The sequence below is a fragment of the Epibacterium sp. Ofav1-8 genome, assembly GCF_022348185.1.
Classification (GTDB): domain Bacteria; phylum Pseudomonadota; class Alphaproteobacteria; order Rhodobacterales; family Rhodobacteraceae; genus Epibacterium.
Genome location: NZ_JAKRFD010000005.1, coordinates 1 through 56,207, shown reverse-complemented (window position 1 = coordinate 56,207; position 56,207 = coordinate 1). Strand labels below are relative to the sequence as shown.

53 protein-coding genes (1 of these 53 running past the window's edge) are annotated in these 56,207 nt (G+C 61.4%); 25 read left to right on the top strand and 28 right to left on the bottom strand.

Going from position 1 to position 56,207, the window contains the following annotated elements:
• Nucleotides 1-655: the 5' portion of a phosphoserine phosphatase SerB gene (gene serB, locus MHM97_RS09425; RefSeq protein ID WP_239322112.1), read on the bottom strand. Its footprint begins 221 nt before the window's first position; the window shows 655 of its 876 coding nt (coding positions 1-655); its start codon is at nt 653-655; its stop codon lies beyond the left edge, outside the window.
• 235 nt (nt 656-890) lie between these two features.
• Here serB and MHM97_RS09420 point away from each other — a divergent pair, with 235 nt between their 5' ends.
• Entirely contained in the window at nt 891-2,036 is a 1,146-nt protein-coding gene (locus MHM97_RS09420) for a phosphoserine transaminase (RefSeq protein WP_239322111.1), read from the top strand.
• A 93-nt stretch (nt 2,037-2,129) separates the two neighbouring features.
• Complete coding sequence (gene serA, locus MHM97_RS09415) at nt 2,130-3,725, top strand: phosphoglycerate dehydrogenase (protein ID WP_239322110.1); 1,596 nt, start codon at nt 2,130-2,132, stop codon at nt 3,723-3,725.
• A gap of 67 nt (nt 3,726-3,792) precedes the next feature.
• Here the strand turns inward: serA and MHM97_RS09410 are convergent, their stop codons facing one another.
• The gene (locus MHM97_RS09410) at nt 3,793-4,161 is read right to left on the bottom strand and encodes a hypothetical protein (RefSeq protein ID WP_239322109.1); all 369 of its coding nucleotides are present in this window, start codon (nt 4,159-4,161) and stop codon (nt 3,793-3,795) included.
• Nucleotides 4,162-4,302: 141 nt separating this feature from the next.
• On the opposite strand from MHM97_RS09410, the gene MHM97_RS09405 reads away from it, so the two are divergent.
• Entirely contained in the window at nt 4,303-5,037 is a 735-nt protein-coding gene (locus MHM97_RS09405; RefSeq protein ID WP_239322108.1) for a metallophosphoesterase family protein, read from the top strand.
• A gap of 228 nt (nt 5,038-5,265) precedes the next feature.
• On the opposite strand, the gene tdh is transcribed toward MHM97_RS09405, so the two are convergent.
• The 3 genes from tdh to MHM97_RS09390 form a co-directional block, all read right to left on the bottom strand.
• Nucleotides 5,266-6,297, bottom strand: a complete 1,032-nt coding sequence (gene tdh / locus MHM97_RS09400) for an L-threonine 3-dehydrogenase (RefSeq protein ID WP_239322393.1) — start codon at nt 6,295-6,297, stop codon at nt 5,266-5,268.
• Between the two features lie 16 nt (nt 6,298-6,313).
• On the bottom strand, nt 6,314-7,498 hold the full coding sequence (locus MHM97_RS09395; RefSeq protein ID WP_239322107.1) for a glycine C-acetyltransferase: 1,185 nt from the start codon (nt 7,496-7,498) through the stop codon (nt 6,314-6,316).
• 164 nt (nt 7,499-7,662) lie between these two features.
• Nucleotides 7,663-8,229 carry a helix-turn-helix domain-containing protein gene (locus MHM97_RS09390; protein WP_065333564.1) on the bottom strand — a complete coding sequence of 189 codons (567 nt, stop codon included), beginning with the start codon at nt 8,227-8,229 and terminating at the stop codon, nt 7,663-7,665.
• 108 nt (nt 8,230-8,337) lie between these two features.
• On the opposite strand from MHM97_RS09390, the gene MHM97_RS09385 reads away from it, so the two are divergent.
• The gene (locus tag MHM97_RS09385; RefSeq protein WP_239322106.1) at nt 8,338-9,513 is read left to right on the top strand and encodes an acetyl-CoA C-acyltransferase family protein; all 1,176 of its coding nucleotides are present in this window, start codon (nt 8,338-8,340) and stop codon (nt 9,511-9,513) included.
• 110 nt (nt 9,514-9,623) lie between these two features.
• On the opposite strand, the gene ubiB is transcribed toward MHM97_RS09385, so the two are convergent.
• Nucleotides 9,624-11,150, bottom strand: coding sequence for a 2-polyprenylphenol 6-hydroxylase (gene ubiB, locus MHM97_RS09380; protein WP_239322105.1), 1,527 nt, complete (start codon nt 11,148-11,150; stop codon nt 9,624-9,626).
• 3 nt (nt 11,151-11,153) lie between these two features.
• Nucleotides 11,154-11,906 (bottom strand): bifunctional demethylmenaquinone methyltransferase/2-methoxy-6-polyprenyl-1,4-benzoquinol methylase UbiE, encoded by a 753-nt coding sequence (gene ubiE / locus MHM97_RS09375; protein WP_239322104.1) that lies wholly within the window; start codon nt 11,904-11,906, stop codon nt 11,154-11,156.
• Between the two features lie 86 nt (nt 11,907-11,992).
• On the opposite strand from ubiE, the gene mutM reads away from it, so the two are divergent.
• From mutM to MHM97_RS09340, 7 genes are all read left to right on the top strand, one after another.
• A complete protein-coding gene (mutM, locus tag MHM97_RS09370; RefSeq protein ID WP_239322103.1) occupies nt 11,993-12,844 on the top strand; it encodes a bifunctional DNA-formamidopyrimidine glycosylase/DNA-(apurinic or apyrimidinic site) lyase in 852 nt (283 codons plus the stop codon).
• A gap of 66 nt (nt 12,845-12,910) precedes the next feature.
• Entirely contained in the window at nt 12,911-13,687 is a 777-nt protein-coding gene (locus MHM97_RS09365; RefSeq protein WP_239322102.1) for an enoyl-CoA hydratase, read from the top strand.
• Between the two features lie 288 nt (nt 13,688-13,975).
• Entirely contained in the window at nt 13,976-14,239 is a 264-nt protein-coding gene (gene rpsT, locus MHM97_RS09360) for a 30S ribosomal protein S20 (RefSeq protein ID WP_239322101.1), read from the top strand.
• Nucleotides 14,240-14,836: 597 nt separating this feature from the next.
• Entirely contained in the window at nt 14,837-16,249 is a 1,413-nt protein-coding gene (gene dnaA / locus MHM97_RS09355; RefSeq protein ID WP_239322100.1) for a chromosomal replication initiator protein DnaA, read from the top strand.
• A 282-nt stretch (nt 16,250-16,531) separates the two neighbouring features.
• Nucleotides 16,532-17,653, top strand: coding sequence for a DNA polymerase III subunit beta (gene dnaN / locus MHM97_RS09350; protein WP_239322099.1), 1,122 nt, complete (start codon nt 16,532-16,534; stop codon nt 17,651-17,653).
• A gap of 67 nt (nt 17,654-17,720) precedes the next feature.
• Nucleotides 17,721-18,818 carry a DNA replication/repair protein RecF gene (gene recF, locus MHM97_RS09345; protein WP_239322098.1) on the top strand — a complete coding sequence of 366 codons (1,098 nt, stop codon included), beginning with the start codon at nt 17,721-17,723 and terminating at the stop codon, nt 18,816-18,818.
• Nucleotides 18,815-19,435 (top strand): LysE family translocator, encoded by a 621-nt coding sequence (locus MHM97_RS09340; RefSeq protein ID WP_239322097.1) that lies wholly within the window; start codon nt 18,815-18,817, stop codon nt 19,433-19,435. The genes recF and MHM97_RS09340 overlap by 4 nt, the downstream gene beginning before the upstream one ends.
• Here MHM97_RS09340 and MHM97_RS09335 read toward each other — a convergent pair.
• On the bottom strand, nt 19,428-20,015 hold the full coding sequence (locus MHM97_RS09335; RefSeq protein ID WP_239322096.1) for a TetR/AcrR family transcriptional regulator: 588 nt from the start codon (nt 20,013-20,015) through the stop codon (nt 19,428-19,430). The two genes, MHM97_RS09340 and MHM97_RS09335, sit on opposite strands and share 8 nt — an antisense overlap.
• Nucleotides 20,016-20,129: 114 nt before the next feature.
• Between MHM97_RS09335 and MHM97_RS09330 the strand changes: the two genes are divergently transcribed.
• Both MHM97_RS09330 and gyrB read left to right on the top strand, forming a co-directional pair.
• Nucleotides 20,130-20,723 (top strand): NAD(P)H-dependent oxidoreductase, encoded by a 594-nt coding sequence (locus MHM97_RS09330; RefSeq protein ID WP_239322095.1) that lies wholly within the window; start codon nt 20,130-20,132, stop codon nt 20,721-20,723.
• Between the two features lie 84 nt (nt 20,724-20,807).
• Nucleotides 20,808-23,225, top strand: a complete 2,418-nt coding sequence (gyrB, locus tag MHM97_RS09325; RefSeq protein ID WP_239322094.1) for a DNA topoisomerase (ATP-hydrolyzing) subunit B — start codon at nt 20,808-20,810, stop codon at nt 23,223-23,225.
• Between the two features lie 187 nt (nt 23,226-23,412).
• Here gyrB and MHM97_RS09320 read toward each other — a convergent pair whose 3' ends face one another.
• The 4 genes from MHM97_RS09320 to MHM97_RS09305 all read right to left on the bottom strand — a co-directional run bounded on the left by MHM97_RS09320 (nt 23,413) and on the right by MHM97_RS09305 (nt 27,387).
• On the bottom strand, nt 23,413-23,865 hold the full coding sequence (locus MHM97_RS09320; protein ID WP_239322093.1) for a YaiI/YqxD family protein: 453 nt from the start codon (nt 23,863-23,865) through the stop codon (nt 23,413-23,415).
• Complete coding sequence (gene sthA / locus MHM97_RS09315) at nt 23,862-25,376, bottom strand: Si-specific NAD(P)(+) transhydrogenase (protein ID WP_239322092.1); 1,515 nt, start codon at nt 25,374-25,376, stop codon at nt 23,862-23,864. The genes MHM97_RS09320 and sthA overlap by 4 nt, the downstream gene beginning before the upstream one ends.
• Before the next feature lie 4 nt (nt 25,377-25,380).
• The gene (fghA, locus tag MHM97_RS09310; RefSeq protein WP_239322392.1) at nt 25,381-26,214 is read right to left on the bottom strand and encodes an S-formylglutathione hydrolase; all 834 of its coding nucleotides are present in this window, start codon (nt 26,212-26,214) and stop codon (nt 25,381-25,383) included.
• Nucleotides 26,215-26,454: 240 nt separating this feature from the next.
• Complete coding sequence (locus MHM97_RS09305; protein WP_239322091.1) at nt 26,455-27,387, bottom strand: AEC family transporter; 933 nt, start codon at nt 27,385-27,387, stop codon at nt 26,455-26,457.
• Nucleotides 27,388-27,624: 237 nt separating this feature from the next.
• On the opposite strand from MHM97_RS09305, the gene MHM97_RS09300 reads away from it, so the two are divergent.
• The 3 genes from MHM97_RS09300 (at nt 27,625) to MHM97_RS09290 (ending at nt 29,417) form a co-directional block, all read left to right on the top strand.
• The gene (locus MHM97_RS09300) at nt 27,625-28,242 is read left to right on the top strand and encodes a TetR/AcrR family transcriptional regulator (RefSeq protein WP_239322090.1); all 618 of its coding nucleotides are present in this window, start codon (nt 27,625-27,627) and stop codon (nt 28,240-28,242) included.
• Nucleotides 28,243-28,327: 85 nt separating this feature from the next.
• A complete protein-coding gene (locus MHM97_RS09295) occupies nt 28,328-29,041 on the top strand; it encodes an ArsR/SmtB family transcription factor (protein WP_225264450.1) in 714 nt (237 codons plus the stop codon).
• Nucleotides 29,042-29,072: 31 nt separating this feature from the next.
• A complete protein-coding gene (locus tag MHM97_RS09290) occupies nt 29,073-29,417 on the top strand; it encodes a DUF2794 domain-containing protein (RefSeq protein ID WP_039982542.1) in 345 nt (114 codons plus the stop codon).
• Nucleotides 29,418-29,582: 165 nt separating this feature from the next.
• Here MHM97_RS09290 and MHM97_RS09285 read toward each other — a convergent pair whose 3' ends face one another.
• From MHM97_RS09285 to MHM97_RS09275, 3 genes are all read right to left on the bottom strand, one after another.
• Nucleotides 29,583-30,323: a C40 family peptidase gene (locus MHM97_RS09285; protein ID WP_239322089.1), complete on the bottom strand. Its 741-nt coding sequence runs from the start codon at nt 30,321-30,323 to the stop codon at nt 29,583-29,585.
• Complete coding sequence (locus tag MHM97_RS09280; protein ID WP_239322088.1) at nt 30,320-31,738, bottom strand: leucyl aminopeptidase family protein; 1,419 nt, start codon at nt 31,736-31,738, stop codon at nt 30,320-30,322. Before MHM97_RS09280 ends, MHM97_RS09285 begins: the two co-directional genes overlap by 4 nt.
• A 131-nt stretch (nt 31,739-31,869) precedes the next feature.
• Nucleotides 31,870-32,208: a hypothetical protein gene (locus MHM97_RS09275; protein WP_239322087.1), complete on the bottom strand. Its 339-nt coding sequence runs from the start codon at nt 32,206-32,208 to the stop codon at nt 31,870-31,872.
• A gap of 196 nt (nt 32,209-32,404) precedes the next feature.
• Here MHM97_RS09275 and MHM97_RS09270 point away from each other — a divergent pair, with 196 nt between their 5' ends.
• On the top strand, nt 32,405-33,055 hold the full coding sequence (locus tag MHM97_RS09270) for a carbonic anhydrase (RefSeq protein WP_239322086.1): 651 nt from the start codon (nt 32,405-32,407) through the stop codon (nt 33,053-33,055).
• Nucleotides 33,056-33,164: 109 nt separating this feature from the next.
• On the opposite strand, the gene MHM97_RS09265 is transcribed toward MHM97_RS09270, so the two are convergent.
• Nucleotides 33,165-34,316 (bottom strand): DUF3095 domain-containing protein, encoded by a 1,152-nt coding sequence (locus tag MHM97_RS09265; protein WP_239322085.1) that lies wholly within the window; start codon nt 34,314-34,316, stop codon nt 33,165-33,167.
• 305 nt (nt 34,317-34,621) lie between these two features.
• Between MHM97_RS09265 and MHM97_RS09260 the strand changes: the two genes are divergently transcribed.
• The 3 genes from MHM97_RS09260 to MHM97_RS09250 all read left to right on the top strand — a co-directional run bounded on the left by MHM97_RS09260 (nt 34,622) and on the right by MHM97_RS09250 (nt 37,911).
• Complete coding sequence (locus MHM97_RS09260; RefSeq protein WP_239322084.1) at nt 34,622-35,644, top strand: aspartate-semialdehyde dehydrogenase; 1,023 nt, start codon at nt 34,622-34,624, stop codon at nt 35,642-35,644.
• 165 nt (nt 35,645-35,809) lie between these two features.
• Nucleotides 35,810-37,456: a DUF4139 domain-containing protein gene (locus tag MHM97_RS09255; protein ID WP_239322083.1), complete on the top strand. Its 1,647-nt coding sequence runs from the start codon at nt 35,810-35,812 to the stop codon at nt 37,454-37,456.
• Between the two features lie 131 nt (nt 37,457-37,587).
• A complete protein-coding gene (locus MHM97_RS09250; RefSeq protein ID WP_239322082.1) occupies nt 37,588-37,911 on the top strand; it encodes a hypothetical protein in 324 nt (107 codons plus the stop codon).
• An 81-nt stretch (nt 37,912-37,992) separates the two neighbouring features.
• Here MHM97_RS09250 and MHM97_RS09245 read toward each other — a convergent pair whose 3' ends face one another.
• The 7 genes from MHM97_RS09245 to MHM97_RS09215 form a co-directional block, all read right to left on the bottom strand.
• Nucleotides 37,993-38,772, bottom strand: coding sequence for an HpcH/HpaI aldolase family protein (locus MHM97_RS09245; protein WP_239322081.1), 780 nt, complete (start codon nt 38,770-38,772; stop codon nt 37,993-37,995).
• Nucleotides 38,773-38,784: 12 nt separating this feature from the next.
• Complete coding sequence (gene hpaH, locus MHM97_RS09240; protein WP_239322080.1) at nt 38,785-39,585, bottom strand: 2-oxo-hept-4-ene-1,7-dioate hydratase; 801 nt, start codon at nt 39,583-39,585, stop codon at nt 38,785-38,787.
• Nucleotides 39,582-40,439, bottom strand: coding sequence for a fumarylacetoacetate hydrolase family protein (locus tag MHM97_RS09235; protein WP_239322079.1), 858 nt, complete (start codon nt 40,437-40,439; stop codon nt 39,582-39,584). Before MHM97_RS09235 ends, hpaH begins: the two co-directional genes overlap by 4 nt.
• Nucleotides 40,439-41,851: a pyridoxal phosphate-dependent decarboxylase family protein gene (locus MHM97_RS09230; RefSeq protein ID WP_239322078.1), complete on the bottom strand. Its 1,413-nt coding sequence runs from the start codon at nt 41,849-41,851 to the stop codon at nt 40,439-40,441. Before MHM97_RS09230 ends, MHM97_RS09235 begins: the two co-directional genes overlap by 1 nt.
• A gap of 129 nt (nt 41,852-41,980) precedes the next feature.
• On the bottom strand, nt 41,981-42,961 hold the full coding sequence (hpaD, locus tag MHM97_RS09225; protein ID WP_239322076.1) for a 3,4-dihydroxyphenylacetate 2,3-dioxygenase: 981 nt from the start codon (nt 42,959-42,961) through the stop codon (nt 41,981-41,983).
• Between the two features lie 98 nt (nt 42,962-43,059).
• Nucleotides 43,060-44,571: a 5-carboxymethyl-2-hydroxymuconate semialdehyde dehydrogenase gene (gene hpaE, locus MHM97_RS09220; RefSeq protein ID WP_239322074.1), complete on the bottom strand. Its 1,512-nt coding sequence runs from the start codon at nt 44,569-44,571 to the stop codon at nt 43,060-43,062.
• The gene (locus MHM97_RS09215; protein WP_239322072.1) at nt 44,568-44,963 is read right to left on the bottom strand and encodes a 5-carboxymethyl-2-hydroxymuconate Delta-isomerase; all 396 of its coding nucleotides are present in this window, start codon (nt 44,961-44,963) and stop codon (nt 44,568-44,570) included. Before MHM97_RS09215 ends, hpaE begins: the two co-directional genes overlap by 4 nt.
• 128 nt (nt 44,964-45,091) lie before the next feature.
• Between MHM97_RS09215 and hpaR the strand changes: the two genes are divergently transcribed.
• A complete protein-coding gene (gene hpaR, locus MHM97_RS09210) occupies nt 45,092-45,526 on the top strand; it encodes a homoprotocatechuate degradation operon regulator HpaR (RefSeq protein ID WP_011537085.1) in 435 nt (144 codons plus the stop codon).
• On the opposite strand, the gene MHM97_RS09205 is transcribed toward hpaR, so the two are convergent.
• On the bottom strand, nt 45,523-46,791 hold the full coding sequence (locus MHM97_RS09205) for a glycerate kinase type-2 family protein (RefSeq protein ID WP_239322070.1): 1,269 nt from the start codon (nt 46,789-46,791) through the stop codon (nt 45,523-45,525). The two genes, hpaR and MHM97_RS09205, sit on opposite strands and share 4 nt — an antisense overlap.
• 185 nt (nt 46,792-46,976) lie before the next feature.
• On the opposite strand from MHM97_RS09205, the gene MHM97_RS09200 reads away from it, so the two are divergent.
• Entirely contained in the window at nt 46,977-47,807 is an 831-nt protein-coding gene (locus MHM97_RS09200; protein WP_239322068.1) for a bifunctional allantoicase/(S)-ureidoglycine aminohydrolase, read from the top strand.
• A gap of 68 nt (nt 47,808-47,875) precedes the next feature.
• Here the strand turns inward: MHM97_RS09200 and MHM97_RS09195 are convergent, their stop codons facing one another.
• From MHM97_RS09195 to puuE, 3 genes are all read right to left on the bottom strand, one after another.
• Nucleotides 47,876-49,315 carry a uracil-xanthine permease family protein gene (locus tag MHM97_RS09195; RefSeq protein ID WP_239322066.1) on the bottom strand — a complete coding sequence of 480 codons (1,440 nt, stop codon included), beginning with the start codon at nt 49,313-49,315 and terminating at the stop codon, nt 47,876-47,878.
• Nucleotides 49,316-49,394: 79 nt separating this feature from the next.
• The gene (locus tag MHM97_RS09190; protein WP_239322064.1) at nt 49,395-49,901 is read right to left on the bottom strand and encodes an ureidoglycolate lyase; all 507 of its coding nucleotides are present in this window, start codon (nt 49,899-49,901) and stop codon (nt 49,395-49,397) included.
• Complete coding sequence (gene puuE / locus MHM97_RS09185; protein WP_239322062.1) at nt 49,898-51,313, bottom strand: allantoinase PuuE; 1,416 nt, start codon at nt 51,311-51,313, stop codon at nt 49,898-49,900. The genes MHM97_RS09190 and puuE overlap by 4 nt, the downstream gene beginning before the upstream one ends.
• 199 nt (nt 51,314-51,512) lie before the next feature.
• Here puuE and uraH point away from each other — a divergent pair, with 199 nt between their 5' ends.
• Nucleotides 51,513-51,869 (top strand): hydroxyisourate hydrolase, encoded by a 357-nt coding sequence (uraH, locus tag MHM97_RS09180; RefSeq protein WP_239322060.1) that lies wholly within the window; start codon nt 51,513-51,515, stop codon nt 51,867-51,869.
• Between the two features lie 62 nt (nt 51,870-51,931).
• Here the strand turns inward: uraH and MHM97_RS09175 are convergent, their stop codons facing one another.
• Nucleotides 51,932-52,846, bottom strand: a complete 915-nt coding sequence (locus MHM97_RS09175) for a LysR family transcriptional regulator (RefSeq protein ID WP_239322058.1) — start codon at nt 52,844-52,846, stop codon at nt 51,932-51,934.
• Between the two features lie 109 nt (nt 52,847-52,955).
• On the opposite strand from MHM97_RS09175, the gene MHM97_RS09170 reads away from it, so the two are divergent.
• Both MHM97_RS09170 and guaD read left to right on the top strand, forming a co-directional pair.
• Nucleotides 52,956-54,215, top strand: a complete 1,260-nt coding sequence (locus MHM97_RS09170) for a urate hydroxylase PuuD (protein WP_239322056.1) — start codon at nt 52,956-52,958, stop codon at nt 54,213-54,215.
• A gap of 123 nt (nt 54,216-54,338) precedes the next feature.
• The gene (gene guaD / locus MHM97_RS09165) at nt 54,339-55,643 is read left to right on the top strand and encodes a guanine deaminase (protein ID WP_239322054.1); all 1,305 of its coding nucleotides are present in this window, start codon (nt 54,339-54,341) and stop codon (nt 55,641-55,643) included.
• The last annotated feature ends 564 nt before the right edge of the window (nt 55,644-56,207 follow it).

Below are 56,207 nucleotides of genomic sequence, written 5' to 3'. Positions count from 1 at the left end.
CTTCGACCTTGGCTTCGCGGCCAAGGATTGGGTGGCCCACCTCGCCCGTCAGCGTGCCCTCTGCGACGATCAGAGTATTGGCGCGGTTTTCGTCAAACCCCAGTTCTGCTGCGACACGCGCGGTAAAGGCGGTAAATCCACCAGAGACCAGCGCCGCATAAGCGCCATTGGCCTTCATCGTTGCCAAGAGTGCGCGGCCCCCCGGCATAAAGGTGATGCGGTTGTCCAGAACCTCAGTGATCACAGATTCGGAAAGGCCCTTGAGCAATCCCACACGTTCGGTCAGCGCGCCCTCGAAATCCAATTCGCCGTTCATGGCGCGGGCGGTGATGTCTTTGACGCGCGCGCCAACACCGGCTTCATCCGCCAGCTCGTCGATGCATTCCTGCTGGATCATGGTTGAATCCATATCCGCCAGCAGCATCTTCTTGTGCCGTCCCTCAGTGGGTTGCAGCACCAGGTCGACGCTCATGCCTTGCAGATCGTTCCAGACCTCCCACTGATTGTCGGGAAGCGCTTCCAGAGTGAACTCCGCCGCAATGCCGGGGTTCAGCCAATGGGCCTCACCACCGCCCCAAGCGTTCCTCAGCGACTCGACCAATGAAGGCTCCAGCGTCGGATTGGCAGGGTTCACGAGCAGGGTGGCGACATACATGGGTGTTCTCCGTTCAGGGCGGGTTGTCTTCTCTTAACGAGGGCTTACCCGTGGCACCAGCCCGGAGAGGCATGGCCTCCGAAGTTTCCGATTGGCGTCATTCGGGGTCGCAAAAATTTTCCAAAGCGGCGCAAACGGTCGATTTTCCCAGTTGCGCGGAATCGCACCCCCGCATATCGCTGTCGGTGGGACACCCCTCCCCAACGAGGGGCGCTTATCTGGAAGGGTAGCATTGATGGCTATTGCACAACCGGCATCGCGGCCGGCCAATCCGCGTTTTTCTTCTGGCCCCTGCGCCAAACCCCCCACCTATGATCTGTCCAAACTCGCTGGCGCGCCTCTGGGTCGCAGCCACCGCGCTGCCGTCGGCAAGGAGAAGCTTCTCGCCGCCATCGAAGGCACCCGCGAGGTTCTGGGCATCCCTGCAGACTACAAGATCGGCATCGTGCCCGCGTCCGACACTGGCGCGGTCGAGATGGCGATGTGGAACCTGCTGGGTGAACGCAAGGTCGAGATGCTCGCCTGGGAAAGCTTTGGCGCGGGCTGGGTCACCGACGTGGTGAAGCAGCTGAAAATCGACGCCGAGGTCAAGACCGCCGACTATGGCGACATCGTCGATCTGGCGACGGTGGACACCGATAATGACGTGGTGTTCACATGGAACGGCACCACCTCCGGCGTGCGGGTTCCCAATGGCGACTGGATCAAAGACGACCGCGAAGGTCTGACAATATGTGACGCGACCTCTGCCGCCTTTGCGCAGGAACTGCCGTGGCAGAAGTTGGATGTGACGACCTTCTCCTGGCAAAAAGTGCTGGGCGGTGAGGCCGCGCATGGCGTCATCGTCCTCAGCCCCCGCGCGGTCGAGCGCCTGGAAAGCTACACGCCCGCATGGCCGCTGCCGAAAATTTTCCGCCTGACCAAGGGCGGCAAGCTGATCGACGGGATCTTCACCGGTGCAACCATCAATACGCCGTCGATGCTGGCGGTTGAGGACTATCTGTTCGCGCTCGATTGGGCGCGGTCTGTTGGTGGTCTGGAGGGGCTGATTGGCCGCGCCAATGCCAATGCGGATGCGATCCACGCTTTTGCCTATGCCAACGACTGGATCGACAACCTCGCCAATGATCCGGCGACGCGTTCCAACACCTCCGTGTGTCTGAAGTTCACCGACAAGCGGATCAAGGATGGCGCCAGCTTTGCCAAGGCTGTGGCCAAGCGGCTGGAGGCCGAGGGCATCGCCTATGATATCGGTGCTTACCGTGACGCGCCTGCCGGTCTGCGGATCTGGTGTGGCGGCACGGTCGAAACGGCCGATATCGAGGCCATGCTGCCGTGGCTTGCATGGGCCTTCGAGGCCGAGATCGCCGCGCAAGGCTAAAGGATAGCGTCTGGGCGTCAGCCCAGGCTGCGCCAAACCACTCCCGCTATTTCAGGCCGCACCCCGGCCCCCGCAGACAAAGGACCAACGCAAATGGCCCCCAAAGTACTTATCTCCGACAAACTCTCGGACGCCGCCGTTCAGATCTTCCGTGACCGCGGTATCGACGTGGATTTCCTGCCCGACGTGGGCAAGGACAAGGAAAAACTGGCTGAAATCATCGGCCAATATGATGGCCTCGCGATCCGCTCCGCCACCAAGGTGACACCGACCATTCTGGAACAGGCCACCAACCTCAAGGTGATTGGCCGCGCCGGGATCGGCACCGACAATATCGACAAGGACGCCGCGTCGAAAAAGGGTGTGATCGTCATGAACACCCCCTTCGGCAACATGATCACCACTGCCGAACATGCCATCGCGATGATGTTCGCCGTGGCGCGTCAGATCCCGGAGGCCTCCGCCTCCACCCATGCCGGGAAATGGGAAAAGTCCAAATTCATGGGCGTTGAGCTGACCGGCAAGACCCTCGGCGTGATTGGCGCTGGCAACATTGGTGGCATCGTCTGCGACCGCGCCCGGGGCCTGAAGATGAAGGTTGTGGCCTATGATCCCTTCCTCTCTGAGGAAAAGGCCAAGAAGATGCAGGTCGAAAAGGTCGAGCTGGACGAGCTGCTGGCCCGCGCCGATTTCATCACCCTGCATGTGCCGCTGACCGATCAGACCAAGAACATCCTGAGCCGTGAAAACCTCGCCAAGACCAAGAAGGGCGTGCGCATCATCAACTGTGCCCGTGGTGGCCTGGTCGACGAGGCGGCACTGGCAGAGGCCCTGACGTCGGGCCACGTTGCGGGCGCGGCCTTTGATGTGTTCTCGGTGGAGCCGGCCAAGGAAAACCCGCTTTTCGATCTGCCGAATGTGGTCTGCACGCCGCACCTCGGCGCCGCAACGAGCGAAGCCCAGGAAAACGTGGCGCTACAGGTTGCGGACCAGATGGCCAACTATCTGCTGACCGGGGCAGTTGAAAACGCGCTCAACATGCCGTCGGTCACGGCCGAAGAAGCCAAGGTCATGGGGCCGTGGATCAAGCTTGCCGATCACCTCGGTGCCTTTGCCGGCCAGATGACGGATGAGCCCATCAAGGCGATCAATATTCTCTATGATGGTGTCGCGGCGGAGATGAATCTCGAAGCGCTCAACTGCTCTGTCGTGGCCGGCATCATGAAGAAGGTGAACCCGGACGTGAACATGGTGTCCGCGCCGGTGGTGGCCAAGGAACGTGGCATCCAGATTTCCACCACCAATCAGGACAAATCCGGGGCCTTTGACGGCTACGTCAAGGTGACCGTCGTGACCGCGAAACGGGAACGGTCCGTCGCAGGGACAGTGTTTTCCGACGGCAAGCCCCGGTTCATCCAGATCAAGGGGATCAATATCGACGCCGAGGTGGGGCAGCACATGCTCTATACCACCAACAACGACGTACCGGGCATCATCGGCGCATTGGGGCGCACCATGGGCGACATGGATGTGAATATCGCCAACTTCACCCTTGGTCGTTCGACCGTGGGCGGTGAAGCAATCGCATTGCTCTATGTGGATGCGCCTGTCCCCGCGGATGCACGCGCAAAGCTGGCGGAAACCGGGCTGTTCACCCAGATCAAGCCGCTGGAATTCGACGTCGCCTGAGCTGCGCTTGTGCAGGCAGACCTATGAAAGGAACGGGTTCGCCAGGGATGGCGGACCCGAACCTGCGTCACGCGGCACGGCTGCGGATCACCGTGAGCAGGAAGATCAGGGCGCTGGCAAGCGTGAGAAAACTGCCCAGAATCGCCAGCGCATCACCGCCGCCGCTTTGGGCGATGGCGATCCCCGGCGCGATGGTGCCCACCGCCAGCACCGAAATCGCCAGGTGCAGGCGCGGCAACCGACCCTGTGCGGCAGCGGGTACCACGTGGTAATAAAGCCCATAGAGCGCAAAACCGACCCAACCGATCAGGTTCAGATGCGCATGTGCATTTGCCAAAGTGTGATCCTGCGAGGCCGCCATCTGGATGCCCCAGATCATTCCGAGTATGCCCAAACAAACAGCCAGAACCATGAATCCGAATGCAATTCCCTTCATTCCGCGTTCCTTCCCTGGGTGACGGGTTTTCACCTTGCCCTCGGTGTCCCGTTTGCCTTTGTTACCGGTCGAGATGTTATCTCTCCGTGATCTTACCCGGATAAGACCGGGGCTTGCAGAAAAACTGAAAGAAGAACCACTATGACCAGACCCATCTATGCCATTGGCGATATTCACGGACAGACCGCGCAACTGAACCGCGCGCTGGAATTGGTCGCGATGGATGGCGGCGTGGACGCGGAGGTGGTCTTTGTCGGCGACTACGTTGATCGGGGCCCGGACAGCCGGGGCGTGATTGACCAGCTGATGGAAGGTCAGGCGGCGGGGCGCAACTGGACGTGCCTCAAGGGCAATCACGACCGGATGTTTTCATGGTTTCTCGAAGAGTTTCCGCGTGAAGACCCGCATCTGCCGGTAGAGCTCTATTATCTGCAGGAACGCATCGGCGGCGCGGCGACGCTGGCCTCCTATGGGGTGAGCTGTCAGCCGCGGGACCGGACGTCGCTGGTGCATGAAAAGGCGCGTGCTGCGGTGCCAAGCACCCATCTGGAGTGGCTGGATCAGTTGCCCCTGTGCCACCAGACCGAGGAGCTGTTTTTTGTCCATGCGGGCATTCGCCCGGGCGTTTCACTCTCGCAGCAGGTCGAACAGGACATGCTCTGGATCAGGCAGGGGTTCCTCGAACATGCTGCTGCGCACCCGCGATTGATCGTGCATGGTCACACCGCCGAAGAACGCCCGGTCCACTATGGCAACCGGATCGATATCGACTGCGGCGCGGGCTACGGTCGGACATTGGTGCCGGTGGTGTTCGAAGGGCGAGAGGCCTGGTGCTTGACAGAAGAAGGGCGACAGCCCCTGCGTCCTGCCGCATAGACACATCCATATTCCGGGCCGAATGTTATCTCTGCACCCCTTGCAGAAGAGTGTTGTTGATATTGCTCGCGCAATAGGTGTAGCAAGAGGGGCATGACTGACGTCGCGACCTGTTTGCATTCCCCTGCACGGCAGCTCCCTGTCGCCGGTGGCGTCGCGTTATGCTTCACGTTGTCCTGACTGTGGCAGGCTCTCCGAACGGGGTAGCCTGCCACTTTTTTGCAAGGGTCAATGCCCGGTCCAGTCCAGCACAACCTTGCCACTCTGCCCTGACTTCATGGCGGCGAAGCCCTGGGCAAACTCATCGACCTTAAAGCGGTGGGTGATGACCCGGCTGACATCCAGGCCGTTTTGCAGCATGGCGATCATCTTGTACCAGGTTTCAAACATTTCACGGCCATAGACACCCTTGAGCGTGATCGCCTTAAAGACGATGCGTGACCAATCGACCGGGGATTTGCCCGGTGGAATCCCAAGAAGCGCGATCTTGCCACCCATCACCAGGGCCTCAACCATTTGGTCCAGCGCCTGCTGGTTGCCAGACATCTCAAGCCCGACGTCAAAGCCTTCTTTCAGACCCAGCTCGTGCTTTACGTCATTCAGGTCTTCCTTGGCCACGTTGACGGTACGCACCCGTGCGACCTGTTCCGCCAACGTCAGACGGTCAGCGTTCACATCCGTGATGACCACATGTCGCGCCCCGGCGTGGCGGGCGACGGCTGCTGCCATGATGCCGATTGGGCCAGCGCCGGTGATCAGCACGTCTTCCCCCAGCAGATCAAAGCTCAGCGCGGTGTGCACGGCATTGCCCAGCGGGTCGAGGATCGCGCCGATCTCGTCCGGAATGTCGTCGGGCAGGGGCACCACATTAAACGCGGGAAGGCGCAGATACTGCGCAAATGCGCCTTGCTCGTTGACCCCGATCCCGCGCGTGCCGGGATCCAGGTGAAACTTGCCGGAACGTGACTGACGGCTCTCGGTGCCGATCAGATGCCCTTCGCCCGAGCAACGCTGCCCGACCGAGAGCCCGGTCACGTTGCGCCCCAGCTCCACGATCTCGCCTGCAAATTCATGGCCGGTAATCATCGGCACGGGCACGGTATGTGCGGCCCAATCGTCCCAGTTCCAGATGTGAATGTCGGTGCCGCAAATGCCGGTTTTGTTGACCTTGATCAGCACATCATCCGGCCCGATGTCCGGTACCGGCGCCTGCACCATCCAGAGACCCTCTTCGGGTTTGGATTTTTCAAGGGCTTTCATCGTGTTGGGCAGCATGTCAGATCACTCCACAGGCTTTGCCCGCACGCTCAAACGCGCCGAGGGCTCGGGTCAATTCCTCACGGGTCAGGGCGGCATTCATCTGGGTGCGGATGCGGGCCTGGCCCTTGGGCACGACGGGAAAGAAGAAGCCGGAGACATAGACACCTTCGTCAAAGAGTTTGGCCGCCATGGCTTGTGCAAGCTTGGCATCTCCCAGCATCACCGGGATGATCGGGTGTTCGCCGGGCAGCAGGTCGAACCCCAGTTCCGTCAGGCCCTCACGCCAGAATTTGGCGTTCTCGAACAGCTGCTTGCGGAGATCCTCGCCCTCTTCAACCAGACGAATTGCTTCCAGTCCCGCCGCCACGACTGCAGGCGGCAACGAGTTTGAAAACAGATAGGGCCTTGCGCGCTGACGCAGCAGGTCAATCACCGGCTGCGGTCCGGCGATATAGCCGCCGATCGCACCGCCCAGCGCCTTGCCCAGTGTCCCGGTCAGGATATCGACGTCGACACCAAAATGATCCGGCGTGCCGGCCCCATGCGGCCCCATGAACCCCGTCGCATGACAGTCATCGACCATAACCACCGCATCATAACGGTCGGCAATCTCGCGGATTGCAGGCAGGTTAGCCAGATAGCCATCCATGGAGAACACGCCATCGGTGGCCACCATGATGTGGCGTGCGCCGGCTGCACGGGCGTCTTTCAGCTTGGCCTCCAGATCCGCCATGTCGTTGTTGGCATAGCGGTAGCGCTGCGCCTTGCAGAGGCGGATGCCGTCGATGATGGAAGCGTGGTTCAGACTGTCGGAGACAATCGCATCCTCCGGCCCAAGCAAGGGTTCGAACAGCCCGCCATTGGCGTCAAAACAGGCGGCAAACAGGATCGAGTCGTCCTTGCCAAGGAATTTTGCAATGCGCTGCTCCAGCTCGCGGTGCAGATCTTGCGTGCCGCAGATGAAACGGACCGAGGCCATACCATAGCCCTTGTCGTCCATCACAGTCTTTGCAGCGGCAATCAGATCTGGATGATCAGCGAGGCCAAGATAGTTGTTGGCACAGAGGTTGATGACCGCGCGGTCGCCCACGTGGATCTCGCCCGCCTGGGGCGAGGTGATCATTCGTTCGCGCTTGTAAAGACCGTCCGCTTCGATCTGCGTCAGGGTTTCGCTGATGTGGCTGAGAAAAGCATTGGACATGAGCACGACTCCGGTTGTTTTCCGAAGTCTGTCATAGTGGACGTGCATCCGTAAAGGTGGAATTGCATCTTTACGGAAAAAAATCCGCAATCACGGAATTTCCATCTTCTCACCGAAAATATCCCAGGGTGAATTGGCCGAGAGGCCAAGAGGGGCCGCGCCCCTCAACTGTTCTTCACAATCAGGAACACCCGCGCAGCCCCGTCTGGGGCGGCAATCGCGTGCGAAACATCGGCCGCATAGCGGGCTGTATCTCCTGGCGAGAGGCGATCCTCAGCCGTACCGGAGGTCAAGACAACCGTTCCTTCGAGCACCGTCAGTTGTTCCCGCGTGCCGGGCGTGTGTGGTTGGCTGATCAAGGCCCCTCCGGCAGCAAAGCTGATGTCATAGACCTCATGCCCGCCGACATCTTCGGGCGGAGACAGGATGGCGATGGTGCATTGCGCGGCCTTGCTGTCGATCACGGGCACATCCCGCGCGCGCAGAACATCGATGCGGTCTACCGTCTCGCTGGCCTCCAGCAGGCCGGCGAAATCCACCTGAAGCGCGCGGGTGAGGTTCCAAAGTGTTGCAATCGTGGGAGAGCTTTCCCCCCGTTCGATCTGGCTCACCATTGAGCGGCTGACCCCGGAAAGGTTCGCCACCGCTTCCAGGCTCAACCCTTGCGCCCGGCGTGCCTCTTTCAGGCGGGCGGGCAAAAGGGTCAGGATATCGTCTGTTGTGTCCGTCATGACGGAAGTAGTGGCGCGCGCCGCAGTGGCTGTCAATGACGGGACGTCCTGCGGGACAGGTTTATGCTGCGGGTGCATACTGGCGCAAATGGACATGAGGAGTGAGACATGACGGATATCGTGATTCTGGACGGCGCACGCACGGCGATCGGCACCTTTGGCGGTGCGTTGGCGCAAACAGCGCCGATCGATCTGGGCGCGACGGTGGCCAAGGCAGCAATGGAGCGGTCCGGTATCGAGCCTGCGCAAATCGGCACCGTGGTCTACGGCCATGTCATCAACACCGAGCCGCGTGACATGTATTTGTCGCGAGTGGCCGCGATGCAGGCAGGTATTCCCGAAACCACACCGGCGATGAATGTGAACCGGCTGTGTGGATCGGGCGCGCAAGCGATTGTTTCGGGCATTCAGGCCTTGATGCTGGGCGACGCGGAGTTTGCGCTTACGGGTGGTTCCGAGAACATGTCGCGCAGTCCTTTCATCACGCCTTCGACCCGCTGGGGGCAAAAAATGGGCGATGTGAAATCGCTCGACATGATGCTGGGCGCGCTCAATTGCCCCTTTGGGACTGGCCATATGGGGGTGACGGCAGAGAATGTCGCGGACGAGCATGAGATCACCCGTGAACAGATGGACGAATTTGCCATGTCCAGCCAGACCCGCGCGGCAGCGGCGATAGAGGCAGGCTATTTCCAAAGCCAGATCGTACCGGTCGAGGTGAAGGTCAAACGCGATATGGTGCCGTTTGAAGTGGATGAGCATCCCAAAGCCACCTCGCTGGAAGCGCTCGCAGGCCTGCGCCCGGTGTTTCAGAAGGAGGGCCGTGTCACGGCGGGCAATGCGTCGGGGATCAACGATGGCGCAGCGGCACTGGTGTTGGCCACCGGCGAGGCGGCGGAGAAGGCCGGTCTGAAACCCAAGGCACGCGTCCTGGGATATGCCCATGCGGGTGTGCGGCCAGAGGTCATGGGCGTTGGTCCGATTCCTGCGGTGGAGCAGCTGCTGAAGCGCATCGATATGACCGTCGGGGATTTCGACCTGATCGAGTCGAACGAGGCCTTTGCAGCGCAGGCGCTGGCGGTGAACAAGGCACTCGGGCTGGACGCCGCCAAGGTGAACCCCAATGGCGGTGCGATCGCATTGGGGCATCCGGTGGGGGCAACCGGAGCCATCATCACCGTCAAGGCACTGTATGAGCTGGAACGCACGGGCGGTCGCCGGGCGATCATCACCATGTGTATCGGTGGTGGTCAGGGGATTGCACTGGCAATCGAGCGTCTTTGACCTGATCGGGCGGAGGGGCGTTGCCCCTCTGCTCTGGTGCGCATTCACCCCAGGATATTTAGGTTGGAAGAGGGGGCTGAGATCGTCGGCCCCCTTTTTGTTACGCCTTGTTACGCCAGATGCGTGAAGATGAGAGTGGCGAGGACACCAACGATCGCGCCTGCGCCTGCGGCACGTTTCCATGGGCGACGGGCTGATGTATCTTCAGGTTCCTGCGCCTGGGCGATCAGGGCACGTTCCACCAACGTCGGCAGACGCGGGCCAAAGCGGGCCAAGACCAGCGCAGTCTTGCCCAGATCAGACGCGATAGCGCGAGGGCCGATCGAGGATTTGATGTAGTCCTCCACCACCGGTTTTGCGACGTCCCATATGTTGATGCGCGGATCAAGCGAGCGGGCGACGCCTTCGACCACCACCATGGTGCGCTGCAACAGGATCAACTCGGTACGGGTTTCCATGCCAAAACGCTCTGTCACCTCAAAGAGGTAATTCAAGAGCCGCCCCATGGAGATATGCGTGGCGTCCATGCCAAAGATCGGCTCTCCAACGGCCCGCAATGCGCGGGCGAACTCGTCGACATCCTGCGTGGCGGGCACATAGCCTGCCTCGAAATGGACTTCGGCCACGCGTTTATAGTCGCGTTTGATGAACCCATAGAGGATCTCGGCATAGACCCGGCGGGTATAAAGATCGATATGGCCCATGATGCCAAAGTCATAGGCAATGATGTCGCCATTGGCGGCGACCTTCATATTGCCCTGGTGCATGTCAGCATGGAAATACCCATCGCGCAGCGCATGGTTCAGGAACAGCGACAAGACCCGTTGACCCAGCGCGTGCCGGTCGTGGCCAGCGGCATCCAGCGCGTCATTGTCGCCGATCGGCAACCCGTCGGCCCAGCCCAGCGTCATCACCCGACGGGCCGAGTAATTCCACAGCACTGGCGGAAGTTGGAAACCCGCGTCATTGGAGGTGTTGTCCGCGAACTCTGAGGCGGCCGCACTTTCAAGGCGCAGGTCCAATTCGCCACGGACAACGCCATCGAAGTGTGTGATGACATCCATGGGGCGCAGGCGTTTGGCGCCTGGTGCGAAGAGTTCCGCGATGCGGGCGGCGAAATAGAAGGCGTCCACGTCCTTGCGAAAGGCGCGCTCGACGCCCGGGCGGAGTACCTTGACGGCGACGTCCTGACCGGTTTCAGCCAGCTTGGCATGATGGACCTGCGCAATGGAGGCAGCGGCGATCGGCTCGGAAAACTCCGAGAAAATCTCGTCCACGGATTGGCCAAGTTCCTTGGCAACCTCATCCATGGCGACTTCGCGGGGGAACGGAGGCAGCTTGTCCTGCAAGACGCGCAACTGCCGCGCCATATCCTCGCCCACCACGTCGGGGCGGGTTGAGAGCACCTGACCGAATTTAATGTAGGCAGGCCCCAATGCGGTGATTGCGCGGGTTGCCGGCGGCATGGATGGGTCGCCCTTGTAGCCAAGCCACTGGAACGGCCAGCCAAGGGTATAGGCCACCATGCGCAAAGGAGCCGGCGCGTCAAAGGCATCAAGCACCACATTCATGGCTCCGGTCCGCACGAAGGTGGCGCCTGTTCGGATCAGGCGAATGATGTTGTGAGGTCCGCGCATCGATCAGATCTTCCAGCCCGAATGCAGAGCGGCAATGCCCATCGACAGGTTTCGGTATTTGGCGTTTTCAAATCCAGCCTGTTTCACCATCCCGAGGAACGTGTCCTGGTCCGGGAAGTTGCGGATCGATTCCACCAGATACTGATAGCTGTCGTAATCGCCGGCGATCACCTGACCCATACGGGGAATGACGTTGAAACTATAAAGATCATAGAGCTTTTGCATCCCGTCGTTCGGCAGTTGGCTGAACTCCAGCACCATCAGGCGGCCACCGGGTTTCAGCACGCGGAAGGCTTCGTTCAGGGCCTCTTGCGGGCGGGTCACATTCCGGATGCCGAAAGAAATGGTGTAGACGTCGAATGTGTTGTCCTTGAACGGCAGCGCCATGGCGTCGCCTGTGACCCAATCCAGACTGTCGGCCATCTGCGCGGCCTCGGCCCGCTTGCGTCCCTCTTCCAGCATCGGCCGGGTGAGGTCGAGCACGGTGGAGTGTCCGTAGCCCGCGCGTTTCAGAAAGCGAAACGAAATATCGCCGGTCCCACCCGCCACATCCAGCAGGCGTTGACCGGGGCGCGGGGCCAGCCAGTCCATCATCGCATCCTTCCAGATCCGGTGGATGCCGACGCTCATCACATCGTTCATGATGTCGTATTTCGAGGCGACGGAGTTGAAGACCCCCTGCACCCGGCCTGCCTTTTCGTGCTCCGGCACGGATTGAAAGCCGAAATGGGTGGTGCTGTCAGATTTCTCGGTCATGGGCCTTGTCGTCCTCGCAGTTTCGCCCTTGTTATAGAGCGCTCACGGGGCGGCACAATGCGCCCTTCTGTCAGGGGAGTCCTCTAATGCCTGAATTGCCCGAGGTCGAGACGGTGATGCGCGGCCTGCGCCCTTCGATGGAAGGCGCCGTTATCGCGCGCGCGGATGTGAACCGCCCCGATCTGCGCTGGCCTTTCCCGGACCGGATGGCGGAGCGTCTGTCGGGGCGGCGTGTTATGTCGATGCGGCGACGGTCAAAGTACATCCTTGCGGATCTCGATAGCGGCGAGACCCTTCTGATCCATCTCGGCATGTCCGGGCGGATGACCGTTTCAGGCGATCCCCTGGGGCAATTCGTGCACGACCACCCGGCGCAGGAGAAACACGACCATGTGGTGTTCCACATGGACAACGGCGCCCGCGTCACCTTCAACGATCCGCGCCGCTTCGGCGCGATGAACCTGCTGGAGACCGCAACGGCAGAGACGCACAAGCTGCTTGCGGTGCTGGGGCCGGAACCACTGGGCAACGATTTTCACGAGCAGCACCTGATTGCTGCGTTCAAAGGGCGCAGGACGCCGGTGAAATCAGCGCTGCTCGATCAGGGAATCATCGCAGGTCTCGGGAATATATACGTCTGCGAAGCCTTGTTCCGTGCCGGAATTTCGCCACGTCGCGAAACGGGCCGGATCAGCGCCGCGCGCGTCGCAACCCTGGTCCCGATCATCCGCGAGGTCTTGCAGGATGCCATCGCGGCGGGGGGATCCTCGCTGAAGGATTTTCGCCAAGCTAATGGAGAGCTTGGATATTTTCAGCATACCTTTGATGTTTACGGGCGCGAGGGCCACCCCTGTCGCCGTGCCGAGTGTGGCGGTATCGTAAGCAGAATCACCCAGTCGGGGCGGTCGTCCTTCTACTGTGGCAAGTGCCAAAGATAGCTTGAAAGAGCGAACCGCCGTGATAAGGACTGATGGTTCAGGAGCAACAACCGAAAGCGAATTGCCATGGCCTATGAGACGATCAACGTCGATACTCAGGACCACGTCTGCCTCATCAAGATGAACCGGCCTGAAGCGTTGAACGCGCTCAATTCTGTCCTTCTGGGCGAGTTGTGTGCCGCTTTGGAAGAAGCGGACGCCAGCGACAAGGTGCGCTGTATCGTGCTGACCGGCTCGGAAAAGGCGTTTGCTGCCGGCGCCGACATCAAGGAGATGTCGGAGATGAGCTTTGTGGACGTCTTCACCACCAACCTCTTTGCCGATGCAAATGACCGGATCTCGGCGGTGCGCAAACCGATTATTGCGGCGGTCTCTGGCTATGCGCTTGGCGGCGGGTGCGAAGTGGCAATGATGTGCGACTTCATCATCGCGGCCGACACCGCCAAGTTCGGTCAGCCGGAAATCAACCTTGGTGTTGTGGCCGGCATGGGCGGCACCCAGCGTCTGACGCGGTTTGTCGGAAAGTCCAAGTCCATGGACATGAACCTGACGGGTCGTTTCATGACTGCCGAAGAGGCAGAGCGCGCCGGCCTGGTCTCGCGCGTGGTGCCAGCGAAAAAGCTGATGGACGAGGCGATGGGCGCGGCCCAGAAGATCGCGGAGAAATCGGTTCTGACGTCGATGGGGGTCAAGGAGTCGGTCAATCGCGCCTATGAGCTGCCCTTGAGCGAGGGCATGCTGTTTGAACGCCGGGTCTTTCATTCCATGTTTGCAACGGAAGATCAGAAAGAAGGCATGTCGGCGTTCCTTGAAAAGCGCGAAGCGCAATTCCGCGACAAGTAACACGCGACCAGCTGCGCATCGCTGCGTTTGCTGTGACCACATCAATTCGCGTCACGTCTGGCGCATCGGGAAAGCGGGCTTTGGGCCCGCTTTTTTGTTGATGGGTGGCGGTTGTCGGGTCCTGGGGCAATGGTGGCTTGCGCTTTGTGCGCGAATCCAGTATCGACCGCCGTCATACATGCGCGTGCAGCCCGCTCAGGCTAGAATCACGACCGGTGATCCGATCCGGGTTCGGCTGGCATTCGCCATACTTGAATACAACGAACCCGAACATAAGGTCACCATATCATGGCAAATACTCCTCAGGCCAAGAAGCGCGCACGTCAGAACGAAAAGCGCTTTGCCATCAACAAAGCTCGTCGTTCGCGCATCCGCACCTACCTGCGTAAAGTCGAAGAAGCCATCGCCTCCGGCGACAAGGAAGCCGCAACCGCAGCCCTGCGCGCGGCGCAGCCCGAGCTGATGCGCGGTGTCACCAAAGGGGTGTACCACAAGAACACGGCGTCCCGTAAAATCTCCCGTCTGTCGGCGCGTGTGAAGGCGCTGGCATAAGCCACAGCAGGCTTTGTGACAGGCGATTCCGGGGGCACAGCGCTAGCGAGCTCTATCCGGATTTCAACATAAAAAAGCACCGCCAGAGGCGGTGCTTTTTTGTTTGAAGGATTTCGGTCACTTCCGTCGAGTCGCAGAGATTCTTTGCCGGGGAAGCCCGAGTCAACATCATAGTTTCGTTGCCGCTCCACGCCGGAAATTGCTACCACTGTTCCAGCGATTCATTCGCTGGGGGGACAGGCTGCTCGCAACAATCCTAACGGGCATTAGGGTTGTTATGGCCGGTGATCCGCGCGCTGCGCGTGGCACTGGCAACGGTATTCTATCGGCGTCTTTGGCCGATACCGTGCTTTTGGCATCTGTCCTATCACAGCGAATAAAGGGCGAGCGTTTTTTCGTCGCGGACGTTTGTGTGTTGCCGCGCGTTTTACAACGTTGTTTTCGGTTTTCGAAACACGTGAAGGCCAGTTTGCTTGCAGGCTGGCGGCGTTCTTTCTGTGCCCGATCGCCACCGGATTGTTCTGAAAGGAACAGTCAGACTGGGACGAAACGATAGGCCGAAAATCCGGCCATAACACAGGATGCGTGAGGCGCAGCATGACAGAGGACACATGGGGTCTACTAAGAAAACGTTTGCTAAAGACGGTCGGGCAGAACAACTTTACAACATGGATTGAGCCGCTTGAGCTGGATCAGGTTGACGGGGGGGTTGCCACCTTCCACGTGCCCACGAACTTCATGGGCAACTATGTCAGCCAGAACTTTGCGGATTTGATCCTGCATGAATTCAACATGTCGGGTGAACCCGTTCAGCGCCTCGCGTTCAAGGTCGCTGCCAATTCTCCGACTCGGCCGGTGCAACCGTCCGTAACCGAAGCCATTGAAGCGCCAGCGCCCGTGTCTGCGCCTGTGGTGGACCAAGGTGGGTCGCAGGAGGGGGCTGCCGCTGTGAAATCGCCCCTGGAAGACCTGCAAGCCGCGCCTCTGGATCCGCGCTTCACGTTCGACAGCTTTGTCGTCGGCAAGCCCAACGAGCTTGCCCATGCGGCCGCACGCCGCGTAGCCGAGGGCGGACCCGTGACCTTCAATCCGCTGGTGCTCTATGGCGGCGTGGGCCTTGGTAAAACGCACCTGATGCATGCGATCGCCTGGGAGCTGAAAGAGCGCAATCCGGACCTGAACGTTCTCTACCTGTCGGCAGAGCAGTTCATGTATCGCTTTGTGCAGGCCCTGCGCGAGCGCAAGATGATGGACTTCAAACACCTGTTCCGTTCCGTGGACGTGCTGATGGTGGATGACGTGCAATTCATCGCCGGCAAGGATTCCACCCAGGAAGAATTCTTCCACACCTTCAATGCGCTGGTGGATCAGAACAAGCAGATCATCATTTCCGCGGATCGCGCCCCCGGCGAGATCAAGGATCTTGAGGATCGTGTGAAATCCCGCCTGCAATGCGGCCTGGTGGTGGATCTGCATCCCACCGACTATGAGCTGCGCCTGGGCATTCTTCAGACCAAAGTGCAGCAGAACCGCAAGAACTATCCGGACCTGAAAATCGCCGATGGTGTGCTGGAGCTGCTTGCGCATCGCATCTCGACCAATGTGCGGGTGCTTGAAGGCGCGCTGACCCGATTGTTCGCTTTTGCCTCGCTCGTGGGGCGCGAGATCGACATGGATCTGACCCAGGATTGTCTGGCGGATGTGTTGCGTGCCTCCGAGCGCAAGATCACGGTGGAGGAAATCCAGCGCAAGGTCTCGGAGTATTACAACATCCGCATGTCCGACATCATCGGACCCAAGCGTCTGCGGTCCTATGCGCGGCCGCGTCAGGTGGCGATGTATCTGTGCAAACAGCTGACCAGCCGCTCGCTGCCGGAAATCGGCCGTCGGTTCGGAGGGCGTGACCACACCACCGTGATGCACGGGGTGCGTCGCATCGAAGAGCTGAAGACCATCGACGGGCAGATTGCCGAAGACGTCGAAATGCTGCGGCGCGCGCTCGAGGCGTAAGGTCGCCATATATCGACAGGCTGCGCCTCAACTTTGCCTGTCAGGAGATCACGGCCCCGGAATGCCCACCGGGGCCGTCTTTATTTGGGACGCGGCAAATCAGACGCATCCCCAAGGGGATTTACGACTTTCGGTGGTGGCGTGGCTCTCTGCTCTTGACCCCCGCCGCAATCCCTTGGAGAAATCAATAAAAACCTTGTGTTGAAGGGTCAGGGCGTTAATCTGCCGCTCCGCTCGAACCACATGTTTCCAAAGACTGCCAGCCGAAGAGGATAGAGGGAAATGAAGATCAGCATTGAACGCGCAACGCTTCTGAAGGCTGTGGCGCAGGCGCAGTCGGTGGTTGAGCGCCGCAACACCATTCCGATCCTCGCAAATGTTCTTATCGAGGCCGAGGGCAGCGATGTGATGTTCCGCGCCACCGACCTTGATATCGAGGTGGTCGACAAGGCGCCCGCACAGGTCGAGCGTGCCGGAGCCACCACCGTCGCAGCCACCACCCTGCATGAAATTGTGCGCAAGCTGCCGGATGGCGCATTGGTCACCCTGACTGCGGATGCGGCCACCGGTCGCCTGACGGTAGAGGCCGGCCGGTCGAACTTCTCGCTGGCGACGCTGCCGCGCGAGGATTTCCCGGTGATGGCCACTTCGGAGTATCACTCCAACTTCACCGCCAACGCCGCGATGCTGCGACGCTTGTTTGACAAGTCGAAGTTCGCGATTTCCACCGAGGAGACGCGGTATTACCTGAACGGTGTCTATATGCATGTGGCCACCGGCGAGAGCGGTGGTAAGGCCCTGCGCTGTGTGGCGACCGATGGACACCGTCTGGCCCGCATCGATGCGGACCTGCCGATGGGGGCAGAGGATATGCCCGGCGTCATCGTGCCGCGCAAGACCGTGGGCGAGTTGCGCAAGCTTCTGGATGATGACGAGATGGATATCGCCGTGTCGGTTTCCGAAACCAAGGTGCGCTTTGCGGCGCCGAACATTACCCTGACCTCGAAGGTCATCGACGGCACATTCCCTGACTACACTCGCGTTATTCCGGTCGGCAACACCCGCCGTCTCGAAGTTGATGCGAGCGAGTTCGCCAAGGCGGTGGATCGGGTTGCGACGGTGTCTTCGGAACGCTCCCGCGCGGTGAAGCTGCAGCTGGACGAGGACCGCCTGGTCCTGTCGGTGAACGCCCCCGATAGCGGCGCTGCCGAAGAAGAGCTCGCCGTGGCATATAGCGACGAGCGGCTGGAGATTGGTTTTAACGCCAAATACCTCCTTGAGATCGCCAATCAGGTCGACCGCGAAAACGCCGTGTTCATGTTCAACTCCTCTGGCGATCCGACCTTGATGCGCGAAGGCAGCGATGAGAGCGCGGTCTATGTAGTCATGCCGATGCGCGTCTGACGCATCGCTTGGAACGGGCCTGACGGCCCGGCCTCCGGCGGAGGTATTTTGGAAAAGATGAAGGCCCGTGCTGGCACTGACGTCCCTGTTCATGTCTCATTTCCGCTCGCATCTGCGGGCGGATTTGCATTTGGATGCGCGCCCTGTTGCGATCCACGGCGACAATGGTGCGGGCAAGACCAATATCCTTGAAGCGGTGTCGCTGTTTTCGCCAGGACGCGGAATGCGGCGGGCGTCGGCTGCGGATATGGCGCGCCAACCCGAAGCTCTGGGCTGGAAGCTGAAAGGGGTGTTACAGACCCGCGGCCAGGCCGTTGAGGTCGAGACCTCCTCGGAGGCGGGCAATGCCCGTCAGGTGAAGATCGACAACAAAGCCGCCAGTCAGGTCGCCTTGGGGCGCATCGCGCGCGTGGTCTGGTTGATTCCGGCGATGGATCGTCTGTGGATTGAGGGCGCCGAGGGCCGGCGGCGGTTCCTGGATCGGATTGCGCTCAGTTTTGATCCCGATCATGCCGAGGCGACGCTGACCTATGAGAAGGCCATGCGCGAACGCAATCGCCTGCTCAAGGACAATGTGCGCGATGCTGCATGGTACCGCGTGCTGGAAGGGCAGATGGCAGAGGCCGGGTTTCGCATCCATCAGGCCCGCGTCGATGCGGTGGACCGGTTGGTCGCGGCGCAGGCAGAGGCGGAAACCGCTTTTCCGGTGGCCGATTTGAAGCTGATCCAGGCCGAGGGTGAGATGCCCGCGAGCGCCGATGCGTTGCGTGCCGCGCTGGATGCAGGGCGCATGCGGGACTTGTCCGTCGGGCGGACGTTGGTGGGGCCGCATCGCAGTGACCTGATGGGGGCCTATGTGGCCAAGGGACTACCTGCCAAGGATTGCTCCACTGGTGAGCAGAAGGCGCTGTTGGTGTCGCTAATCCTTGCCAATGCACGGGCGTTGCAAGCCGAGGAAGGGGCTGCACCGATCCTCCTGCTGGATGAGGTGGCAGCGCATCTGGATGCGGGGCGTCGCGCCGCACTCTATGACGAGATTTGCGCGCTTGGCACGCAGGCCTGGATGACGGGAACCGGTCCGGAACTGTTTCAGGAACTGGGGCAACGGGCACAGCATCTGAAGGTCACCGATCAGGATGGGACAAGCGAAGTGATTCAGGAATGACGCTGACCATCTGGGATCTCGCCATATATGCCAGCGCTGTATTTGTTCTGTTCCTGACGCCGGGGCCGGTCTGGCTTGCACTGGTGGCGCGCTCCATGGCGGGCGGGTTTCACGCGGGCTGGCCGCTGGCATTCGGCGTCGCGGTGGGCGACGTCTTCTGGCCGCTGATTGCGGTTGTCGGGGTCAGTTCCATTTCTGCGGCATCAGAACTGATCGCGGTGGTTTTGAAAGGTGTCGCGGTGGTGATGTTCCTCGTGATGGGGATCAGTACGATCCGCGGCGCAGGGCAGCCGATTGCCGCCAATCGCCAGTTGACCAGACCGGGGCGCTGGGCGGGGTTTGTCGCCGGGGTCATCGTTATTCTGGGCAACCCGAAAGCGGCGCTGTTCTACATGGGGATCTTGCCGGGGTTCTTTGATCTGACCGTGACAACAGCACAGGACATCGCGGCGATTGTCGCGGTGTCGATGGCGGTGCCGTTGATCGGGAATGTCATCTTGGCTGGCTGTGTCAGCCGTGTGCGGCTTCTGTTGTCGTCCCCCACCGCACTGAGGCGCATGAACCTTGGGGCTGGCTACCTGTTAATCGCGGTTGCCTGCATCATTCCCTTTACCTGAGCAGCCACTGCTCCAGATAGGGCACAAGCGCTTCGGCAGGGGGGGGCATGTCGCCATGTTCCATGCAGAACCCCGTTGCAAGCACGTGGTTCAAAAAGGCCTGGATACCTTCGGCCAGTATCTCCGGGCTGGCGTGGACGGGCAGGGTGCCGGCGGCCTGCATCCGGGCAATCCAGCCTGCAAACAGGGCGATCTGGCGCATAAAGCCCTGCGTGACCACCTCGTCCACCTCTGCGCCAGTGGTGCCGGAGTAGCGCAGCAACAGATCGAAGATCATTCTGTCCTGGGCAATGAAATCCAACAACGGTGCAAGCCGGTGCGCGATCTCTTGCGGCGTCCGGGGCTCTGGCGCGGCTTCCATGGTCTCGATGTGTTGCATCACGCGGGCGCCCAGAATCACCGCCAGCAGCCCGTCCTTGTCGCCGAAATGGGAAAAGAACGTCCCCTTGGCGACCCCGGCACCAGCGACAACATCCTCGACTCGCAACGCGGAGACACCGTTGGCGTCGATAATGTCTTCCGCAACGGACAGTAGCTTCGCCCTTGTTTCCAAACGACGTTTCTGCGGCGCGCGTGACATGTGTGATGCTCTCCCGGCTAAATATTGTGACCACGGTCAATTATTAAATTGACCGTGGTCGAATTTTCAGCCAATAAAATGACCGAAGTCACATTTAGCAATGCGGAGGACCTCATGTCCACACGAAAGATCATCATCCTGAACGGCCACCCTGGCGAAAAATCCCTCAACAAGACACTGGCAGAAGCCTATCGCGATGCCGCGAAGGGCGCTGGCCACGATGTGCGCTACCATGACCTCTCTGCCATGGAATTCGACATGGATTATGGCATTGGCGGATACCATAACTACAAACCCCTCGAACCAGATCTGGAGGCTTTCCTGACGGATCTGGAGTGGGCCGAACATGTGGTGCTCACGACGCCGCTGTGGTGGGGCGCGCTTCCGGCAAAGCTCAAGGGCGTGTTTGACCGGGCCTTGCTGCCGGGCCGCACCTTTGACACGCGCAACACCTCGATGCTGGGTTTGCCGGCGCCGATGCTGACGGGCAAGACGGCCCGGGTCCTGCTGACCTCCGACACGCCCGCGGTGTTCCTGCGGTTGTTCTACAGCAACGCGGTCAAGAAGATCCTGTCGCGCCAGATACTCGGGTTTGTCGGGGTCCGGCCCACCCGTTTCACGTCTTTTGCACCCGCTTCGCACCCGGTCGCTTCGACCGTGGCGGCCTGGTGTCAGAAAGCTTCAAGACTGGGAGAGCGAGCCGCATGATTCCCTAAGAAAAAAGGGGGCTTGCGCGTGACATCCCGCCCCGGAACGCGTATAAAATCGACAGTTAAGAATAGGAAGGCGTGAATGTCCGAAAACGAGCAAACTCCGGCAGAATATGGCGCAGATTCCATCAAGGTTCTCAAGGGGTTGGAGGCCGTGCGCAAACGGCCCGGAATGTACATCGGCGACACCGACGACGGCTCCGGTCTGCACCATATGGTCTATGAGGTGGTGGACAACGGTATCGACGAGGCGCTGGCCGGGCATGCGGACCGCGTCACGGTCACGATCCACGCCGATTCCAGCGTCTCTGTAAGCGACAATGGCCGCGGTATCCCTGTCGATATTCACGCCGAAGAGGGCGTTTCCGCGGCCGAGGTCATCATGACCCAGCTACACGCGGGCGGGAAGTTCGACAGCAACTCCTACAAGGTGTCCGGTGGTCTGCACGGCGTTGGCGTTTCGGTTGTGAACGCGCTCTCGGATTGGCTGGAGCTGCGCATCTGGCGCAATGGCAAGGAACACGTCGCGCGTTTTGAACGCGGTGATACCGTGAAACATCTGACCGTTGTGGGCGACTGCGGCGATCGTACCGGCACCGAGGTGCGCTTCCTTGCGTCGACCGACACCTTCTCCAACCTCGAATACTCTTTCGAGACGCTGGAAAAACGCCTACGGGAACTGGCGTTCCTGAACTCTGGTGTGCGTATTGTCGTGGCGGATGAACGCCCGGCAGAGAGGCTCGAGAGCGAGCTGTTCTACGAGGGTGGCGTCAACGAGTTTGTCAAATACCTCGACCGCTCCAAGACCCCGGTGATGGACGCGCCAATCTACATCAAGGGCGAAAAAGACGACATCGGTGTCGAGATCGCCATGTGGTGGAACGACAGCTACCACGAGACCGTGCTGCCCTTTACCAACAACATCCCCCAGCGCGATGGCGGCACCCATGTGGCGGGCTTTCGGGGGGCGCTGACCCGGACCATCAACAGCTATGCACAGTCCTCCGGCATCGCCAAAAAGGAAAAGGTCTCTTTCACTGGCGATGATGCTCGCGAAGGTCTGACCTGCGTGCTGTCGGTGAAAGTGCCGGATCCGAAATTCTCCTCTCAGACCAAGGACAAGCTTGTGTCCTCCGAGGTGCGCCCGGTGGTCGAGAGTCTGATGGGCGAAAAGCTCGCGGAATGGTTCGAAGAAAACCCCAATGTCGCCAAACAGGTGGTCGGCAAGATCATCGAGGCCGCCCTGGCCCGCGAAGCTGCCCGCAAAGCGCGTGAACTCACCCGCCGCAAAACTGCGATGGACGTGAACTTCCTCGCCGGCAAACTCAAGGATTGTTCCGAGAAAGACCCCTCGAAGACCGAAGTCTTCCTCGTCGAGGGGGACTCTGCGGGTGGCTCTGCGCAAACCGGACGTGACCGTCAGACCCAGGCCATCCTGCCCTTGAAAGGCAAGATCTTGAACGTGGAGCGCGCCCGGTTTGACCGGATGCTTTCCAGTCAGGAGATCGGCAACCTGGTAATGGCGCTTGGCACCGGTATCGGTCGCGATGAATTCAATATCGAGAAGCTGCGTTACCACAAGATCGTCATCATGACCGACGCGGACGTCGATGGCGCCCACATCCGGACGCTGCTGTTGACGTTCTTCTACCGCCAGATGCCGGAGCTGATCGAAGGCGGGTATCTCTACATCGCGCAGCCACCGCTCTACAAGGTGAGCCGTGGCAAGTCCGAGGTCTATCTGAAGGACCAGGCCGCGATGGAGGATTACCTCATCAACCAGGGGGTTGATGGTGCGATCCTGCGTCTTGGCGACGGTTCTGAAATCGCTGGTCAGGATCTTACCCGTGTGGTGGACGAGGCGCGCCGTCTGAAGCGTCTGTTGGATGCGTTCCCGACCCATTATCCGCGCCATATTCTCGAACAGGCTGCGATCGCGGGGGCGTTTGTCCCCGGTGCGGTGGACAGCGACCTGCAAGGTGTGGCTGACAAGGTGGCAAGTCGCCTTGACCTGATTGCGCTGGAATACGAGCGTGGCTGGCAGGGGCGGATCACGCAGGATCACGGTATCCGCCTGGCGCGTATCCTGCGCGGTGTGGAAGAGGTGCGGACCCTGGACGGTCCGATGCTGCGGTCCGGTGAGGCGCGCAAGACCGGCAGCTTCACCAAATCCCTGCAAGAGATTTATGGCACACCTGCCGTGCTGCACCGCAAGGATCGCCAGCAGGCCATCTATGGCCCGCTCGACCTGCTCAAGGCTATCCTGGAAGAAGGCGAGAAGGGGCTGACCTTGCAGCGCTACAAAGGTCTGGGCGAGATGAACCCGGATCAGCTGTGGGAAACCACCCTGGACCCGGATGCCCGGACCCTGCTGCAGGTGCGCGTGGATGATATGATCGAAGCGGATGATCTGTTCACCAAACTGATGGGCGACATCGTGGAGCCGCGCCGCGAGTTCATCCAGAAAAACGCGCTGAGCGTCGAAAACCTCGACTTCTAGTGCTTACAGGATCGCGCATGTAATTGCGCGATCCCCGCTCCGTTGTGCGGGTTCCGCTTGGTCCTGCGCGAAAGTAGACGGAACGTCCGAGAAACGTATGCTCTGCGACACTTGAGGCGCAGAGTGCAGCCCGGCTGCGGGATTGACGGTCCCGCGACTGATGCCGGGGGCGTTGGCTTGGGCCGGGTTACCTTTTTGCGGCCCGGATCTCCCGCTCCAGCGAGTCGAGGAACCGCGACCGATCCGCCTTCGAGAACCCTTTGCCCCCGCCCTGCATCCCCAAAGGGTTGGCGGCACGCAAATCGGTCATCAGATCGCGCATCGCCAGTTGCTGGCCGATATTGGCCTCGGTAAAGCGCTCGCCATTGTGGCGCAGCACCCGCGCGCCGGCCTCGATGCATTTGGCGGCCAGCGGGATGTCTCCCGTCACCACCACATCGCCCGGCCCGCAGCGTTCGGCGATCCACATGTCGGCCACATCCGCGCCTGCATCCACGATGACGTTTTCCACCAGCGGGTTTTGCGAGGGCCTGAGGCCGCCGTTGGAGACCACAAACATGCGCCACTTGTGGCGGGTGGCGACCCGCTCTGCCTCGGCTTTGACCGGGCAGGCGTCGGCGTCGATGTATAGCGCGCTCACTCTGCTGCCTTGTCCTTTTTGGCGGGTGCGTCTTTTGTCGCCTCTGCCTTCTTTGCCGGGGCTTTCTTGGCCTTGGAGGGCGCGCGCAGGTCCTTGTATTCATCCGGGATTGGCATCCGGTTGAAGGCATCAAGCCCGGCGATCTTATAGGCCTCGGCCAGGGTCGGATAGTTGAAGGTGTTCTGCACGAAGTAATCCACCGTACCCTTGAGGTTCAGCACCGCCTGGGCAATGTGGATCAGCTCGGTGGCGCCCTCACCGACGATCTGCACGCCCAGCACCCGGCGGGTCTTGAGCGAAAACAGCATCTTCAGCATGCCGTGCTCCAGCCCCATGATATGCCCGCGCGAGGTTTCGCGAAACCGCGCGATGCCGACCTCATACGGGACGCCGCGCTCTTTCAGTTCTTCTTCGGACATCCCACAGGTGGACATTTCCGGCACCGAGTAGATGCCATAGGGGAACCACGGGCTTTCTGGCACGGTGGGCACATCCATCGCATGACAGGCCGCAACGCGCCCCTGCTGCAGCGAGGTGGAGGCCAACGATGGATGCCCGATCACATCGCCGGTGGCATAGATATGGGGCACTTTGGTCTGATAGGTCTTGCGCTCCACCTCAAGGCGGCCGCGATGATCGGTCTCCAGCCCCACGGCCTTGAGGTTCAGCCGATCCGTGTTGCCCATGCGCCCGGCGGCAAACAGCAGCATCTCGCCGCGCACGTGGCGGCCGTTTTCCAGCGTCACTTCGATATGGCTGCCTTCATCCTCGATGCTCTCGATCGCAGATCCCAGCCGCAGATCGACGCCATTTTCTCGGATCTGGTGGGTAAATTCCTCGATCAGCCGCTGGTCGATGAAATCAAGGAAGCTGTCGCGTGGCTCGATCAGGGTGACGCGAACATCCAGCGCTGAAAACATGGTGGCATATTCCACGCCAATGACGCCTGCCCCCACGACGATCAGCGAGCGCGGGATTTCCTCCATCTCCAGGAACTCGTCGCCATCCACCACGGTCTTGCCGTTAAAGGGCACGGTATCGGGGCGATAGGTGCGGGTGCCGGTGGCGATCAGGAATTTCTCGCCGGTGACACGGGTGGTGTCGCCCGCCTCGACTTCCACCTCGACTTCATTTGGGCCGGTGAAATGCGCCATGCCCGCCAGCATATCGACGTGGTTGCGGTTGAACTGATGTTCCAGCACGTCGACCTCGTGATCGAGCGTCATATGCAGGCGCGCCTTCAGGTCTTCGGCCTTGATCTGATCCTTCACCCGGTAGGCGCGGCCATAGAAACTGCGCTCGCGCCAGCCGGTGAGGTTCAGCACGGTTTCCCGCAGCGTCTTGGAGGGCACCGTGCCGGTATGAACAGAGACCCCGCCCAGGCGATCCTTGCGGTCAATCACCAGCACCCGGCGCTTGAGCTTGGCGGCCTGAATGGCGGCGGTGCGGCCAGAGGGGCCGGAGCCGATGACGATCAGGTCATAGTCGAACTTGGAAGGGGTCTCGGTCATGGTGTTACTCCCGGTAGAGGGCGTCTGCGTGGAAGGAGACATGCTCCTCCATGAAGGTGGAGACAAAGAAGTAGCTGTGGTCATAGCCCTTCTGCATCCGCAAGGTGGCTTCCTGACGGCGTTCCGCGATGGCACTGGCGAGCGCTTCGGTTTTCAGCAAGTCGCCAAATTGATCCGCCGTGCCGGTGTCGATCAGAACGGGACCGTCAAAGCCCACATCGCGCATCAGGAGGGACGCGTCATGTTTGGCCCAGAGGCTCTCATCCGCACCAAGGTAGGCGCTGAGCTGTTTGCGGCCCCAGTCGCTGTTGGTGGGGTTGCAGATCGGCGCAAAGGCGGACACCGACCGGTAACGCCCCGGCAGGTTCATCGCCAGCGTCAACGCGCCGTGACCGCCCATGGAATGGCCGGTGATGGCCTGACGGGACATGTCGAGGTTGAACTGTTCGCCCAGGAGCGCGGGCAGTTCTTCGGCCACATAGTCCCACATCTGGAAATGCGGCGCCCATGGGTCTTGGGTCGCGTTGACATAAAAGCCCGCACCCTGTCCCAGATCATAGGCCTCGTCATTGGCGACGCCTTCGCCGCGTGGGGAGGTGTCGGGAAACACCATGGCGATGCCTTGCTCGGCGCACCACGCCTGCGCGCCGGCCTTTGTCATGGCGTTTTCATGGGTGCATGTGAGGCCGGAGAGATACCACAGCAGCGGCACCGGGCCGTCCTTGGCCTCTTCGGGCAGGAACAGGCCAAAGGTCATGTCGCAGTTGGTGGCGGAACTGGCGTGGCGGTAGACGCCCTGTGTGCCGCCAAAGGCCCGGTTCTCGGCCAGGGTTTCCATCGAAGTTGCCATCGAGACCTCCATAATTCGGTGTTGGCTCATCGCTAACGGGGCAGGGCGAATTAATCCAGTGCTGGCACGTCGCCTCGGCCCGTTTTTGCGCCAGAGAAGCTTGCAATTGGCTGAAGATCGCTTTTCCAAACAGGCTGAGTTGGTGTTTAGGACTGTGCCTGACCTTGGGGAGGCGTGAAGCGCCTTCCCGGGGGGAAGGTCAGGCGCTGTCCGGCCTTACGGCCGAACTCACAACAGCGTATTCGCCCAAGCGATGACAAAGGGCACCGTCACGATCGACACCACAGTCGAAATCAGGATCGCTGCCGAGGCCCGTTGCGGCGCAACGCCATAGTGTTGCGCCAGCATATAAACATTGCCCGCCACCGGCAGCGACGCCGCAGAAATCGCCACCGCCGCAGAAAATGGCGTAACCGGCATCAACCACAGCACCCCCGCCGCCACACCCAAGGGGTGCAACACCAGTTTGGCAAACGACAGCCAGCCTGCGACCTCCACCCGTTCCGCGGATTTGGAGGCCAGTGATGCGCCAATCGCAAACAAGGCACCGGGGGTGGCTGCACCGCCCAGAATCGCAAGGAAATCATTCATCGGCGTCGGGATCGGCACCTGCCCTGCGGACCATACAAGACCGGCAACAATCGACAGGATCATCGGGTTTTTCAGCAGCCCCACGCCCACCAGTCGCAGCGTTGCAAGGCTCAGCCCCGCGCCGCGATGGGCATTGATCAGCACCACGATCAGCGAGGAAAACACCACCAGATCCACCGCCAGCACCAGCATCATCGGTCCGACAGCCCCCTCTCCAAAGAGGATCACCATCATCGGGATGCCAAGAAAACCGACATTGCCGATCGCTGCGCATTGGGCCTCGACCGCGGCGGTCGAAATATCCTGCCGCCGCAGCATCGCCACTACGGTCGCCACCAGATAGACGCCAAGCGTGCCCGCCAGATAGCCGATGATCAGATTGGGGTCGAAAATCTCTGCAACAGACAGGTTCGCGGCAAAGCGAAAGATCATCGCCGAGAGCGGAAAGAAGAACACGAATTTCGTAAGATAGGCTGTCGCCTCATCGGTGAAAAACCGGGTGCGGCCCGCCCAGTAGCCAAGGCCGATGATTGCAAAGAACGGAAGTGTGCGAAAGAAAATCTCGGCCATCGCGGAAATTGGTAACCTGAGTTGACCAGAAGAAAAAGCGTTTTTGCGTTCAGGATTCAGGGCGATCACGCGACTGTCGCTTTCCTGCTGCTGTCGGGTGCGGTATGGCTGAAAAACTGCAGTCCGCCACAGGGGCTTGAAAAAGCCCTTTGGGCAGGTGGAGTGCCAGACGTTAGGGCTAGCGCAGTCAAAGGGGGCAAGGGACGGCCCCGGTTGCGCGGGAGGAGGATGGAAAGAGTGACGAACCAGAGCGCAGCTGTCGTGCGCAGGGGGCGGAAGTTTGATCAGGTGCTGGATGGGGCTCGCAAGGTCTTTTTGGCCGATGGTTTTGAAGGCGCCAGTGTTGACGATATTGCCCGCGAAGCCGGTGTTTCCAAGGCGACCCTATACAGCTATTTTCCCGATAAACGCTTGTTGTTTATGGAAGTGGCGCGCAGTGAATGTGCCCGGCATGCCACCCAGCAACAGGACTTTCCCGAAGGCTCCAGCCCGCGTCAGGTGCTGACGCTGGTGGCACGCCATATCCTGTCGGTGATCCTGTCTGACGTGGGCCAGAAGATCTATCGCATCTGTGTGGCCGAGACCGAACGCTTCCCCGATCTGGGGCGGGAGTTCTTTGCCAGCGGCCCGCAGGTCGAGCGCGAAAAGCTCAAATCCTATTTGCGTGCTGCTACCGCACGGGGCGAATTGCAGATCGAGGATTTCGATATGGCAACCGAGCAATGGGCGGCCTTGCTGCGCACCGATCTATTCCCGCGGATGATCTTTAACCTGCGCGACAGCGTTGCGGAGGCTGAAATTCACCGCGTCGCGGACGCCGCTGTCGACATGTTCCTCGCCCGCTACGGGGTCTGACGGAGCGATCCCGCGCGCTGAGACTTCGGCGCTGGGCGAAGTGTTTGTCGTGGGCAGCCCCCCGCATCAGCGCTAGGGTGTTCCCATGGCAACACCACGTTTTGATATCATCGGGCAGGCTATCGCGGATGCCAGTCGCACCCGGATGCTCTGCGAGCTGATGGAGGGGCGCTCCTTCACCAATAAGGAACTGGCCAGCGCCGCCGGGGTCACGCCCCAAACCGCGTCGGCGCATCTGCGTCTGTTGCAGGATGCGGGCCTCGTGGTGGCAGAAAAGCGTGGGCGCTGTGTGTTTCACCGCCTGTCCGGACCAGAGGTCGCGCAGGCGCTGGAACAGCTCGCGGCGATTGCGCCAATGGACAGCCTTTACCGGGCGCAGCGGCGCAAGGCAGGTGGGCTGGCGCAGGTGCGCAGCTGTTATGATCACCTCGCCGGACCGCTCGCGGTGGCGATGACCGATGCGCTGATCGCGCGCGGGCATCTGCGCGAAGAAGGCGGCGGCTTTCATCCGGTTGCGGGCGAGATCTGGGCGGGGTTGGGCGTGTGCCTGCCAGACCGTGTTACGCGCGCGCCCTTTGCACGGCCCTGTATGGACTGGACAGAGCGGCGTTTGCATATCGCCGGTCCCATGGGGCGGCAGATCCTGACCCATGCGCTGGAGGCAGGGTGGCTGCGGCGTCCACTGCGCGGACGTGGGCTGGAGGTGACCGCACCGGGGCACCGCGCCCTGGAAGAGCGGCTGGGCCTTGGTAGCGCACTTGCGGGGCTCTCAGGTCTCAAAAGCTGCGAAGAGGCTTGATTTGCAGCGCAAATGCGCGGACCTTAGAAGGATGAACCAACAGAGCACCGGGGCCTTCCCGCCTTCGCCACCGCCCGAGCAGATCGTTTTCCACCGGAGCGAACTTTCTGTGATCATGTCGCTTTATGGTCGCATGGTTGCCGCCGGGGAATGGCGCGACTACGGCCTGTCGCATCTGCGCGAAATGGCCGTGTTTTCCGTATTTCGCCGCACCGCTGAGAATCCGCTTTATCGGATTGAGAAACGCCCCAAGCTGCGAAATCGGCAGGGGCAATATTCGGTTGTGGGGATGGACGGTCAGATCCTGAAACGCGGCAATGATCTCAAAACAGTGCTTCGGGTTCTGGAGCGCAAATTGATCCGCGCCGTGGAATAGCCGTGGATTAAACGGCGGTTGCGCCGCAGTTCACGGGTTTTTGGGGGATGGCCGGGGCCGCGCGGGGCCTTTGGCCCCGCGCGGCCCCGGCCCGGATCGGATCGCTTACGCGATCCCACCGTCTCTTAATTGCGAGGTTTTCGCCAGACATCCATTAAGGGCGGTTCAGCCCAAGCGTTTATGGGCGGTCACCGGCCCGTCACCCTGTTCTAAAATGCGGGTGATGGCGGCCTGAAGGGGCTCCAGCGTCACCGCCATGGTATGGGCATTGGCATGCAGCAACATCAGCGGGTCACGCACCCACCCCACATGGCCCTTCCAGAACAAGAGGTCCCCCCGCTCATAAGGGCTGCCCTCGGGCAAAAGCCTGCCCAAACAGGCCTCCTGCGGACCGCTGTCGCCGGGGCAGTCGATACCGCAGGCATGGCAGGACAGTTGCACCAGACCGGAACAATCAATGCCAAAGCGGCTATTGCCCCCCCAAAGATAAGGCGTACCCATGAGCGTTTCGGCGACTGCCACCGGATCAGACGCGCGCGTGTCCAGCGGGGTCAGATGGACCAGCGGCACAAACCCCTGATCTGTCTGGGCAAAACGCGCCTCTGTGCCCCGAACCGCCAGCTGACTGCCGAGGCTGAGCGAGGTCAGCTCCGGCGATTTCAGATCTGCGCGCGTATAGGCATGGGTGGCGGGGGCGCTGACCCAATGGGTCATGGCAAGCGGGTCTGCCAGATGATCTTCGGCCACCCAACCCGTGTAGCCATCCTTTTCGGCGCGCAGGTGGCACCAGCCGTCTTGGCGCGACAGGATCTCGGCGTGATCGCCCATCAGCAATTGCCGCTCGCGCGCGCTGTTTGGCGCATTGCACAGGTCTGCAACGGGGCGGGAGATGCGGGTGCGGGTCATGACAGTCCCAGCATTTCTGGTAGGGCCTGAAACAAGGCGCGGGTGCCTTGACCAACGCCGCCTTTGGGCCGTGCGGGCAGGCTGGAGGGGCTCCATCCAAAGACGTCGAAATGCATGTAGCGCGCATCACCGGCAAAGCGGCGCAGGAACAAAGCGGCGGTGATCGCCCCGGCAAATCCCCCCGCTGGGGCATTGTCCAGATCGGCAATACCGGGCTCGATCATGGCCTCGTAGGGGTCATGAAACGGCAGCCGCCAGACCGGATCCGCCGCGTCCTGTGCGTTGCTCGCCAGTGTCACCGCATCGCCCTCGCGGTCGGTAAAAAACGGGGCAATGTCGGTGCCGACAGCCACCCGTGCCGCCCCGGTCAGGGTGGCCATGGAAATCAGCAGATCGGGGGTGTCTTCCTGAGCCAGCGCCAGCGCATCGGCCAGCACCAGACGGCCCTCGGCATCGGTGTTGTTGACCTCAACCGTCAGCCCCTTGCGGGAGGTGAAGATATCGCCGGGGCGGAAGGCAAGGCCGGAGACGGCGTTTTCGACCGCCGGGATCAGCACCCGCAATTGCAGCCTGAGACCCGTCGCCATAATCATATGCGCCAGTCCCAGCACATTTGCAGAGCCGCCCATGTCTTTTTTCATAAGCGCCATGCTGGCACCGGGTTTGAGGTTCAGACCACCGGTGTCGAAACACACGCCCTTGCCCACCAGCGTGAGCGTCGGCCCCTCGTTGCCCCAGCGCATATCGATCAGGCGCGGCGCGCGGTCCGCGGCGCGGCCCACGGTGTGAATGAGCGGAAAGTTCTGCGCCAGCAAATCTTCGCCGATCACGGTGCTCACGGTGGCTCCGTGCACCTCGGCCAGCGATTCGACGGCCTGCTGCAACTCTGCCGGTCCCATGTCCTCGGCGGGGGTGTTGATCAGCGTGCGGGTGAAGGTTTCGCCTGCGGCCATCGCCTCCACGCGGGCGGCGTCAACGCCGTCGGGGGCGATCAGGCAGGCCTTGGCTCCAGTGGTTTTTGCATAGCGATCAAAGGCATATTGCGCCATCAACCAGCCGAAGCATTCGACCTCTGCTGACAGATCCGCGGGCAGATCCGAGGCCAGCGCATAGGTGCCTTCGGGCAGTTTTGCAGCGGCTGCGGCCAAAAGGAATCGCTGGCGCTGGCGGGTTTTGGGCGTGCCTGCACCGATCAATGCGCCGCGGATGGTGCCATCTGCACCCGGCAGCACCACAACCTGCCCCCATGCGCCGGCAAAGCCCATAGAGCGCGCCCAGCCTGCGGTGGTGCCGTCCTGTTGCGCCAGCCAGGCGTCCAGTGTGCGTTCAGTGACGATGTGCAGGGGAAGCCCCGCGTCGGAGGCGGGGGCAAAGGTTGGAACGGCCAGATTGGGCACGGCAAAATGGGGCTGCATGGACAGGTCCTCTTGGTATGGCTTGGGTCTATCACCTCTTGCCACCAGAGTATCCGTCGCAGCCGCCGCCGCAAGCCCAACCGGGCCGTACTCAAAACCCACATGGATGCGCCGCTGTGGCGGCGAGTCCGTCAGACCGAAAGGTCGTGTTGTTCCCAGACCGCCGTCAGCGAGCTTTCGCCAACGCGGATCAGGCGGAACAGCGTTGCTGCCACCGCCGGAGAATCTTCGGCATCAATGGCGTTGGTCACATCGCGTGCGATATTGGCCATGGCCATCATGCCGATCTGTTCCGAGATCGCGATCAGCGAGCGCGCGCTCTTGCGCAGGTTGTCCACGTCGCTTTGGCGCCACAGGCGCTCGCAATGCGTCAGGCGCACGGCGAGTTCCTCGATGGCGCGGCAGACGACGTCCTCGGCACTTGTCTCGCCAAGCTGTGAATAAAGATCAGTCAGCTTTTGCGGGTCCAAGTGGACGTTTTCCCTATGATTGACTGTAAGTATGTTAGCCACCACTATTCACCCCGTATTCGGTATGCCCCCACGGCATAGGCCCAATCTGCGCCGCACTGGTTGTCAAAAGGTTTCGATCCGAAACGTATATCTCTCGAATTTGGTGTGAATTGCGGTTATCACACCCGACAGTCGATAACCCGAGGTGTATGACATGGACTATGCAAAGCCCCTGCCGAACTATTTGGTAACCCGTTACCATGGCTGGAAAGCGACCGCCTACGAGGAGAACCAGGGCTGGTATCGCCGCCTGGCCAAGGAGGGCCAGCGCCCGCGTGCCATGGTGATTTCCTGCTGTGACAGCCGGGTGCATGTGACCTCGATCTTCGGGGCGGATCAGGGCGAGTTCTTCATCCACCGCAATATTGCCAATCTGGTGCCGCCCTATGCGCCCGATGGCGACCACCACGGCACCTCGGCCACGGTCGAATATGCGGTGACGGTGCTGAAGGTGGCGCATCTGATCGTGCTGGGCCATTCCCAATGTGGTGGCGTTCAGGGCTGTATCGACATGTGCAAGGGGCACGCACCGGCGCTGGAGGAAAAGACCAGCTTTGTCGGGCGCTGGATGGACATCCTGAAGCCGCGCTTCACCGCGGTCGAGGACATCGTGGATGAGCAGGAACAGGCGCGTCAGTTTGAGCGTCAGGCGGTTGTGGCCAGCCTTGAAAACCTGATGACCTTCCCGTTCATCGAGAGCGCGGTGAAGTCCGGCGAGCTGAGCCTGCATGGGCTCTGGACCGACATCGGCGAGGGCGGGCTGGAGTGCTACGACCCGAAATCGAGCACGTTTCACCCGGTTTGAGAGGCCACTTGATCCGCTGACAGCCCCGGATATCCCCGATTCCGGACAGGGCAAAGCCCCTACCCGGGCGCGGGAAGGGCGTCCGGGGGCGAGCTGCGGCAGCAGAAGGTCAGGTCTGGTTCGCCGCCTTCAGCATCTGGGCCGCTCGCGCATAGCCGCCTGAGGCGCCATCGACGAAATGCATGTGATCGTCCTGCATGGGCGAGGGAACGATGCAGGTCACAAGGGCCTCGTCCTGCGCGTGCAGCCCGTAGCGGGCGATACGCTTGGCCTGCGCCTGGATCAGCAGTGCTTCGAGCGCCATGCGGGTCTCGTCACTGCAATCCAGTGTCATCTTCAACCCGTCATCAAACTTGCGGAAATCCGCATTGGCGGTGATCGTGTTGCGATAGTGCGTTGGATCAAACCCGCCGGTCGGGCGTTTGCGCAGGAACATCAGCGCCGCAAAGGCGGATTGGAAAAACAGCGAGACTGTTCTGAAAATTGCAGGTGTATTGCGGCGCGACAATCGCGCCTCCACGCTCAAGCCGGGGGGCGGGAACTGCATGTCGGGCCCGGTTTCCGGCAGCGGGTGGCCTGCGCGTTCCGATCCGGCGACCTCGGACAGGATTTCTGTCACCAATGCGTCGAACTCTTCTGCCGAGGCGTCGGGATGGGGTAGAACCAGCAGCGACAGGATCTGACCATGGACCGCGGGCACGCTGTTCCAGCGGCAAGACAGCCCTGTCAGGTCAGGGGATTGAACCGGGTCTGCCGGGGCGATTTCAAAACGGCCCGCTTTCATTTGCTCTTCGAGCCAGGCCAACCCGCCGCCCTCGAACATTGCATAGTCCAGATGCTCGGACGCGGCAAAGCGGGCCACCCGCACGTCACGGCCAGCGCGACGAACCTCCGCTACGGGCAAGAGCGCCGCGCGCAATTCGACCGCAAATTCCTGCGCCACCCAGGCGCGCAGTTTGGCAAGCTCTTGCCGGGCAATCTCCGCGAACTGCGGCGGCAGCGCAAAAGAGGTGCCATCGCCGCCAAACACAAAGGGAAACGGCGCGTGGTCAAAGGCATTCATCAGCGCGGCAATGGAGGAGGCCCCCACCATATTGACGGTCTTGTAGTGCCCCTGCGCCAGCAGCCCGGTCGAATCCACGATGTCGCAGCACCCCACCAACCAGTCCTGAGGCAGTGGTGCAAAGCGATCTCCGCGGGTCAGATTGGCAAAGGTGCGCACCTTTGGAAGCTGAGCGTAGAACGGATCCTCGAGCGTCATCTTGGGGCGGTCTCCAATACGGGCGGCGCATCCCCGCGGCGGGGGCCTGCGTGATAGATGCAGCATCCGGGGCATGCGACAAGGGGGACTCGCGCAGCCGTGACAGGCTGTGGACGCGCCGTATCCGTGTGGTTTTTCCAATCTTGCGGCGATGAGCGTCAAGATACCGGATAATTCGCCGGAAAGAGGGGAACAATTCACGCCTTGAACGCGTTTGTTGCTGAATCGCGCCTTTCAATGCAGGCGCAGAAACTATATCACACCGCGAGCCGGTCATGAGGCCGGACAATATTGGAGAAACAAACATGGGTTATCGCGTCGTTGTCGCCGGCGCCACGGGCAACGTGGGCCGTGAAATGCTGAACATCCTGGCCGAGCGCCAGTTCCCGGTGGATGAGGTTGCCGTTCTGGCGTCCCGTCGCTCGTTGGGCACTGAGGTCACATTCGGCGACAAGACATTGAAGACCCAGGATCTCGACACCTTCGATTTCACCGGCTGGGACATGGCGCTGTTTGCCATTGGCTCTGACGCGACCAAGAAATACGCACCCAAGGCGGCAGAGGCCGGTTGCGTCGTGATCGACAACTCGTCGCTCTATCGCTACGATCCGGACATCCCGCTGATCGTGCCCGAGGTGAACCCGGAGGCCGTGCACGGCTATTCCAAGAAGAACATCATCGCCAACCCCAACTGCTCGACCGCGCAGATGGTTGTGGCGCTGAAGCCGCTGCATGACCGTGCCAAGATCAAGCGCGTTGTGGTGTCGACCTATCAGTCGGTCTCCGGCTCCGGCAAGGACGCCATTGACGAGCTCTGGGATCAGACCAAGGCGCATTACAATCCGACCGATGATTACGAGCGCAAGGTCTACCCCAAGGACATCGCGTTCAACGTGATCCCGCATATCGATGTCTTCCTCGACGATGGCTCCACCAAGGAAGAGTGGAAGATGGTCGCGGAAACCAAGAAGATCATCGACCCGTCGATCAAGCTGACTGCGACCTGTGTGCGCGTGCCGGTCTTTGTGGGCCACTCCGAGGCGATCAACATCGAGACCGAGGACTTCCTTGATGAAGACGAGGCCCGCGACATCCTGCGCGAGGCACCGGGCATCATGGTGATCGACAAGCGCGAGGACGGCGGCTACGTGACGCCGAAAGAATGCGTTGGCGATTTTGCCACCTTCATCAGCCGTATCCGACAGGACTCGACGCTGGATAACGGTCTGAACCTGTGGTGTGTCTCGGACAACCTGCGCAAAGGGGCCGCGCTGAACGCGGTACAGATCGCCGAGCTCTTGGGCCGTGAGGTCCTAAAAAAGGGCTGATCGCCAGCTAGAAAGAAGGACAGCGCCCGACCTATCGGCCGGACGGTGACTACCTTCCATCGGCCAATATCCGATCATCGAGAGGCGTCCTACGCGGGCGCCTCTTGCTTTTTTGCCCTGCGCAGAAGACGCTCGCCGCATCCTATTGTCAGCTCGGTGATTTTGATGCGCTTTGTTCTCTCTTCTGTCCTTGTTGGGGCTGCGGCCCTGCTGTCCACGACCGCATTGGCGGAGACCTTTTCCGCCACCAGCCGCGTCAGCGCGGTGACCGTCTATCCCAGCGAGGCATTGATCACCCGCACCGCTGAAGTCACGCTGCGCGCAGGCCGCCACCGGATCGTGATTGGCGGCATGCCTTTTGTGGATGAGATCGAGAGCCTTCGGATCAGCCATCCCGGCGCGCGCCGGATCGGGCTCTATTTGCGCGAGAGCTTCCCGGTCTTGGAAGACGCCTCAACGCCCGAGCAAGAGGCCGCTGAGGCCCGTGTGGCAGAAATCGAGGACCAGATAGACGCGCTGCGCCGGACCTCGGAGGAGGCGCGACTGGCGGCCGAAGGGGCCGAGGCGGCGATTGCCTTTCTCAACGCGCTCAATCGGGGTGAGGGGGCCGCGCTGCCCGATCCCGATCAGTTGCGCGCGTTGGTGAGCACGGTGCGCGAGGAAACCGCCGAGGCGCGCGAGACCATTTTGCGGGCCAAAGCGCAGGAGCGCGGGTTTCAGCGCCAAATGACGGATCTGGAGGCAGATCTGGCCCGTGCACAGGCGGAGCTTCAGGCGCTGTCGCAGCAGGATGAAGAACAGATGTTCCTCGCACTGGATGTCGAGGCGGATGCGGAGGTGACGGTGCCGATCAGCCTCAGCTACCCCAATGATGCGGTGTCATGGGGGCCGTCCTACGAGTTCAGTCTGGAAACAGGGGTGAGGCCGCAGGTTACCTTGCGCCGGGATGTTATGGTCCAGCAGGCCACCGGCGAGGACTGGGTGGAGGTGGCACTGCGGGTCTCTACCTCGACCCCGGATCAGCGGATCAATCCGCATGACCTGCGCCCCAATCGGCGCTGGATCGAGGACGCGTACGAGGCCAAGCAGCGGTTCACATCAGAGAGCCGGGTGATGAGCGACGTCGCCGAGCTGGCAGTCGAGGCCCCGGTTATGGCTAAGGAAGCTGGTTCATCATTTGGTGTCGTCGCCAGCGAGGCGGGGGTTTCTTACAGTTTTGACGCACCGGTCAGCCTGCGCTCGGGGGCGGAGCTGGCCTATCTGAACCTGCCGGACGTCACCTTTAGCGCAGAGGTCTCCGCCCGGGCCGCGCCGCGCCGCGATCCCACCGCCTTTCGCATCGCGCGCATTGTAAACACCAGCGGCGAGGAGTTGCTCGCCAGCGCCAACAGCCGCTTTTTTGTCGACGGAGAGCTGATCGGGTCCGGGTATTTCGAGGGGCTGCCCCCCGAGGCGGAGCGGGATCTGGGCTTTGGCCCCATTGATGGTGTGCGCATCAAACGGGATCTTCTGGATCAGAGCGAAGGCGGGCGCGGCGTGATCTCGCGCAGCAACCAGCGCGACACCGTGGCGGAGATCGAGGTGGAAAACCTCACCGGTCAGGTCTGGTCGGTGCGGGTGCTTGATCTGGTGCCCTTCAGCGAACAGGAGGATCTGGAAATCACATGGTCTGCCAGCCCCACGCCCTCAGAAGAAAACGTCGACAAACAGCGCGGCATCCTTGCGTGGGACCTGGAGATGCAGCCCGGATCGGTCCGGATCATCACGCTCAATACCCGTCTGGATTGGCCCGAAGGCAAGGTTCTGCGGTAGCGCATGCGGGGTGCGCGATCTTTCAAGAGTATAGAAAACTGTACCTTTGGGCCGCGAAGGAACCAATAGAGTGCCCCAATTTCGCCTCTCATACAGGTACCCTTGAACCAGAGTGGATTGGAGGGTGAACCATGAGTTATGATGATCGGACCACCGAAAACGAGGACCTCGCCTACGGGCAGACCGCGTGGGGATGTGCAAGCACGCGGGCGCGTCTGGACTCGGAATCGATGATGCTTCTGCGGGCCAATCTCAGCGAGCCCATGACCAAGGCGGACAGCTGGCCGACCCTGCGCGAGATGCTGCGCGGCAAGGGGTTTGACATGAAACCGCGTGCCGGGCGTCTGCGTCTGGTGGATCTGCAAAGCCGGGTGGAGATCTGTACCTTCGGTTTGCTGGGTCACCCGCGCGTGGAACTGGAGAAACGTTTCGGCGGTCTGCCTCAAATGCATTGAAGGCATCGCCCGATGAAGCGAACCCGCCGTTCCCTTGGGCAAGCGGAACGGCGGGTTGTTCGCATTGGCAGAGACCTTGCTTCAGTCGGTGCCGTGCGCTGACCATCTTGACGCCAGCGCGCGTGCGCTCTGTGCCAGCAGGACCACATCGATCCCGACCGCGAGGAACTGCGCGCCCATGTCTGCATAGGCCTGTGTCGCCTCTTCGGTGACACCAAGAATGCCGGGCGCTTTGCCTGCGGCCTTGATCCTTGTGATGGCGTCGGCGATTACCGCGCGCACCTCCGGATGGGCGGAATTGCCCTGATGGCCCATGTCGGTGGACAGGTCTGCCGGGCCGATGAAGATCCCGTCGATCCCCTCGACCGCGAGGATTTCATCAAGGTTCTCAATGCCGATGCGGTTTTCCACCTGAAGCAACAGGCAGATCTGCGCGTCTGCGGTCTGGATATACTCCGGCGTGCCGCCAAAGCGGGTGGCGCGCGCTCCGGCCGCGCCGACACCGCGTGTGCCCTCGGGCGGATAACGACAAGCGCGCACCAGTTCGGCGGCCTGATCCGCGGTTTCCACCATCGGCACCAGAACGGTCTGCGCGCCGGCATCCAGCACCTGCTTGATGATCCAGGTCTCGCCGATCGGCACCCGCACCACCGCTTCGGCGCTGGATGTCGCAAGTGCGACCAGCTGGTCGCGGATCGAGCGGATGTCATTGGGCGCATGTTCGCCGTCGATCACCAGCCAGTCAAACCCCGCAGTGCCCATCAATTCGGTGGTGATCGCCTCGCCGAAGCTGCACCAGCAGCCGATCTGACGCTGGCCCTTGGCGAGGGCCTGTTTGAAGTGGTTTTCCGGCGCGGCCATGTATAACCTCTTTTATTCAAATGAAATCTCGACTGTGCCGAAATCGGCAAAATCGGCGTGTATCTGGGTTCCGGGCGGGCACTCAACAGGGCGGATGAACGATCCCGACAGGACGATATCGCCCGCCTCGATCTGTTGTCCATAGTCCGCCATGCGCCGCGCCAACCACAGCACGGAGGTGGCGGGATCGTCCAGCACGCCTGCACCCAGCCCGGTTTCCACCACTACGCCATCGCGTTTCAGGATCGCACCGACGCGGCGCAGATCAAAGGCGTCAACCGCGTGCCTGTTTGCGCCCATCACAATGCCCGCATTGGCGGCGTTGTCGCTGATGGTGTCGGTGATGATCCGCGCCTGCCCCGTGGCGGGATCGGCGCGCAGGATGCGGGTGTCGAGGATCTCCAGTGACGGGGCCACATAGTCGGTGGCTTTCAGGATGTCCTCGCGGGTGCAATCGCGGCCCGCAAGCGGGGATTTCATCACAAAGGCGATCTCGGCCTCGACGCGGGGTTGGATAAAACGCCCCTCTGGCACGGTGCTGGCATTCTCAAACAGCATATCATCGAGGAGCACACCCGAGTCCGGCGTGGTGATATTCAGCGCCTGCTGCATGGCGCGGCTGGTGAGGCCGACCTTCCAGCCGATTTTGCGGCGACCCTGCGCCAGTTTCTGCGCCACCAGCGCCTTTTGCACCGCATAGGCGTCATCCAGCGTCATGCCCGGATAGGCGAGCGAAAGGAGACCGCATTGCTGACCTGTCTGCTCGGCGCGCAACAGCTGGGCGGCGGCCTCTGCGTGTTGATCCGGCGTCATGCCTCATCCTCCACGGTGTTGCGCAGAATGCCGATGCCTTCGCCTTCGACCTCGATCACGTCGCCGGGTTTCAGGAACCGTGGCGGATCAAACCGCGCACCGGCGCCGGTGGGGGTGCCGGTGACGATGATGTCGCCCGGAACCAGCGTCGTGAAGGTAGAGATATAGGCGATCTGACGGCGGATCGGGAACAGCATCCGGGAGGTGCGATCATCCTGACGCAGCTCGCCATTGACCTTGGTGGTGATGCGCACGTCATCAAGCTGCGCTGGCGCAGTAAAGGGCACCAGCCACGGGCCGATGGCACCGGAGCTGTCCCAGTTTTTGCCCTGCGTCACGTTGAATTTGGCATGGCGCACCCAGTCGCGGATTGTGCCTTCATTGCAGAGGGTTATCGCGGCGATATGGTCATATGCGTCTGCCTCAGGAATGCGGCGTCCGCCCTTGCCGATGACAATGGCGATCTCGCCCTCGTAATCCAGTTGCGGGCTTTCCGGCGGGCGGATCAGGGGACGGTCCGCCCCGGTAAAGCTGCGCGCAAAGCGGGGAAATAGCGACATGTTGGGCGGGGCGTCTTGTCCGTCCTTATATTCTTCGTTGCGATTGGGAAAGTTGACGCCGACGCAGATGATCTTTTCCGGGCGAGGCACCGGGATCTGATAGGTGATCTGGTCGAGGGAATGGGTTACATCCCGCCCCTGCGCGGCTTGGGCGAGGGTGTGGAGACCTTTGTTTTCAATGACTTCTCGCAGGGTGGGCCACTTGGGGAACTCTGGCGAGAGGGCGATTGCGCCTGCGTCGGTGATGACGCCATAGAAGGTTTCAGCGGCGGCGGTGTAGGTGGCAAAACGCATCAGGTCAGTCCTCGTGCAATTTCTGTGATCACATCATGGGCGCGCATGATGTCAGCCTCGGTTGTTTCAAACGCGCCCGCCTGAAACCGGATCACAAGCGCGCCGTCAACGCGGGTCTGAGTGAGGTAGATGCGACCGTCGTCATTGATCCTGTTGACCAGCTCAAGGTTCAGCGCATCAAGGTCCGTGGCCCCATCAGGCGCAAAGCGGAAGGTCCAGAGCGACCACATCGGCGGGGTGACGATCTCAAAATCCGGCTCTTGCGCAAGCGCGTCGTGAAGCTGGCGTGACCATGCAACGTGATTGCGGATGCGTTGTCGCAATCCTTCAATGCCGTAGGTGCGGATCAGGAACCAGATCTTCAGCGCGCGGAAGCGGCGGCCAAGTGGCACGGACCATTCCGAATAGTTGATGATGCCGTCGTGACCGTGGGTCTTGAGGTATTCCGGGCTGATGGCGAGGGTGCGCACCAGATCGTCCGCGTTTTTCAGGAAATGCGCCGAGCAATCAAACTGCGCGCCGAGCCATTTGTGCGGATTAAAGACAATACTGTCCGCCCCCTCAATGCCCGGCCAATAGGCGCGAAACTCCGGGCAGATCATCGCGGAACCGGCCCAAGCGGCATCCACATGGGTGTAAAGCCCGTGGTTTTGCGCCACTTGGATGCAGTCCGCGATGGGATCGGTGGCGCCGGTGCCGGTGCCGCCCACACAGAGGATGACGCCAGCGGGGTGAAGACCTGCAGCCTTGTCGGCCTCAATGGCGGCGTCAAGGGCGGCGGGGTCCATGCCGCGCCAGTCGCCTTTGATTGGCACGCGCACAAGGTTGGCCTGACCGATGCCCGCAACCCAGATGGCGCGGTCCACCGACGTGTGCACCTCGGCCGAGCAATAGATCCGCAGGGTTGGCTGGCCTGCGAGCCCCTGTTGATTGCCCTGCCAGTTCAAGGCCCGTTCGCGCATAGTGAGCACGGCGGCAAGGGTGGCGGAGGAGGCGCTGTCCTGGATGACGCCGCGAAATTCGCTCGGTAAGCCAAGGGATTGGCGCAGCCAATCCATCATCCGGGTTTCCATTTCGGTCGCCGCCGGAGAGGTCTGCCAGAGCATACATTGCGGGGCGATGGCGGAGGTCAGGAATTCTGCCAGCACCGAGGGCGCGGCGGCGTTGGAGGCGAAATAGGCAAAGAAGCGCGGGTGCTGCCAATGGGTGATGCCGGGCATCACCTTTTCCTCAAAATCGGCAAAAATCGCCTCCATCCCCTCGCCTTGTTCCGGCGGGGTCTCGGGCAGGGCGGCCAGCATATCACCGGGTTTGGTCTGCGCGCGCACCGGGCGCTCGCCTACGGTGAGGTGATAGTCCTGCGCCCAATCGGCGACCTTGCGGCCCCAGGATGCAAAATCGGTCCAGTTCATGTAATGCTCCATTGTTCGTGCCGAAGGCACGGACAGCGCCTGACCTTCACCGTCAAACCGAAGGTTTGCCTTCGGCAAAGCGGGAAGGCGCTTCACGCCTCCCAAGGTCAGGCGCCGCCCTCTGGTGTGTTACGGCGCGATGATCGGCTGTGCCTTGAGGTCACTTTCGCGGATTTCTGCACCGTCAAACAGCGAGCCTTCTTCGAACCAGCTGCGCGGTGCGGGCGCGCCCCAGAGGGTCTGGCGTTGCGGGTCGGTGAGGGACCATTTGATCGGCTCCAGATCCGCGTCACAGGTCTGATAGTCCGAGCAATAGATCTCAATCCGGTGGCCGTCAGGGTCGCGCACATAAAGGAAAAACGCGTTGGAAATGCCGTGGCGACCGGGGCCGCGTTCGATATTGGCGACATAGCCGGTGGTCGACATCAGATCGAGGAGGTCAATGATGTTGAGCGGGGTTGGCACCCAAAAGGCGGTGTGGTGCAGGCGCGGGCCGGTTCCATTGGTGAAGGCCACATCATGCACGCCGCCCTTGCGGTGCATCCATGCGGCCCAGACGCGGCCGGACTCGTCATCCTCGGTATATTCAGTGACGCGAAACCCCATCTCGCCATAAAAGGTGATGGCATCGTCGACGTTGGCGGAGAACATGTTGAAGTGGTCGATGCGCAGGGGTTTCACGCCGTTATAGAGCCTGTACTGCTGATGGATCGGGGGCAGGCGGTCCATCTTGACGTAAAACTCCAGCGGCACACCCCATGGATCGCGGGTGCGGAAGCTTGGTCCCATGAAGGGGCGTTCGATCCACTCCACCGGCAGGCCCTTGCCCTCAAAGAAGGCGGCGGCTTTTTCGAGTTCGGGGGTATCAAAGAGTTTGAAGCCGAGGCAGGACACGCCCGCCGTGTCGGATTGGCGCAGGATGATACAGTGATGGCCGCGTTCCTCCATCGCGCGCAGATAGACGCGGCTCTGGTCCTCGTGGGTCACTTGCAGGCCGAGGATGTCGACGTAGAAGGCGCGTGAGGCGGCAAGATCGGTGACGCCGTATTCAACATGGCTGAGGCGGGTGATGTTGAAAGGCGGATAGAGGGTCGGTGCGGGAATGGGCATGTCGGGTCTCCTCCGAATGGACAGGCCGAATGTTAGGGCGACATGCGAGGGGCTCTGCCCCTCGCGCTCCCCGGGATATTTGGGAGAATCTGAAGGCCTCAGGCGCCGAGGCGGGGGATCTTGTGGTGCCCGGTGGCAAAGCCGATGTGCTTTTGTTCCATGTAGAATTCAAAGCTCCAGTCGCCGCCGTCGCGCCCGATGCCGGATGCTTTGACGCCACCAAAAGGCGTGGGCAGGTGGCGGACGTTTTCCGAGTTCACCCAAATCATCCCGGCCTCAAGCTGGTTGGTGAAGCGCATGGCGCGGGTCACATCGTTGGTCCAGACATAGGCGGTGAGGCCGTATTGGGTGTCGTTGGCGATGTTCAGCGCCTCGTCTTCGTCGGTGAAGCGGATGGCGGTGAGGACCGGGCCGAAGATTTCCTCGCGGGCGATGGTCATCTGATTGGTGGCCCCGGTGAAGAGCGTGGGCGTCACAAACCAGCCGGTGTCGCCGTGGCGGCTGCCGCCTGCGGCGACGGTTGCGCCGTCGCGGCGGGCGATGTCGAAATAGGAGGTTACCTTGTCGAAGTGGACCTTGTGAATGAGCGGGCCGACCTCGGTTTTGGGATCAAGCGGGTGGCCGACCTTGATGCTGTTTACACGTTGGATCAGTTTGGCCTCAAAGTCGTCGGCAATGCTGTCCTGAATGAGCAGGCGCGAGGAAGAGGTGCAGCGTTCGCCATTCAGAGAATAGATCATGAAGATCGCGGCATCGAGCGCGCGGTCCAGATCGGCGTCGTCAAAGACCACCACCGGGTTTTTGCCGCCAAGTTCAAAATGCACCCGTTTCAGGGTCGGCGCGCCTTGGGCCATGATCATCGAGCCGGTTTTGCTCTCGCCGACAAAGGCGATGGCCTTGATGTCGGGGTGTTCGGTGAGCGCCTTGCCTGCGTCCTCGCCCAAGCCATTGACGAGGTTCCAGACCCCCGCAGGCAAGCCCGCGTCATGGGCAATCTCGGCAAGGATGCGGGCGGTGAGCGGCGAGAACTCTGCCGGTTTATGGACCACGGTGCAGCCTGCGGCGAGGGCGGGCGCGATCTTCCACGTCGAGAGCATAAAGGGCGTGTTCCACGGCGTGATGACGCCGACGGGGCCGATGGGCACGCGGGTGGTGACGTTCATCAGCGTGGGCGAGGGCAGCATCTGGCCATCGCGGGCCGAGAGCGCACGGTCGGCAAAGAAACGGAAATTCTCAGCACCGCGCAGGGCGGCCTTTGACATGAAGCGCAGCGCCTGACCGGTGTCCCAGCACTCGCAGAGCGCGATTTCCTCCGCCCGGGCAACAATGCCATCGGCGATGCGGTGCAGGATCGCCTTGCGTTCACTCGCAGGCAGGTCGCGCCAGGCGGGGAAGGCGGCTTTGGCGGCCTTTGCGGCGGCATCAATGTCGTCTGCGCCACCGCGGGCAACAGAGCAGATCACGCTTTCGTCGACAGGCGAGGTCGTTTCAAACGTCTGGCCAGAGGCAGCGGGGCGGGCCTCGCCGTTGATCAGGTTGGTGATGCCGGATGCCCGGTGTTTTTCAAGAAAACCTGCGAGTTTGTCGAGGTTGGAGGCGAGGTCGCTCATGCGGGGTCTCCTGCGCTCAGATGGTCGCGGATGGTGCCGCATTTGGGGGAAAGCTCGGGGTCGATGTCGCGCATCTCCAGCGACAGCGCGATGGGGTGGGTTTCCATCGCAGGCGCGAGGAAGGCGCGGGCGGCGTCAAAGATCTGTTGGGTGGCGGCCTTGCGGGCCTCAAGCGAGCGACCGCCGCGCAGGCGCACCGAGATATCGAGATACATGTGGTCTGGGTTGCCATCAGCGATGCTGATATAGTCGGCGGCAAAAGCGCGCACCCGCACGCCCGCCATGGGCAGAATACCGGTGTCGATGGCGGCGCGGCGGATGTGATCGCACAGGCCTTGTATGTCGATAAGCTGCGCCAGCCGGGGCGCGTAGTCCAAGGTGATATGGGGCATTCGGGTCCTCCTCCCAAACTGCTTAACATGTTATGTTTGTGCGGCATCCCTGTCAACGGGTGCGGCGAAAAATACTTAACTTTGATAAGTGATTGCCAAGGCAGGGTTTGGCGGCGATACAGGTCTGCATGACACATGCATTGCCCAGAACCGACCGATCTTTGCCTATTGCCTTGTTGCGCGCGCGCGAACGGGTGATGGGGCCGGTGCGACAGTTGTTGAACGGCCAGGATCTGACCGAACAACAATGGCGCGTGTTGCGGGTGGTGCAGGAAAGTGGCCCGATCGACCCGACGCAGATTGCCGATCAGGCCTGCCTGTTGTTGCCGAGTCTGACGCGGATTTTGCAAAAGCTGCAGGAAAAGGGTCTGATTGACCGGGCGCGGGACGAGACCGACCGGCGGCGGCAGGTGATTACCCTGACGGATGCGGGCATGCAGGTGATCGAGGCCAATATCGACGACAGCCTCGCCCTGATTGAGCGCACGCGCGAGAAGATGGGCGCAGAGGATTACGAGGCGCTGCTGGATCTGTTGCGCAAGCTCAACGGGCTTGATCTCTAGGCGGTGGGCCGCATCAGCAGGATCTGCACATCGGCAACATTGGTGCCGGTGCCACCAACAGTTACCAAGGCATCTGCAGCTTTGAGGGCGGCGTAGCTGTCGTTATTCGTCAAGAGCGCCGCTGGGTCGGCGCCTGAGGCGGTGATCGCCCCCCATGTTTGCGGAGTGACAAGGCCACCGGCCGCATCCGTGGGGCCGTCGCGCCCATCAGTGCCGCCAGAAAGAAAGACCCACTCGCCCGGAAGCTTATCTGCCACCTGCGCGATCCTCAGCGCAAGTTCCTGATTGCGCCCGCCGCGCCCCGTTCCAGTCAGGCGCACCGTGGTCTCACCGCCAAACAGATATGCGGTGGGGCGGTCTGTGGTGGTGGATGTTGCAACATCGAGAATGCGTTGGGCGGCGCCTGACACATCGCCGGTGAGATCATCCACCAGATCGGGGACATGCCAGCCTGCGGCCTTGGCTCGGTCGCGCATCGCCTCAAGGCTGAAACGATTGGAGCCGATCAGGACATTTTGTGCAGGGGGTGTTTTGGCGCTGCCCTCGGGGGTGTTGAGATGGGCCTGAACCGCAGCGGGGAGCTGGTTCCAGAGCCCCTCGGAGTGCAGCAAGGCGCGGGCGTCACCTCTGCTGCCCAAGGGGGCAACCGTAGGGCCAGAGGCAATGGCGCGCAGATCGTCGCCAATGACATCTGACAGAATGAAGGCGGTGACGCGGGCCGGGGCTGCGGCGCGGCAGAGGCCGCCGCCTTTGAGGTCCGAGAGGGACTGACGGATCAGGTTCATCCGGTTGATGTCGAGGCCCGAGGCCAGCAGAACCTCATTCACACGCGCCTTATCCGCGAGGGTCAGGACGGGGGCAGGGGCCACCATCAGGGCGGACCCCCCGCCGGAGATCAGCATCAGGACGTGATCCTGCGCGCCGAGGTCTTCGAGCAGGTCGAGCACCCGCGCCCCCGCCTCCGCACTGGTCTGATCCGGGACGGGATGCGCGCCGGCGATGACCTCGGCCCCGGGCACGTCTGCGCGGTTTTCTGGGTTGGTGATGACGAGCGCCTCGGACGGGGCATCGGGCAGGGCGGCAAGAGCCGCGCGCATCATCGGAACAGCGGCTTTGCCCACGGCAATCACGATGCGGCGGCCACCCGGCGCAAGCGGGGCAAGTGGCTCTGCGCTGAGTTGGGCCTGCACGGCGGCGGCAGGATCGGCGCGATCAATGGCGCAGCGGAACAGCTCCAGCGCGGTGTCTTGCAGGCATTGTGGCATCGGAGTGGTCCTGGTTCCCGGAAAGGCGGCTGGGTGCATTCTGGCGACAGCAGACGGGCCGGGTCAATGCCGTGGGCTTTCAAATGCAGCCTTATAATCCTTCATGCTTTTGGGAGCATCATAAGGATTGGCCTGAGCGCAGCGGCGCGGTTTGATGGGGTGAGAGATTTCAAGAAGGCGATGTGATGACAAAACCCACCTATTATGCGCCCCATGGCGGGCTGCCACCGCAGACCCAGCTCCTGACGGACCGGGCCATGTTCACCGAGGCCTATGCGGTGATCCCGAAGGGCACCAACAGCGATATCGTCTGTAGCCTGATGCCATTCTGGGGCAAATCTCGGTTTTGGGTGATCGCGCGACCGCTGTCCGGCTTTGCCGAGACATTTTCCCATTACATTGCCGAAGTGCTGCCCGGTGGTGGCTCCGAGCGGCCGGAAACCGAAGCCGGGGTTGAGGCGGTCCTGTTTGTGGTCGAGGGGCAGATGGTGCTGACCATCGACGGTCAGCCGCATGAGATGGGCGCGGGCGGCTATGCCTTCCTGCCGCCATCGGCGGAGTGGAAGCTGACCAACACCAGTGATGCGCCGGTGCGGTTTCACTGGATCAGGAAGGCGTATCAGGCGGTTGACGGGCTCGACATGCCGCAGGCCTTTGTCACCAACGAACAGGAGGTGACACCAACGGCGATGCCCGGGACCGAGGGCAAATGGGCGACCTCGCGCTTTGTCGATCCCGAGGATCTGCGCCACGACATGCATGTGACCATCGTCACCTTTGAGCCGGGCGCGGTGATCCCCTTTGCCGAGACTCATGTGATGGAGCACGGGCTCTATGTGCTGGAGGGCAAGGCGGTCTATCGGCTTAACCAGGATTGGGTCGAGGTCGAGGCCGGTGATTACATGTGGCTGCGCGCCTTCTGCCCGCAGGCCTGTTATGCAGGCGGGCCAGGCAAGTTCCGCTATCTGCTCTATAAGGATGTGAACCGCCACATGCCGCTTGCGCCATTGCGCTGAGGGCAGACAGGTTATTAAACGGAAAAAGGGCCGCGCGATGCGGCCCTTTTGCGTTATTCTGGTGCCCGTCAGTGGGCGTCGCGCGAGGTCCCGAGCGAGCCTTTGGAGTGACCCGAGAGGCCACCGGAAACCTCTTCCGTGCTCTCGTCCGTCAGGTCGTCGGGGAGCAGAAGGTTCAACGTGATGGAGATCACGGCGGCGGGCAACAGGCCACTGGTCAGCAGGATCCGCGCGGTGTCCGGCATGTGCTGCAAGGCGGCAGGTTCAAGTTGCAAACCGAGGCCGATGGACAGCGAGATTGCAAAGATCACCATATTGCGCCGGTTCCAGTCCACATCCGACAGGATCGAGATCCCGGCGGCGACCACCATACCAAACATCACGATGACCCCACCTCCGAGCACTTCGATCGGGACGGTGCGGATCAGCGCGCCAACCTTGGGGATGAGGCCGCAGACGATCAGGAAGATCGCGCCGCAGGTCACCACGTGGCGGCTCATAACGCCGGTCATGGCGATCAGGCCGACGTTCTGGCTGAACGAGGTGTTGGGCATGGCGCCAAAGGCGCCGGCGAGGGCAGAGCCAAACCCGTCGGCATAAATCGCGCCTTCGATTTCGGTATCGGTGGCCTCGCGCCTGGCGCCGCCCTTGGTGATGCCGGAGACATCGCCCACGGTTTCAACGGCAGAGACAAAGGCCATCAGGCAGAAGCCCAGGATGGCGGCGAAGGAGAACTCGAACCCGTATTTGAACGGCTGCGGCAGTGCAAAAGCGGCGGCATTGCCCCAGCTGCCGGTGATCGAATCCACGCTCAGCATGCCGACCATGAGCGCATAGATATACCCGGCGATGAGGCCGAGCAGCACGGCGGAGACCGACAGCATGCCGCGGGTAAAGAACTTCAGTCCCAGCGTCACCAGAATCACCACCAGCGCCGCCGACCAGTTCAGCAGTGACCCGTATTCCGGCGTGCCGATGGCCGGAACGCCACCTGCGGCGTACTGGATGCCGACCTTGACCAGCGCGAGTCCGATCATTGTGACAACAAGGCCGGTCACCAGCGGCGGCAGGGCAAAGCGGATCTTGCCGATGACAAGGCCGAGGCAGGCATGGAACAAGCCACCAATCAGCACCCCGCCAAAGAGCGCGGCCAGGGCATCGACGCCTTTGCCCGCCACCAGCGGGATCATGATCGGTAGAAAGGCAAAGGAGGTGCCCTGTACGATCGGGAGCCGTGCGCCCACTGGACCCAGCGTCAGCGTCTGCATCAATGTGGCGATACCGGCAAAAAGCATCGACATCTGGATCAGGTAGAGGAGTTCCGGAAAATCGGGGGAGTTCGATCCGAACCCAAAACCCGCCGCTCCGGCAACGATGATCGCCGGCGTCACGTTGGAGACGAACATCGCCAGCACGTGCTGGATGCCCAGCGGGATGGCCTTGCCCAATGGGGGCATATAGTCGGGATCGCGGAGCTGCTCCGGCGTCCCGATAGACGTATCAGACATTTTCAGTTCCCTGTTGGTTGGCGATACTCCCGGCCTCGTTTTGGTGGGCCGGGATGAATCGCAGTGGCTGGGACGGAGGTCAGCCCTCCGCGTGCGATAAGACCTCGGTGACGATCCAGGGATCATCGAACCAGTGTTCTTCGAGGTTTGCGCCGTCGCCGATCCGGTCGACGACGATGTATTTGCCCGGCGCTTCAAAGGGCGCGAGGACGCCATGCCAAACGCCGCGGTGCAGGTTGATCGACTGGCCCGGCTGGCTGAGAAAGGCTTGGGGCGTGCCGGGAGCGCCGCCCGCATCGGGGGCGACGATCACGATCATCGGAACGCCGTCGAGCGGGACGAAGGCTTGGCTGCCGGACGGGTGCCGTTCGACCAGCTCTACCCGGTAGGGCAGGTGGCGGGCTTCGGCGTCAAACAGGCTGATGCCTGCGCGGCCATCCCCAAAGTCCAGCAGCGCAAGGTCGTGATGCCGCCCGCATTTGCCCTGATTGATGATCTTGTCGGCCTCTGGCTTTGGCTCCAGCACATCGCCAAAGGCGGCAAATGCGGCAGCGGTCAGCGGGCGGGCGCGCAGCTCTCGGGTCATGGCAGGAGGTCCATCAGGCGGAACTGGGCGATGCGTTCGACCTGTTTGCAGGCCTCGGCGAATTCCGTGGTGCGGTCATTGTCGATGCGGCGCTGGAACGCCGCCATGATCGAGGCCTTGTCGTGGTCGCGCACCGCGATGATGAAGGGGAAGCCGTGTTTCTCCACATAGGCGTTGTTCATCGCGGTGAAGGTCTCGCGCTCCTCGTCGGTCAGCAGGTCGAGCCCGGCGCTGGCCTGTTCCGAGGTGCTCTCGGCCGTGAGACGACCGGCGGCGGCGAGTTTGCCCGCAAGATCGGGGTGCGCTGTCAGCACGCCGAGGCGCTCTTCCTCGCTTGCGGTGCGGAACATGCGGCACAGCGCGTTGTGCACACCGGCGGCACAGTCATGCGCCGGGCCAAGTTCGAGGTCAAAGGCGCGATCCGCAATCCAGGGGGAATGTTCAAAGATCGACCCATATGTGGCCACAAATGTCTTGCGGTCCATTTGGCTGGGGCGGGTGCGACGCTGATGGGGATGGGTGCTGGCCCAATGCTCAGCGATCTCCAGACGGCGCGGGCACCAGACACCTTCGTGGCTCTGGATATGCTCGATAAAGCGTTTGAGCGCGGCGATTTTGCCCGGACGCCCCACCAGACGGCAGTGCAGACCGATGGTCATCATCTTGGGCGCGCCGGCCTCGCCTTCGGCATAAAGCGCATCAAAGGCGTCTGTCAGGTAGGAGCCGAAATCCTCGCCCGTGACCCATCCGGGGGCCGTGGCAAAGCGCATATCGTTGGCCTCAAGCGTGTAGGGAATGATCAGCTGATCACGGTCGCCCACTTCGAGCCAATAGGGCAGGTCGTCATCATAAGTATCCGAGATATAATCAAAGCCGCCCTCTTCGGCGACCAGACGCACGGTGTTGGCGCTGCACCGGCCAGTGTACCAGCCGCGCGGACGGTCTCCGACCACCTCGGTATGCAGGCGGATCGCCTCTTTGATGGAGGCGCGCTCTTCATCCTCCGGCATGTCCTTGTGTTCGACCCATTTGAGGCCGTGGGAGGCGATTTCCCAGTCCGCGTCCTTCATCGCCTGCACCTGTTCGGGACTGCGGGCCAGCGCGGTGGCGACGCCATAGATGGTCAACGGGATGCCAGCGCCGGTGAACAGGCGGTGCAGACGCCAGAAGCCTGCGCGCGCGCCATATTCATAGATCGATTCCATATTCCAGTGGCGCTGGCCCTGCCATTGTGCGGCGCCGGGAATGTCGGAGAGAAAGGCCTCGGAGGCCGCATCGCCATGCAGGGTGCAGTTTTCGCCGCCCTCTTCGTAGTTCAGCACGAATTGCACGGCGATCTTTGCGTCATTGGGCCAGGCGGGATGGGGGGCATGCGCCCCATATCCACGCATGTCACGAGGGTAGCGTGTCACGTGTCGGTCTCCGGGTCTTTGCAAGTGGTTTACGTGTTATACATTGAAAGTGGGCGCGGGGCTTTACCACAATTTTTGAAAGTGCTGTTTGATGGTTCTGCGTGCATCCTAAGGCGGGCCCGCGCAATATAGTGGCAAATTCAGCGAGAGATGACTGGCAACGGGGCGATCCTGAGATGCCGGACAAGAGAGGCGAGAGATGACCGGATATCTGACCACACATGTTCTGGACACCGCGCGAGGCTGCCCGGCTCAGGGCATCAAGATCGCGCTTTATCGGGTGACGGGCAATTCCCACAAGAAGATCGCCGAAACGGTGACAAATGCCGATGGGCGCACCGACAGCCCGATTTTGCCGACAGACACGTTCAAGACCGGAACCTATGAATTGATCTTCTTCTGCGGCGACTATCTGCGCGAGACGGGTCAGGCGGGGGAGGATCCGCTGTTTCTGGATCAAGTGCCGATCCGGTTTGGCATGAGTGATGCGGACGCTCACTATCACGTGCCGCTGTTGCTGTCGCCCTATGGCTACTCCACCTATCGGGGCAGCTGACCAATAGGTACTTGGCAAAAGATGAAGGGGCGGGCCGGGAGGCGCCGCCCCTTGTTCATGTTTCAGGTCGCATCACTCGGAAGGGACGCCAGGATGTGATCCACCATGAAGTCGAGGAACAGCCGCACCTTGGGGTCCTGATGGCGGCGGTGCATGTAAAGGCAGGCCATCTGAATGGTGGCAGGGGGCTCGTCTGGTAGCACCGGCACCAGCGTCCCCGCAGCGAGATGTTCAGAGATCTCGAACACCGGCTTGAGGATAATGCCTTGCCCATCCAGCGCCCATTGGGTCAGGACATCGCCGTGATCGGATTCAAACGGACCCGTAACGGCAATGCGGCGGATGCCATCCGGGCCATGCAGGGGCCATTGAAATTCCGGAGCACCCGGATAGCGCAGGTTGAGGCAATCATGGGCTTCGGTCTTAAGCTCGGCGCTTGTGCCGGGCATGCCCCGCTCTGCAATATAGGCAGGTGACGCACAGAGCACCCGCGGACAATCGGTGATCTTGCGAATCTTCAGATTGGAATCTTCGGGCAATCCCAGGAAGAACGCCGCATCCAGCCCTTCTGCAGCGAGGTCGAGTTTGCGATCCGACAGGCGCAGACGGATATTGATGAGCGGGTAGGCGGCATTGAACTGCGGCACCGCCGGTGCGATCAGCCGCTGCCCCAATCCCAGCGGGGCTGCCACATAGAGCGTGCCGCGCGGGGTTTGCGTCACATTGGAGATGTCGGCCTCCGCCTCTTCGACCGCTTCCAGGATCTTGACCGCGCCATGATAGAACAGCTGGCCCTGCTCCGTGGGGTGCAGCAGCCGCGTGGTGCGCTGGAATAGGCGTACTTTCAGGTGTTCTTCGAGCTGGGAAATCCGCGACGAGGCCACGGCGGCAGAAATGCGCATGTCCCGCGCTGCGGCGGACATATTGCCGAGCTCATAGACGCGGACGAAAGTGCGGATATTGTTCAGATAGGCCATGACGGGGATTTCATTGTTAGCTTATGTTTGAAGCAGCTTGGAATTTTTTCCTGATACACGAAAATAACCCGCTCGCCTAGGGTCAGGGCAAACGCGCAAGGAGTGAGCTATGGAAGAGCTTGTCATCATGTGGGACTGGCTGGGCTTTGCTGTCCGCTGGCTACACGTCATCACCGCCATCGCCTGGATCGGGTCGTCCTTCTATTTTGTGGCGCTGGATCTCGGGTTGCGGAAGGTGCCGCATTTGCCGGTCGGTGCCCATGGCGAGGAATGGCAGGTGCATGGCGGTGGTTTTTACCACATCCAGAAATATCTGGTGGCACCTGCGAACATGCCGGACCATCTGATCTGGTTCAAATGGGAGAGCTACGCCACCTGGTTGTCTGGTGCTGGCCTTTTGATGATCGTCTATTGGGCGGGCGGCGAGCTCTATCTGATTGACGCTGGAAAGGCCGATCTGGCCCTGTGGCAGGGCATCCTGATTTCGGGCGCATCGCTCAGCGTGGGCTGGCTGGTCTATGATTTCCTGTGCAAATCGCCCTTGGGCGAAAAGCCGACGCTGCTGATGGTGCTGCTGTTCGTGCTGCTGGTGGCCATGGGCTATGGGTATAATCAGATCTTCACGGGTCGTGCGGTGATGCTGCATCTGGGGGCCTTTACCGCCACCATCATGACGGCCAATGTGTTCTTCATCATCATGCCGAACCAGCGCATCGTGGTGAAAGACCTGCAAGAAGGCCGCACGCCGGATGCCAAATACGGCAAGATCGCCAAGCTGCGCTCGACCCATAACAACTATCTGACCTTGCCGGTGATCTTCCTGATGCTGTCCAACCACTACCCGCTGGCCTTTGCCACCGAGTATAACTGGCTGATCGCGGCGCTGGTGTTCCTGATGGGGGTGACGATCCGTCATTACTTCAACACCTGCCACGCCGGCACCGGCAATCCGACCTGGACCTGGCCCGTGACCATCTTGTTGTTCATTGCCGTCATGGCGCTGAGCCAGGCGCCGCTGATGCAGGACACCTACGAGGACTCCGAGGCACGAGAGCTGACCCAAACCGAGCTGGCCTTTGCCGGCTCGGAGCACTTCGAAGACATCATGAGCACGGTGCCCGGGCGCTGTGCCATGTGCCATGCGCGCGAACCCTACTATGAGGGCATCCGTCGCGCGCCCAAGAACGTGCTGCTGGAGACCCCTGCGGATGTGGCGAAATATGCGCGTCAGATCTACTTGCAGGCTGGCGCGACCCACGCAATGCCGCCCGCCAATGTGACCTATATGGAAGAGGAAGAGCGCGCGCTGATCCGCAAATGGTATGCCGATGGTGCGGCAGAGCTGCCCTTTTATCTGGCCGGCAACTGACAGCCAGCCGGTCCCCTAGGCTGCCTGTCCACCCTCAGACGACGCACCACTCCGACCTATCCCATTCCGACCGGCGCCGTGGCTGCGGGGCCTCCGACCCTGTTATTCGTGAAAGGCTAACCGATGTCTTCTCCCGCCAAGATCCTGCGTGGCCGCACGCTGAGCTTCCTGTCCGAGCCCACCGGCCCCGAGGATACCGCCGCCTATCGCTATCTCGAGGACGGCGCTCTCCTGATCCAGGATGGCGTTATCACCGCACATGGGGACTACAGCGCGGTTTCTACGCAGGCCCCCGAGGCAGAGGTGGTGGATCATCGCCCGCATCTCCTGATGCCCGGCTTTATCGATCTGCATCTGCATTTCCCACAGGTGCAGGTGGTCGCCTCCTGGGGCGAGCAGCTGCTCGATTGGCTCAACACCTATACATTCCCTGCGGAGGTGCAGTTTGCAGACCCTGCGCACGCGGAACGGATGGCCCGCGGGTTCTTCGATCTGATCCTGGGGCATGGCACCACCACGGCGGTGGCCTTCTGTTCCGTGCATCCCACCTCGGCCGACGCCTTTTTCGCCGAAGCCGCCCGCCGCAATATGCGGATGATCGGCGGCAAGGTTATGATGGACCGCAATGCACCCGAGGGGCTGACTGATACGGCGCAGCAGGGCTATGACGAGACCAAGGCGCTGATCGAGCGCTGGCACGGCAAGGGGCGGGGATCATACGCAATTTCGCCTCGGTTCGCGATCACCTCAACGCCCGCACAATTGGAGGCCGCCGGGGCCTTGGTTGCAGAACACCCCGACGCCTATGTGCAGACTCATCTGTCTGAGAACCGCGACGAGATCGACTTTACCCTCAGCCTCTACCCGGAGGCGCCGGACTATCTCGGCATCTATGAACGCTACGGGCTTGTGAGTGATAAGACCCTGCTGGGGCATGCGATCCATCTGGAACCGCGCGAGATTGAGCTTCTGGCCTCAACTGGGGGCAAACCGGTGTTTTGCCCGACGTCCAATCTGTTCCTCGGCAGCGGTCTGTTCGATGATGCGGGCCTGCGCGCCAAGGGCATTCTCAATGGCATCGCCACCGATATTGGCGCCGGCACCAGCTACTCGATGCTGCAGACCCTGAATGAGGGCTACAAGATCCTCCAGTTGCAAAACCAGAAGCTGCACCCGCTGGGGGCCTTCCACTGGATCACCCGTGGTAATGCCGAGGTGCTGGGGCAGGTGGATCAGATCGGCACCTTGGATGTTGGAACGGAGGCCGACATCGTGGTGCTGAATGCAAAAGCCACCCCGGCAATGGCGCTGAGGGCAGAGGCGGCCAACTCGCTGAGCGAAGAGCTGTTCATCCTGCAGATGCTCGGCGATGATCGCGCCGTGGCAGAAACCTATGTGGCGGGCGAGGCGATGAAGCCAAGAAGCTGACGTCCAGCAAGGTAACTATGGAATGTGACGGGCGCGGCGGTTTTTTTCCTCTGCGCCCGTTTTGTTTGTGGATTTGAGTCGGGGGCTTTGGTGTGATTCCGGGCGGATCTTGTTTGATTCCGCCGCCGAGTCTGTGGGTAAGTTTGGTTTGGTTGTGGATAAGGGGTGTTGATGGGGGATTTGGGTGTTAGGGGGAGGTTGGTTTGAGGTTTTGGGGTGCGGGTTCGGGGGAGTGTTGGAGGGGAATTTAGCGTTTAAGTCATTGATATTATTCGGTTGTGTTGGAAATTTCACTTTTGTTGTGTGATTTTTGAATTTTGGGGTTGCGGGTTTTGTCGGCTCACCATAGAACCCCCTTCACCGGCGGCGCTGAGGCGCTACTGAGAGACACCGGACGGGACGCTGAGCCAGCGAGGCGACGCAGGAACGACGGGAGATGACGGATCGGAAAGACGGTTTAGACGCTCAGGAGAGACTGGGGCATTCTTGGTTGGATGTAGGCGGTGGCGCTGCAAGATTTGCGCGACGGTCTGCTTTTGGGTCTTGGGTGTTTGCTCTTTGACA

Coding starts and splice junctions, on each gene's coding strand:
- MHM97_RS09420 (WP_239322111.1), top strand. CDS start 891: ATGGCTATTGCACAACCGGCATCGCGGCCGGCCAATCCGCGTTTTTCT.
- serA (WP_239322110.1), top strand. CDS start 2,130: ATGGCCCCCAAAGTACTTATCTCCGACAAACTCTCGGACGCCGCCGTT.
- MHM97_RS09410 (WP_239322109.1), bottom strand. CDS start 4,161: ATGAAGGGAATTGCATTCGGATTCATGGTTCTGGCTGTTTGTTTGGGC.
- MHM97_RS09405 (WP_239322108.1), top strand. CDS start 4,303: ATGACCAGACCCATCTATGCCATTGGCGATATTCACGGACAGACCGCG.
- tdh (WP_239322393.1), bottom strand. CDS start 6,297: ATGAAAGCCCTTGAAAAATCCAAACCCGAAGAGGGTCTCTGGATGGTG.
- MHM97_RS09395 (WP_239322107.1), bottom strand. CDS start 7,498: ATGTCCAATGCTTTTCTCAGCCACATCAGCGAAACCCTGACGCAGATC.
- MHM97_RS09390 (WP_065333564.1), bottom strand. CDS start 8,229: ATGACGGACACAACAGACGATATCCTGACCCTTTTGCCCGCCCGCCTG.
- MHM97_RS09385 (WP_239322106.1), top strand. CDS start 8,338: ATGACGGATATCGTGATTCTGGACGGCGCACGCACGGCGATCGGCACC.
- ubiB (WP_239322105.1), bottom strand. CDS start 11,150: ATGCGCGGACCTCACAACATCATTCGCCTGATCCGAACAGGCGCCACC.
- ubiE (WP_239322104.1), bottom strand. CDS start 11,906: ATGACCGAGAAATCTGACAGCACCACCCATTTCGGCTTTCAATCCGTG.
- mutM (WP_239322103.1), top strand. CDS start 11,993: ATGCCTGAATTGCCCGAGGTCGAGACGGTGATGCGCGGCCTGCGCCCT.
- MHM97_RS09365 (WP_239322102.1), top strand. CDS start 12,911: ATGGCCTATGAGACGATCAACGTCGATACTCAGGACCACGTCTGCCTC.
- rpsT (WP_239322101.1), top strand. CDS start 13,976: ATGGCAAATACTCCTCAGGCCAAGAAGCGCGCACGTCAGAACGAAAAG.
- dnaA (WP_239322100.1), top strand. CDS start 14,837: ATGACAGAGGACACATGGGGTCTACTAAGAAAACGTTTGCTAAAGACG.
- dnaN (WP_239322099.1), top strand. CDS start 16,532: ATGAAGATCAGCATTGAACGCGCAACGCTTCTGAAGGCTGTGGCGCAG.
- MHM97_RS09340 (WP_239322097.1), top strand. CDS start 18,815: ATGACGCTGACCATCTGGGATCTCGCCATATATGCCAGCGCTGTATTT.
- MHM97_RS09335 (WP_239322096.1), bottom strand. CDS start 20,015: ATGTCACGCGCGCCGCAGAAACGTCGTTTGGAAACAAGGGCGAAGCTA.
- MHM97_RS09330 (WP_239322095.1), top strand. CDS start 20,130: ATGTCCACACGAAAGATCATCATCCTGAACGGCCACCCTGGCGAAAAA.
- gyrB (WP_239322094.1), top strand. CDS start 20,808: ATGTCCGAAAACGAGCAAACTCCGGCAGAATATGGCGCAGATTCCATC.
- sthA (WP_239322092.1), bottom strand. CDS start 25,376: ATGACCGAGACCCCTTCCAAGTTCGACTATGACCTGATCGTCATCGGC.
- fghA (WP_239322392.1), bottom strand. CDS start 26,214: ATGGAAACCCTGGCCGAGAACCGGGCCTTTGGCGGCACACAGGGCGTC.
- MHM97_RS09305 (WP_239322091.1), bottom strand. CDS start 27,387: ATGGCCGAGATTTTCTTTCGCACACTTCCGTTCTTTGCAATCATCGGC.
- MHM97_RS09295 (WP_225264450.1), top strand. CDS start 28,328: ATGGCAACACCACGTTTTGATATCATCGGGCAGGCTATCGCGGATGCC.
- MHM97_RS09290 (WP_039982542.1), top strand. CDS start 29,073: ATGAACCAACAGAGCACCGGGGCCTTCCCGCCTTCGCCACCGCCCGAG.
- MHM97_RS09285 (WP_239322089.1), bottom strand. CDS start 30,323: ATGACCCGCACCCGCATCTCCCGCCCCGTTGCAGACCTGTGCAATGCG.
- MHM97_RS09280 (WP_239322088.1), bottom strand. CDS start 31,738: ATGCAGCCCCATTTTGCCGTGCCCAATCTGGCCGTTCCAACCTTTGCC.
- MHM97_RS09270 (WP_239322086.1), top strand. CDS start 32,405: ATGGACTATGCAAAGCCCCTGCCGAACTATTTGGTAACCCGTTACCAT.
- MHM97_RS09265 (WP_239322085.1), bottom strand. CDS start 34,316: ATGACGCTCGAGGATCCGTTCTACGCTCAGCTTCCAAAGGTGCGCACC.
- MHM97_RS09260 (WP_239322084.1), top strand. CDS start 34,622: ATGGGTTATCGCGTCGTTGTCGCCGGCGCCACGGGCAACGTGGGCCGT.
- MHM97_RS09255 (WP_239322083.1), top strand. CDS start 35,810: ATGCGCTTTGTTCTCTCTTCTGTCCTTGTTGGGGCTGCGGCCCTGCTG.
- MHM97_RS09250 (WP_239322082.1), top strand. CDS start 37,588: ATGAGTTATGATGATCGGACCACCGAAAACGAGGACCTCGCCTACGGG.
- MHM97_RS09245 (WP_239322081.1), bottom strand. CDS start 38,772: ATGGCCGCGCCGGAAAACCACTTCAAACAGGCCCTCGCCAAGGGCCAG.
- hpaH (WP_239322080.1), bottom strand. CDS start 39,585: ATGACGCCGGATCAACACGCAGAGGCCGCCGCCCAGCTGTTGCGCGCC.
- MHM97_RS09235 (WP_239322079.1), bottom strand. CDS start 40,439: ATGCGTTTTGCCACCTACACCGCCGCCGCTGAAACCTTCTATGGCGTC.
- MHM97_RS09230 (WP_239322078.1), bottom strand. CDS start 41,851: ATGAACTGGACCGATTTTGCATCCTGGGGCCGCAAGGTCGCCGATTGG.
- hpaD (WP_239322076.1), bottom strand. CDS start 42,961: ATGCCCATTCCCGCACCGACCCTCTATCCGCCTTTCAACATCACCCGC.
- hpaE (WP_239322074.1), bottom strand. CDS start 44,571: ATGAGCGACCTCGCCTCCAACCTCGACAAACTCGCAGGTTTTCTTGAA.
- MHM97_RS09215 (WP_239322072.1), bottom strand. CDS start 44,963: ATGCCCCATATCACCTTGGACTACGCGCCCCGGCTGGCGCAGCTTATC.
- hpaR (WP_011537085.1), top strand. CDS start 45,092: ATGACACATGCATTGCCCAGAACCGACCGATCTTTGCCTATTGCCTTG.
- MHM97_RS09205 (WP_239322070.1), bottom strand. CDS start 46,791: ATGCCACAATGCCTGCAAGACACCGCGCTGGAGCTGTTCCGCTGCGCC.
- MHM97_RS09200 (WP_239322068.1), top strand. CDS start 46,977: ATGACAAAACCCACCTATTATGCGCCCCATGGCGGGCTGCCACCGCAG.
- MHM97_RS09195 (WP_239322066.1), bottom strand. CDS start 49,315: ATGTCTGATACGTCTATCGGGACGCCGGAGCAGCTCCGCGATCCCGAC.
- MHM97_RS09190 (WP_239322064.1), bottom strand. CDS start 49,901: ATGACCCGAGAGCTGCGCGCCCGCCCGCTGACCGCTGCCGCATTTGCC.
- uraH (WP_239322060.1), top strand. CDS start 51,513: ATGACCGGATATCTGACCACACATGTTCTGGACACCGCGCGAGGCTGC.
- MHM97_RS09175 (WP_239322058.1), bottom strand. CDS start 52,846: ATGGCCTATCTGAACAATATCCGCACTTTCGTCCGCGTCTATGAGCTC.
- MHM97_RS09170 (WP_239322056.1), top strand. CDS start 52,956: ATGGAAGAGCTTGTCATCATGTGGGACTGGCTGGGCTTTGCTGTCCGC.
- guaD (WP_239322054.1), top strand. CDS start 54,339: ATGTCTTCTCCCGCCAAGATCCTGCGTGGCCGCACGCTGAGCTTCCTG.